At 66.0% G+C, this 53,113-nt stretch carries 54 protein-coding genes and 1 rRNA gene (1 of these 55 running past the window's edge); 31 read left to right on the top strand and 24 right to left on the bottom strand.

Annotated elements, in window-relative coordinates:
* Window positions 1-255: 255 nt before the first annotated feature.
* A complete protein-coding gene (locus BM113_RS04015) occupies window positions 256-909 on the top strand; it encodes an AIM24 family protein (protein ID WP_089785525.1) in 654 nt (217 codons plus the stop codon).
* Between the two features lie 56 nt (window positions 910-965).
* Here the strand turns inward: BM113_RS04015 and BM113_RS21780 are convergent, their stop codons facing one another.
* Window positions 966-1,247 carry a hypothetical protein gene (locus tag BM113_RS21780; protein ID WP_245757970.1) on the bottom strand — a complete coding sequence of 94 codons (282 nt, stop codon included), beginning with the start codon at window positions 1,245-1,247 and terminating at the stop codon, window positions 966-968.
* Window positions 1,248-1,465: 218 nt separating this feature from the next.
* Between BM113_RS21780 and BM113_RS04005 the strand changes: the two genes are divergently transcribed.
* Window positions 1,466-2,839, top strand: a complete 1,374-nt coding sequence (locus tag BM113_RS04005) for an ADP-dependent glucokinase/phosphofructokinase (RefSeq protein ID WP_089785521.1) — start codon at window positions 1,466-1,468, stop codon at window positions 2,837-2,839.
* 9 nt (window positions 2,840-2,848) lie between these two features.
* Here BM113_RS04005 and BM113_RS04000 read toward each other — a convergent pair whose 3' ends face one another.
* The gene (locus BM113_RS04000) at window positions 2,849-3,742 is read right to left on the bottom strand and encodes a universal stress protein (protein WP_089785519.1); all 894 of its coding nucleotides are present in this window, start codon (window positions 3,740-3,742) and stop codon (window positions 2,849-2,851) included.
* An 81-nt stretch (window positions 3,743-3,823) separates the two neighbouring features.
* A complete protein-coding gene (locus tag BM113_RS03995) occupies window positions 3,824-5,065 on the bottom strand; it encodes a glycosyltransferase (protein ID WP_089785517.1) in 1,242 nt (413 codons plus the stop codon).
* A 141-nt stretch (window positions 5,066-5,206) separates the two neighbouring features.
* On the opposite strand from BM113_RS03995, the gene gap reads away from it, so the two are divergent.
* From gap to BM113_RS03980, 3 genes are read left to right on the top strand one after another with little or no spacing between them, the layout of a single operon-like run.
* Entirely contained in the window at window positions 5,207-6,280 is a 1,074-nt protein-coding gene (gap, locus tag BM113_RS03990) for a type I glyceraldehyde-3-phosphate dehydrogenase (RefSeq protein WP_089785515.1), read from the top strand.
* Window positions 6,281-6,309: 29 nt separating this feature from the next.
* Complete coding sequence (locus BM113_RS03985; protein ID WP_089785513.1) at window positions 6,310-6,489, top strand: hypothetical protein; 180 nt, start codon at window positions 6,310-6,312, stop codon at window positions 6,487-6,489.
* A gap of 11 nt (window positions 6,490-6,500) precedes the next feature.
* Complete coding sequence (locus BM113_RS03980) at window positions 6,501-7,469, top strand: nucleotidyltransferase family protein (protein ID WP_089785580.1); 969 nt, start codon at window positions 6,501-6,503, stop codon at window positions 7,467-7,469.
* A 70-nt stretch (window positions 7,470-7,539) separates the two neighbouring features.
* Here the strand turns inward: BM113_RS03980 and BM113_RS03975 are convergent, their stop codons facing one another.
* On the bottom strand, window positions 7,540-7,803 hold the full coding sequence (locus BM113_RS03975) for a DUF8119 family protein (protein ID WP_089785512.1): 264 nt from the start codon (window positions 7,801-7,803) through the stop codon (window positions 7,540-7,542).
* Between the two features lie 6 nt (window positions 7,804-7,809).
* Complete coding sequence (locus BM113_RS03970; protein ID WP_089785510.1) at window positions 7,810-8,979, bottom strand: hypothetical protein; 1,170 nt, start codon at window positions 8,977-8,979, stop codon at window positions 7,810-7,812.
* A 618-nt stretch (window positions 8,980-9,597) separates the two neighbouring features.
* On the opposite strand from BM113_RS03970, the gene BM113_RS03965 reads away from it, so the two are divergent.
* Together BM113_RS03965 and BM113_RS03960 are read left to right on the top strand one after the other, a co-directional pair.
* Window positions 9,598-11,379, top strand: coding sequence for an acyl-CoA carboxylase subunit beta (locus tag BM113_RS03965; RefSeq protein WP_089785508.1), 1,782 nt, complete (start codon window positions 9,598-9,600; stop codon window positions 11,377-11,379).
* A gap of 250 nt (window positions 11,380-11,629) precedes the next feature.
* Window positions 11,630-11,992, top strand: coding sequence for a DUF5658 family protein (locus BM113_RS03960; RefSeq protein WP_089785579.1), 363 nt, complete (start codon window positions 11,630-11,632; stop codon window positions 11,990-11,992).
* Between the two features lie 63 nt (window positions 11,993-12,055).
* Here the strand turns inward: BM113_RS03960 and BM113_RS03955 are convergent, their stop codons facing one another.
* Window positions 12,056-12,373, bottom strand: a complete 318-nt coding sequence (locus BM113_RS03955) for a DdfA family disk-determining factor (RefSeq protein ID WP_245757965.1) — start codon at window positions 12,371-12,373, stop codon at window positions 12,056-12,058.
* Between the two features lie 223 nt (window positions 12,374-12,596).
* Complete coding sequence (locus BM113_RS03950) at window positions 12,597-13,055, bottom strand: MaoC family dehydratase (RefSeq protein WP_089785505.1); 459 nt, start codon at window positions 13,053-13,055, stop codon at window positions 12,597-12,599.
* A 255-nt stretch (window positions 13,056-13,310) separates the two neighbouring features.
* On the opposite strand from BM113_RS03950, the gene gdhB reads away from it, so the two are divergent.
* Window positions 13,311-14,588, top strand: a complete 1,278-nt coding sequence (gdhB, locus tag BM113_RS03945; protein ID WP_089785503.1) for a glutamate dehydrogenase GdhB — start codon at window positions 13,311-13,313, stop codon at window positions 14,586-14,588.
* Between the two features lie 253 nt (window positions 14,589-14,841).
* On the opposite strand, the gene BM113_RS03940 is transcribed toward gdhB, so the two are convergent.
* Window positions 14,842-16,125, bottom strand: coding sequence for a Cdc6/Cdc18 family protein (locus BM113_RS03940; protein ID WP_089785501.1), 1,284 nt, complete (start codon window positions 16,123-16,125; stop codon window positions 14,842-14,844).
* Between the two features lie 991 nt (window positions 16,126-17,116).
* Between BM113_RS03940 and BM113_RS03935 the strand changes: the two genes are divergently transcribed.
* The 4 genes from BM113_RS03935 to BM113_RS03920 all read left to right on the top strand — a co-directional run bounded on the left by BM113_RS03935 (window position 17,117) and on the right by BM113_RS03920 (window position 20,933).
* Window positions 17,117-17,971 (top strand): HpcH/HpaI aldolase/citrate lyase family protein, encoded by an 855-nt coding sequence (locus tag BM113_RS03935; protein WP_089785500.1) that lies wholly within the window; start codon window positions 17,117-17,119, stop codon window positions 17,969-17,971.
* Between the two features lie 161 nt (window positions 17,972-18,132).
* Window positions 18,133-19,389, top strand: a complete 1,257-nt coding sequence (locus BM113_RS03930; protein ID WP_089785498.1) for a Glu/Leu/Phe/Val family dehydrogenase — start codon at window positions 18,133-18,135, stop codon at window positions 19,387-19,389.
* 88 nt (window positions 19,390-19,477) lie between these two features.
* On the top strand, window positions 19,478-19,954 hold the full coding sequence (locus BM113_RS03925; RefSeq protein WP_089785497.1) for a DUF2062 domain-containing protein: 477 nt from the start codon (window positions 19,478-19,480) through the stop codon (window positions 19,952-19,954).
* A gap of 91 nt (window positions 19,955-20,045) precedes the next feature.
* Window positions 20,046-20,933: a DUF6517 family protein gene (locus BM113_RS03920; protein ID WP_089785495.1), complete on the top strand. Its 888-nt coding sequence runs from the start codon at window positions 20,046-20,048 to the stop codon at window positions 20,931-20,933.
* Between the two features lie 4 nt (window positions 20,934-20,937).
* On the opposite strand, the gene BM113_RS03915 is transcribed toward BM113_RS03920, so the two are convergent.
* The 3 genes from BM113_RS03915 to BM113_RS03905 all read right to left on the bottom strand — a co-directional run bounded on the left by BM113_RS03915 (window position 20,938) and on the right by BM113_RS03905 (window position 23,744).
* Window positions 20,938-21,156: a hypothetical protein gene (locus BM113_RS03915; RefSeq protein ID WP_089785493.1), complete on the bottom strand. Its 219-nt coding sequence runs from the start codon at window positions 21,154-21,156 to the stop codon at window positions 20,938-20,940.
* Window positions 21,157-21,231: 75 nt separating this feature from the next.
* Window positions 21,232-22,419, bottom strand: coding sequence for an acyl-CoA dehydrogenase family protein (locus tag BM113_RS03910; protein WP_089785492.1), 1,188 nt, complete (start codon window positions 22,417-22,419; stop codon window positions 21,232-21,234).
* A gap of 164 nt (window positions 22,420-22,583) precedes the next feature.
* On the bottom strand, window positions 22,584-23,744 hold the full coding sequence (locus tag BM113_RS03905) for a DUF7544 domain-containing protein (RefSeq protein ID WP_089785490.1): 1,161 nt from the start codon (window positions 23,742-23,744) through the stop codon (window positions 22,584-22,586).
* Between the two features lie 173 nt (window positions 23,745-23,917).
* On the opposite strand from BM113_RS03905, the gene BM113_RS03900 reads away from it, so the two are divergent.
* A complete protein-coding gene (locus BM113_RS03900; protein WP_089785488.1) occupies window positions 23,918-24,727 on the top strand; it encodes an RIO1 family regulatory kinase/ATPase domain-containing protein in 810 nt (269 codons plus the stop codon).
* 74 nt (window positions 24,728-24,801) lie between these two features.
* Here BM113_RS03900 and BM113_RS03895 read toward each other — a convergent pair whose 3' ends face one another.
* Entirely contained in the window at window positions 24,802-26,211 is a 1,410-nt protein-coding gene (locus BM113_RS03895; RefSeq protein ID WP_089785486.1) for a sodium:solute symporter family protein, read from the bottom strand.
* A 139-nt stretch (window positions 26,212-26,350) separates the two neighbouring features.
* Here BM113_RS03895 and BM113_RS03890 point away from each other — a divergent pair, with 139 nt between their 5' ends.
* Window positions 26,351-27,523 carry a M24 family metallopeptidase gene (locus BM113_RS03890; protein ID WP_089785485.1) on the top strand — a complete coding sequence of 391 codons (1,173 nt, stop codon included), beginning with the start codon at window positions 26,351-26,353 and terminating at the stop codon, window positions 27,521-27,523.
* A gap of 134 nt (window positions 27,524-27,657) precedes the next feature.
* Window positions 27,658-28,380 carry a helix-turn-helix domain-containing protein gene (locus tag BM113_RS03885; protein ID WP_089785483.1) on the top strand — a complete coding sequence of 241 codons (723 nt, stop codon included), beginning with the start codon at window positions 27,658-27,660 and terminating at the stop codon, window positions 28,378-28,380.
* Between the two features lie 45 nt (window positions 28,381-28,425).
* Here BM113_RS03885 and BM113_RS03880 read toward each other — a convergent pair whose 3' ends face one another.
* Complete coding sequence (locus tag BM113_RS03880; protein WP_089785481.1) at window positions 28,426-29,262, bottom strand: proline dehydrogenase family protein; 837 nt, start codon at window positions 29,260-29,262, stop codon at window positions 28,426-28,428.
* A 137-nt stretch (window positions 29,263-29,399) separates the two neighbouring features.
* Between BM113_RS03880 and BM113_RS03875 the strand changes: the two genes are divergently transcribed.
* Complete coding sequence (locus BM113_RS03875; RefSeq protein WP_089785480.1) at window positions 29,400-30,935, top strand: aldehyde dehydrogenase family protein; 1,536 nt, start codon at window positions 29,400-29,402, stop codon at window positions 30,933-30,935.
* A gap of 499 nt (window positions 30,936-31,434) precedes the next feature.
* On the opposite strand, the gene BM113_RS03870 is transcribed toward BM113_RS03875, so the two are convergent.
* The 6 genes from BM113_RS03870 to BM113_RS03845 form a co-directional block, all read right to left on the bottom strand.
* The gene (locus BM113_RS03870; RefSeq protein WP_089785478.1) at window positions 31,435-32,319 is read right to left on the bottom strand and encodes a nitrilase-related carbon-nitrogen hydrolase; all 885 of its coding nucleotides are present in this window, start codon (window positions 32,317-32,319) and stop codon (window positions 31,435-31,437) included.
* Window positions 32,320-32,328: 9 nt separating this feature from the next.
* A complete protein-coding gene (locus BM113_RS03865) occupies window positions 32,329-32,763 on the bottom strand; it encodes an SRPBCC family protein (RefSeq protein ID WP_089785477.1) in 435 nt (144 codons plus the stop codon).
* A gap of 72 nt (window positions 32,764-32,835) precedes the next feature.
* Entirely contained in the window at window positions 32,836-33,060 is a 225-nt protein-coding gene (locus BM113_RS03860; protein ID WP_089785475.1) for a DUF7123 family protein, read from the bottom strand.
* Between the two features lie 93 nt (window positions 33,061-33,153).
* The gene (locus BM113_RS03855) at window positions 33,154-33,339 is read right to left on the bottom strand and encodes a DUF7525 family protein (protein ID WP_007140577.1); all 186 of its coding nucleotides are present in this window, start codon (window positions 33,337-33,339) and stop codon (window positions 33,154-33,156) included.
* 128 nt (window positions 33,340-33,467) lie between these two features.
* Window positions 33,468-34,499: a phosphate uptake regulator PhoU gene (locus BM113_RS03850; RefSeq protein WP_089785473.1), complete on the bottom strand. Its 1,032-nt coding sequence runs from the start codon at window positions 34,497-34,499 to the stop codon at window positions 33,468-33,470.
* Between the two features lie 111 nt (window positions 34,500-34,610).
* Window positions 34,611-35,762 (bottom strand): ATP-NAD kinase family protein, encoded by a 1,152-nt coding sequence (locus tag BM113_RS03845; RefSeq protein WP_089785472.1) that lies wholly within the window; start codon window positions 35,760-35,762, stop codon window positions 34,611-34,613.
* A gap of 132 nt (window positions 35,763-35,894) precedes the next feature.
* Between BM113_RS03845 and BM113_RS22830 the strand changes: the two genes are divergently transcribed.
* Window positions 35,895-36,020 (top strand): hypothetical protein, encoded by a 126-nt coding sequence (locus BM113_RS22830; protein ID WP_007140574.1) that lies wholly within the window; start codon window positions 35,895-35,897, stop codon window positions 36,018-36,020.
* On the opposite strand, the gene BM113_RS03840 is transcribed toward BM113_RS22830, so the two are convergent.
* Window positions 36,017-36,742 carry a competence/damage-inducible protein A gene (locus tag BM113_RS03840; protein WP_089785470.1) on the bottom strand — a complete coding sequence of 242 codons (726 nt, stop codon included), beginning with the start codon at window positions 36,740-36,742 and terminating at the stop codon, window positions 36,017-36,019. The two genes, BM113_RS22830 and BM113_RS03840, sit on opposite strands and share 4 nt — an antisense overlap.
* A gap of 128 nt (window positions 36,743-36,870) precedes the next feature.
* Here BM113_RS03840 and BM113_RS03835 point away from each other — a divergent pair, with 128 nt between their 5' ends.
* From BM113_RS03835 to BM113_RS03810, 6 genes are all read left to right on the top strand, one after another.
* The gene (locus BM113_RS03835; RefSeq protein WP_089785468.1) at window positions 36,871-37,227 is read left to right on the top strand and encodes a winged helix-turn-helix domain-containing protein; all 357 of its coding nucleotides are present in this window, start codon (window positions 36,871-36,873) and stop codon (window positions 37,225-37,227) included.
* A 227-nt stretch (window positions 37,228-37,454) separates the two neighbouring features.
* Window positions 37,455-37,937, top strand: a complete 483-nt coding sequence (locus tag BM113_RS03830; protein WP_089785466.1) for a 6-pyruvoyl trahydropterin synthase family protein — start codon at window positions 37,455-37,457, stop codon at window positions 37,935-37,937.
* 1 nt (window position 37,938) lies between these two features.
* On the top strand, window positions 37,939-38,766 hold the full coding sequence (locus BM113_RS03825; protein WP_089785464.1) for a 7-carboxy-7-deazaguanine synthase QueE: 828 nt from the start codon (window positions 37,939-37,941) through the stop codon (window positions 38,764-38,766).
* Between the two features lie 31 nt (window positions 38,767-38,797).
* Window positions 38,798-39,562: a 7-cyano-7-deazaguanine synthase QueC gene (queC, locus tag BM113_RS03820; RefSeq protein ID WP_089785462.1), complete on the top strand. Its 765-nt coding sequence runs from the start codon at window positions 38,798-38,800 to the stop codon at window positions 39,560-39,562.
* Between the two features lie 66 nt (window positions 39,563-39,628).
* On the top strand, window positions 39,629-39,925 hold the full coding sequence (locus BM113_RS03815; protein WP_089785461.1) for a DUF7130 family rubredoxin-like protein: 297 nt from the start codon (window positions 39,629-39,631) through the stop codon (window positions 39,923-39,925).
* Window positions 39,926-40,097: 172 nt separating this feature from the next.
* Complete coding sequence (locus BM113_RS03810) at window positions 40,098-40,604, top strand: hypothetical protein (protein ID WP_245757964.1); 507 nt, start codon at window positions 40,098-40,100, stop codon at window positions 40,602-40,604.
* A gap of 35 nt (window positions 40,605-40,639) precedes the next feature.
* Here the strand turns inward: BM113_RS03810 and BM113_RS03805 are convergent, their stop codons facing one another.
* On the bottom strand, window positions 40,640-41,860 hold the full coding sequence (locus tag BM113_RS03805; RefSeq protein ID WP_089785459.1) for an iron-containing alcohol dehydrogenase family protein: 1,221 nt from the start codon (window positions 41,858-41,860) through the stop codon (window positions 40,640-40,642).
* Between the two features lie 134 nt (window positions 41,861-41,994).
* Between BM113_RS03805 and BM113_RS03800 the strand changes: the two genes are divergently transcribed.
* The 5 genes from BM113_RS03800 to BM113_RS03780 all read left to right on the top strand — a co-directional run bounded on the left by BM113_RS03800 (window position 41,995) and on the right by BM113_RS03780 (window position 47,064).
* Complete coding sequence (locus tag BM113_RS03800; RefSeq protein ID WP_089785457.1) at window positions 41,995-43,299, top strand: Single-stranded DNA binding protein; 1,305 nt, start codon at window positions 41,995-41,997, stop codon at window positions 43,297-43,299.
* Entirely contained in the window at window positions 43,296-45,098 is a 1,803-nt protein-coding gene (locus BM113_RS03795) for an RPA family protein (RefSeq protein ID WP_089785455.1), read from the top strand. Before BM113_RS03800 ends, BM113_RS03795 begins: the two co-directional genes overlap by 4 nt.
* Before the next feature lie 21 nt (window positions 45,099-45,119).
* Window positions 45,120-46,067, top strand: a complete 948-nt coding sequence (locus BM113_RS03790; protein ID WP_089785454.1) for a metallophosphoesterase — start codon at window positions 45,120-45,122, stop codon at window positions 46,065-46,067.
* Window positions 46,068-46,192: 125 nt separating this feature from the next.
* Complete coding sequence (locus BM113_RS03785; protein ID WP_089785452.1) at window positions 46,193-46,693, top strand: molybdopterin-dependent oxidoreductase; 501 nt, start codon at window positions 46,193-46,195, stop codon at window positions 46,691-46,693.
* A 68-nt stretch (window positions 46,694-46,761) separates the two neighbouring features.
* Complete coding sequence (locus BM113_RS03780) at window positions 46,762-47,064, top strand: hypothetical protein (RefSeq protein WP_089785450.1); 303 nt, start codon at window positions 46,762-46,764, stop codon at window positions 47,062-47,064.
* Window positions 47,065-47,176: 112 nt separating this feature from the next.
* On the opposite strand, the gene BM113_RS03775 is transcribed toward BM113_RS03780, so the two are convergent.
* Complete coding sequence (locus BM113_RS03775; protein ID WP_089785448.1) at window positions 47,177-48,544, bottom strand: sodium-dependent transporter; 1,368 nt, start codon at window positions 48,542-48,544, stop codon at window positions 47,177-47,179.
* 159 nt (window positions 48,545-48,703) lie between these two features.
* Here BM113_RS03775 and BM113_RS03770 point away from each other — a divergent pair, with 159 nt between their 5' ends.
* Both BM113_RS03770 and BM113_RS03765 read left to right on the top strand, forming a co-directional pair.
* Window positions 48,704-50,248 (top strand): acyl-CoA carboxylase subunit beta, encoded by a 1,545-nt coding sequence (locus BM113_RS03770; RefSeq protein ID WP_089785446.1) that lies wholly within the window; start codon window positions 48,704-48,706, stop codon window positions 50,246-50,248.
* A gap of 4 nt (window positions 50,249-50,252) precedes the next feature.
* On the top strand, window positions 50,253-50,612 hold the full coding sequence (locus BM113_RS03765; protein ID WP_089785444.1) for a DUF8022 family protein: 360 nt from the start codon (window positions 50,253-50,255) through the stop codon (window positions 50,610-50,612).
* A 19-nt stretch (window positions 50,613-50,631) separates the two neighbouring features.
* Here the strand turns inward: BM113_RS03765 and BM113_RS03760 are convergent, their stop codons facing one another.
* Entirely contained in the window at window positions 50,632-51,411 is a 780-nt protein-coding gene (locus BM113_RS03760) for a class I SAM-dependent methyltransferase (RefSeq protein ID WP_089785442.1), read from the bottom strand.
* A 189-nt stretch (window positions 51,412-51,600) separates the two neighbouring features.
* Window positions 51,601-51,722: ribosomal RNA gene (gene rrf / locus BM113_RS03755) — 5S ribosomal RNA — on the bottom strand.
* 389 nt (window positions 51,723-52,111) lie between these two features.
* On the opposite strand from rrf, the gene BM113_RS03750 reads away from it, so the two are divergent.
* Window positions 52,112-53,113, top strand: partial view of an acetyl-CoA carboxylase biotin carboxylase subunit gene (locus BM113_RS03750; RefSeq protein ID WP_089785441.1) — the 5' portion only. The gene runs 837 nt beyond the window's last position; 1,002 of the gene's 1,839 nt are visible here — the first part of the coding sequence; the start codon lies at window positions 52,112-52,114; its stop codon lies off the right edge, out of view.

The raw sequence follows: 53,113 nt of genomic DNA, 5'->3' as shown, positions 1-53,113 counted from the left end.
AGACGCTCAGAAGATCCACAAGCAACGACCGATCCTTCAAGAACAGCTCGCTACCACCATCCAACCGACCGCTGAGGCTTAGCTAAAGACCAATGGTACAGGTATATTATCTAGCTGGGAGTTCCACGCCGACATCGAGATAGGACAGCTCTTCGGCGATCTCATAACTTGAAAGAGATTTGTAGTCATCACACTCTTTATAATCTGTTCCGACAAATCCTCAGTAGAGCCGCCCTTGATTGGCTCGGTGAAACGATGAATATTGACCAATTCAAAACACAACACGCGCCGACAGAAACCGACGAAACGTTCCAACTGGAGAATAGCTATACGCTCGATATTGCAGTCGACGGGTCCGTACTGGCGAAAGCCGGGGCGATGGTTGCCTACACCGGCGATCTTTCGTTCACCGGACAGGCGACGCCAGAAGGCGGTATTACCGGCTTTCTCAAGGAAGCAGCGACCGGCGAGGGAACGCCCGTAATGAACGTTGAAGGCACCGGACACGTCTACCTCGCTGATCGCGAAAAGAAGGTCCAAATCCTCCATCTCGGCGCTGAAGACGCCCTCACGGTCAACGGCGAGGATATCCTCGCGTTCGAATCACGGATCTCCTACGAGATCGACAAGATCGACAGTCTCGCTGGCGCCTTCGCTGGTGGATTCACCAATGTGTATCTTCAAGGCCCCGGGTACGTCGCACTCACCACTCACGGCGATCCGCTCGTCTTCGAACCACCGGTCACGACCGATCCGAGCGCGACCGTCGCATGGAACAAGACGTCCCCGAACGTCGAAGTCAACAAGAACCTCTCGGACATGATTGGCCAGGAGTCGGGTGAACGCTTCCAGATGAACTTCGAGGGATCAGACGGATTCGTCGTCGTCCAACCCTACGAGGAACACTAATACGGCAACTAAAGGCTGTCCGTCAGCTCTCCACCGCTGAAGCGGCGGGTAGCTGATCACTCACAACACCCACGTCGTCGACGTCGCGACCGAGGGCGAGAGTCAGCTACGAACGATTCGGGGAGAGGACGATGGAGAGTGGCCGACTCGAGCGAGTCTGTCGGTGGCTCGCCCACAAGCTCATGCCCGGAACGTCGGCGTTCAACGTCGCCGTGGCCCGCCAGCGGGCGATGCAAGGTTCGTGCATGAAGACGGCGAGTCACACCTCGAGCCGCGTGGATCCCTGTCTCCGCGACGTAGTAGTCGTACGCCGACGCGGTCGTCGTAAACCCCTGCAGGACGGGAACGTCGAGGTCGGCGAGGACGCCGGGGTTCGCGCCCTTGCCGCCGACGGCCTCCGTCTCGTCGCCGCTCGACTCCTTTAGCCACCGGACGAACGTCTCCCGTGACGGCGGTCTGGCACTCGGACTACGCGGACGACATTAGGTTCGCTGGGGGCGACGACCGACGCGGGTACCCCAGGATTATTCCGCTGCGGCTGGGAGGGAGCCGTGCCATGCAGGACGCCCACGCCAGACTGGAGGCGGACGTCGCCGCGCTCGAGGACCTCCCGGTATTCGTCGCCTACAACGCCAACGTCGACGCGATCGTTCGGGTCGACGCGGAACTGGAATCGTTCCTCGAGCGACCCTCGGATCCCGGGTCCGAACTGCCGTCGAGTCCTCTCGAGTCGACACGCGAACTCGCGGCGGCGATCGCACACACGATGGCGGCCGGCCGGGGCGACGAGATCGCGATGACCGACGAGTTCGCGACCACGCTCGAGTCGGAGCTAGAACCCGACAGCCAGCAGATGGGTGGCCAGGCGGGGATCATGACCAACCTGCTCACCGCTCTGAACACCGCGCCGATCACGTACACGTACCTGCTCTCCGAGCGCCAGCTCTCGATGTTCGAACACCCCGAGGCAGTGCGGTACCCGGCCGTCGAAGACGGTCAGGTGCGGTACCTCCCCCTGCCCGAGGCCGTCGATACGGATCGGACGAAGATCAACTGGGTGTTCGAGTTCAGGAAGGGAGACGAGTTCTTCGGCGCGACTGCGACGGCGGACACCCGGTTCATCGCCGCCTCGAGGCCGCCGGAGTTCGACCTGACTGCCGGCGACCTCGACGAGGCGATCGGCCAGGTCGGCGAGGACGTCGACGGCGCCCTCCTCGCGGGGTATCACAACCTCACCCCCGACCACGTCGAGGACGGGTACGAGGAGACCCACCGCCACGCACGCGAGGTCCTCCGTCGACTCCGCTCGGGGAGCGACGTCGACGTCCACGTCGAGTACGCCGTCACCCACGACGACGATCTCAGGGACAGCATGTACGAGTTGATCCTGCCGGAGGCGAACGTCGTCGGCGCGGACACACACGAGTTGGCGATGCTCCACGAGGACGCAGGGCTGGACGTGGTGACGGATCCGCCGTCGGAGGCGACGCCGTTCGAACCGGACGAGATCCTCGAGCACTACCGGATGCTCGAGGCGGCACGCGAGGACCTCGACGTCGACTGTCTCCAGTTGCACGCGATGGAGTATCACCTCGCCGTGATGGGGTCGTACCACTCGCCGGAGGCGCTTCGGCGAGGACTCGAGTTCGCCGCCGTCAACGCCGCCACGAAGGCAGCCCGGGGCGAAATCACGTCGCCCGACGACCTCGAGACGGGGCTAGAGTACGAGCCCTCGGAAGTGGGACGGGAAGCGATCGAACTGCTGGCGGATCACCTGGGCGAGACGGCCGAGGACGGCGTCCTCGAGACTCCCACGGTTGCCGCCTGTCCGAATCGCGTCGTCGACGACCCGGCGGGGACGGTCGGCATCGGCGACATCGTCTCGTCCTCGAGTTTCGTTCTGGAACTCGCCGTGGCCAGCGACCGGTAGCCGACGGCGTCACGGCGAGTCGGCGCTCACCGGGACGCAGAATACCGGTACCTCGGCCTGCCGAACCACGTTTTCGGTGACGCTTCCGAGGAACCACTGGCCGATCCCCGTCCGGCCGTGGGTACCCATGACGATCAGGTCGACGGCGTTCTCGGTCGCGTATCCCGGAATCTCGGATACCGGGGAGCCTTTCGCGATCGCTCCCGAGACGCTCACGCCGGCGTCCGCGCCGTACTCCCGGACCGCGTCGATCGCCTCCTCGCCCCGTTCCTCGAGGACCTCGAGCAAGTCGTCGAACTCCTCGAGGTCGGCGAAGGAATCCGTATCGATCGAGTAGAGCGTGTGCACGGACGACTCGAGGCGACTCGCGAGTGCGATCCCCCACTCGGTCGCGATCGCCGCCCCGTCGCTGCCGTCCGTCGGCAGGAGGAATCGGTCGAACGCGACGTCGGCCGCATCGAGTTCGCCGGCCTTCGGCGGGACGGCGAGGACCGGCGTTCGTGCCGTTCGAAGGACGTTCTCGGCCACGCTCCCGAGGAGGACCCTGTCGAGCCCCGTTCGGCCTTTCGTTCCCATCGCGATGACGTCGATGTCGCGCCGGTTGGCGTACTCCCTGATCAACTGGAACGGCGTCCCCTCCCTGACCCGAGTCGTGACCTCGAGGTCCTCGTCGTACTCCCCGGCGAGCCGTGCGATCTCCTCGACCGCCTCCTCGGCTTCCTCCGTAAGCGGCGCGGACTCGAACTCCTCGAGGTCCACCGCGGGGAGTCGGGACTCGACGACCGACAGGACGTGAACGTCCGCTTCGGTCCGGGACGCGAGGGCGACCCCGCGTGTGGCCCCTGCGAGTGCCCCGTCGCTGCCGTCGGTCGGTATCAGTATCGAATCGATGAGCCGGCTCATGGGAGCGTCCTGGGTCCCTTCACCGCCGCGGCGGATAATGGTGTGGGGGTGCAGTTCCCCGGCGTCACCCGAGAGGGCCCGTCAGGAGTCCGGTTCCAGCGCCTCGACGAAAACCTCGAGGAGATCCTCGAGTTGCCGCGGGAGCAAGAATCGTTCGCGGACGTGTTCCCGGGCGTTCGCGCCGAATTCGGTCCGGCGCTCGTCGTCCTCGAGCAGCGTGACGATCCGGTCGCCGGCGGCGTCGGCGTCGTCCGGCTCGACGAGGTAGCCGTTCCGGCCGTCTTCGACCTGTAGCGGGATGCCGCCGACCGTCGATCCGACGACCGGCGTGCGCTTCCAGAGCGCTTCCGAGACGACGAGTCCGAACCCCTCGCGCAGGGATTTCTGGACGACGACGTCCGACAGCCGCTGGAGGGCGTTCACCGTCGTATCCGGGAGATCGGTCAGGACGTGGACGTCCGGATCGTCGACCGCCTCGCTGGCGACCTGCTCGTATAGCTCGAGCCCTTCCGGATCGTCACCTGCCATGCCGCCGGCAAGCACCAGCTGGATCCCCGGGACGGTCTCGCGAGCCCTGCGATACGCCTCGAGCGTCCCGAACTGATCCTTCCACGGGTCGAAGCGGGAAATCTGGGTCACGACCGGCGCGTCGAACGAGAGCGGGTCCAGGCGGTCCCGTTCGGTCGCGAGTTCGTCCGCGTCGAGCGCCCGGTTCTTCTCGGTTACCGGATCGATCGAGGGGTAGACGACGCTCGTCTCCGGGACGTCGATCGCCGCGTACGCGGCACGGCTGAAAACGGCGTGATCGATCGGGTCCGCGTACGCCGACACGAACGCGAGGTACTCGTCGACCGGGTCGGTGAGATCGACGTGACACCGCCAGACGATCGGCGCGTCCGGCAGCCGCTCCGCGAGTCCCTCGAGCATCCCGAGTGGCTGTGGATCGTGAGCGACGACGAGGTCGTACCGCTTTTCGACCTCGGCCGCGTTCCGATCGGTCACCGCCCGGTAGATCGCTTCCATCTCCGCCGTCAGCGGCTCGGCGCTCCCCTGGAGGCCGTTGTGGATCGCCTTCGTGACCTCGAAGAAGTCGTCGTCGGCGTCCATGACGAGCCAGTCGGTGTCGATGCCGAGGTCGTTACAGACCGGGACGATCGAACGGAGCAGTTCCGCCACCCCGCCGCCGGTCGCAGTCGAGTTGACGTGGAGAACGCGCCTGTCCGAGAGCGTCCCGGCGAGCGAACGGAGTCGCTCGAGGCGGTCGCGCTCCGTCACGGCGGCGTACGCGTCGAGCGATCGGTCCGGTAGCGAAGGGGCGTGCATCGTCCGTACTCGTCCGGACGACGACGACGGTCGTATCAGTTGGGGGTACCCGAAGAGAAGATAGCAGTTAGAAGGCTTTTATCTCCCGATTTCTAACGTTCGGGGGTAACTAATTTATCCGCCGGTAGCGGATTGCCGACCATGGGACCGAATCCCAATGGCGGCGGTCAAGGGGCCGACGAAACGCTTCGAGTCGGACTGAACGGCTTCGGTCGAGTCGGACGATGTCTCCTGCGTGCGTCGCTGACCCACGACGACGTCGATATCGTCGCGATCAACGACGTGATGGACGACGACGACATGGAGTATCTGTTCCAGTACGACTCGGTACACGGCCGACTCGAGGAGGTTTCCCGCCGCGGGGACACCCTCGTCGTGGACGACCAGGAGTTCCAGTTGCTCTCGAAGCGCGAGCCGTCGGCGCTCCCGTGGGACGACCTCGACGTCGACATCGCCTTCGAAGCGACCGGGCTGTTCCGGACCCGCGACGAGGCGGCCCAGCACCTCGAGGCCGGCGCGGACAAGGTGATCATCTCGGCACCGCCCAAGGGGGACAAAGAGCTGCCGATGTTCGTCTACGGCGTGAACCATCAGGAGTACGACGGCGGCGACGTCCTCTCGAATGCCTCCTGTACGACGAACTCGGTCGCGCCGGTCCTGCAGGCCCTCGACAACAGGTTCGACGTCGTCTCCGGGCTCCTGACGACCGTCCACGCCTACACCGGCAGTCAGGCGCTCGTGGACGGCCCAATGGAGAAGCGACGCCGCGGCCGCGCAGCCGCCGAGAACATCGTTCCGACGACGACTGGTGCGGCCAACTCGACCAGCGAAGTGCTCCCCGAGTTCGAGGGGAAACTCGAGGGGATGGCGATGCGCGTCCCGGTCCCGAACGGGTCGGTCACCGACATTACTGTCAACATCAAGGAAGACATCGAGCGCGAGGAAGTGAGTAACGCGATCCGGGCCGCGGCCGACGACAGGATGGCCGGCGTCCTCGGCTACACCGACGACGAGATCGTCTCCCGGGACATCGTCGGGCTCCCGTTCGCCTCGTACGTCGACCTCGAGTCCATGATGGTCGCGGCCAACGACACGGTGAAAGTGCTGGCCTGGTACGACAACGAGTACGGCTTCTCGAACCAGATGATCAAACTCGCGAAACACGTCGCGAGCCAGTCGGAGAGCATCGACGCCGGACGGACCGTCACCCACTGACAAACGCCGCCACGCACCGGCCGCCAGCTATGACCACGTCTCGAACCATCGCCGACCTCGAGCCCGAACGGCGATCGATGGACCGCATCGACGTCGGTGCCGACCACTTCGAGAACCCTTCCGGCCTGGTCGGCGGCAGCGACGACGCGCTCGCTGACGATCCGCTCGGCGGCGTCGTCGGACTCGGAAAACGGCACCGGTTCTCATGACTGAATCCACCATCACTGCCGTCGTCCTCGCCGGCGGGTACGCGACCCGGCTGTGGCCGATCACGAGGCACCGCCCCAAGATGTTCCTGCCGCTCGGGGAGACGACCGTCCTCGATAGGATCTATGCCGAACTCGAGGGTCTCGATCGAATCGACGAGGTCTACGTGAGTACGAACGAGCGGTTCGCCCCCGATTTCGCGGCCCACCTCGCTGACGGCCCGTACGACAAACCGCGGCTGTCGGTCGAAGAGACGGCGAGCGAGGACGAGAAACTCGGCGTCGTCGGCGCGCTCGCGCAGTTGATCGATCGCGAAGGGATCGACGAGGATCTGCTGGTGATCGCGGGCGACAACCTCTTCGATTTCGCCGTCGAGGACTTCCTCGAGTACTTCGACCGACGGAGCGGGCCGGTGATCGCCGCCCACGACGTCGGCTCCCGGGAGCGGGCGACGTCGTACGGCGTGGTCGACCTTGACGGCGAGCGCGTCGTCGACTTCCAGGAGAAACCGGACGAACCGGAGAGTACGCTCGTCTCGGTCGGGTGCTACGCGTTCCCCGGGGAGACGCTGTCGCTGTTCTCCCCGTACCTCGAGGCGGGAAACGACCCGGACGAGCCCGGCTGGTTCGTCCAGTGGCTTCGGGAACGGGAGCCGACCTACGCCTACGCCTTCGACGACGCGTGGTTCGACATCGGCACCCGGGAGAGTTACCTCGACGCCGTGTCCTGGTACCTCGACGGCGACTCACAGGTGGCCGGGTCGGCGACCGTTCGGGGGAGCACTGTCGGCGACGACGTCCACGTGATGGCGGACGCGACCCTCGTCGACGCCGACGTCGAGCGCTCGGTGATCTTCCCGGGCGCGGACCTCGAGTCGACGAGCGTGCGCGACTCCATCGTCGACGAAGGGGCCAGGATCAGCGGCTTCGACCTCGAGCGCGCCCTGATCGGTGCCCACACGCGGATTCCGGACGATCGATGAGTCGTGGCCATCAGTACGCTCCCCGGGTTCGGGGATTGGGGAACGCTCCGTTACGCTCCGTTATGCTCCGTTACGCTCCGCCGTCGGCAACCGTCGATCCCCACCACTCGCTCGTGATCGAGACGTACACGCCGACGCCGAGCAGGAGCGCCCCGTAAAACGCCCAGCGCGGCCATCCGAACGCGAGGAACGCGAGGGTAAGCGCAAGCACCCACAGCGAAAGGATCAGCAGGTCGGCGAGCACTCGAAGCCCGGCGCTCGTAACGGCCCGGAGCCGTCCACGGCTCGGTCGGTCGTCGTCCGGTCGCGGTCGGCGCTCGTCTTCCGTTGTCATCGTCGTTCAGAAATGGTAGCCGTGTTTCTCGGTCAGTCGATACGCGCTGATACCCCAGACGTAGCTCTGTCCCGGCCACCAGGTCCGTGCGTTGTTGAAACCGGCCACGAGGACGTCCTCGTCGTCCCCTTCTGGATCGGCGTAGTAGCTCACCGAGCCGCTGTCGCCGTCCGTGAGGTCCATCTCGCCGCCCCAGCGGATCTGGCCGCGGCGACAGAAGTCGTCCGTAAAGCAGGTCACCGCGTCGACCCCCTGTATCCGGCCGGTCGTGTGGCCGGTCAGCGCCCCGACCTTCTCGAGCCGTTCCTCTCGCGCGAGCAGGTCGGCGAGCCCGTACTTCGTGAGCTGGCCGCGAACGCGGACCGGCGTGGGCGCGTCGATCCAGCTCGCCGGCGCAACCGGACCGTTCGGCTCGACGACGGCCACGTCGGCGACGGGGTGCGCCCGAGCGACTCTCCCCAGTTCGATCCCTTTGGCTCCCCGAATCGGCAGCGAGAGTGGTTCGCCGACCGGCTCCGGCATCCCTTCGTAGGCGTGTTCGGCCGTCACGAAGAAGGAGCGCTCCTCCGGCGGGTAGTGCAGCGCCGGCCCGAGCGTCGCCATACTCGAGGGTGTCTCGCAGGCGACCCCGGCGGGTGCGCCCTCCGCCGCGGTATCGAGGATGCGCGGCCGGGCCGACTCCGGGCGGACCTCCACGTCGTCGACGTCGATGATCGTCTCCGTGTTGATCGAAACGTCGTCGGCGAACTCGCGGATCGCCTCCGGAATCGTCGCCCCCTCGCTCGAGACGCCGATCGAGACCGTGGCGGTGCCGCTCTCGTAGTCCCCGGGAACGACCGCGCTGCCGAGATACCCCGTGAACCCGATCCGGGCGAGCAACTCGTTGAGTTCGAAGGCCTTCTCGACGGCCGCGTGCCAGTCGGCCGGGACGTGACGGACCCGCTCCTCGATCGAGAACGGATCCTCGGGATCGGTACGGACCAGCGCGGTGACGATCGGCACTTCGTCGTCCCCGGCCGCGAGGAAGTCGTCCGCGCCGAGGACGTGGGCCACCCCCAGGGCGAACCCGCCGCTAACGGCCGTCCGGAGGAATGCGCGACGGTCTATCCCCGCGTCGGCCCGCTCTCGAGGCGACTCGAGGGACTGACTGGATCGGTCGCTACGTTGGCCTACCATATCGCCGGTACCGGTGTCGATTACCGCTGCACCCCGTTCGGGGAAAGCTAATGTTCACGTACACGGGGCGGTCCGTTGGCTATCGTAACTACCGGGCAATCGTGAAATAGCGATTGTGCCTGCATCTGCCGTGGCCCGGTTGGGGGCGACTCCCCTTCCCCCTCGCCGCCACCCGGTCTTAATGACTGAACGACTGAACGCGAGCGCTGGTGTGGTCCCCCCGGAAAGATTCGTCTGTCTCCGTGTTGGTGACCGCGGAGACGACCACACCACGACTCCGACCACGACACACCTGATCGCGCGATCCTCCCGACGCGCGACGCAGCCTCCGCGTTCGCCTCGCGGCGAACGTCTCGGAGGGTGGCACACGTTCGGCACGGCCACCGTTCTTTTCCATCTCTCTCGCACGTGATCGACGTGGCCGAGCGATTCCGGTGAAGAGAGTTCTGACAGCGGGGATCGCTACAGACTCAGCGTTCCGCGTCCCGCGCCCATCGCCGGCGGAATCACCCGCTCCCGTCGCTCGAGTCCATCGTACGTTCGGGAACGTCCCTGGACGCGGGACGATCACAGAAAAATCGCGCTGGATTTTTTAGATGTCCCCGCACACGGGAGGGTATGAAAGTCCGTATCGCGCCAGGGGCGACCGACGAGGAAGCCTCGGCGATCGCGGCCGCGATGGCCGAACACGTCGGAGACACGGTCGAAGTGTACGTCGGCGACGACGAGGAGCCGAAAGCCGTCCACGAACTCGCGAGCGCCGCCGGCTCCGGCAGGGGCGCACCCTCTCCCGTGGCGGCCGCCGACGGCGCCGCCCACGACGACCTCGGGCCGACCGAGCGCGAACGGAAACTCCGCGAGGAGATCGCCGACATCCTCGAGGGCGGTCCCGAGAAGTACCGCGAGGGCCTCGAGGACAAACTGTTCGTCCGGGATCGCCTCGAACTGTGGTTCGGCGGCGAAGGCAGCGAGTTCCTCTTCGAGGACGGCAAGTTCGCAGCCTTCGACGACTGGCACGAGAGCGGCGTCGGCGAGGACACCGACGACCGCCTGCCCGCGGACGGGCTCATCACGGGCGCGGCCGAGTTCGAGGGACGTGACGTCCACTTCATGGCCAACGACTACACGGTCAAGCGCGGGAGCATGGCCGCCAAAGGCGTCGAGAAGTTCCTCAGAATGCAACAGCGTGCGCTGAAGACCGGCCAGCCCGTGCTCTACCTGATGGACTCCTCCGGTGGCCGGATCGACCAGCAGACCGGCTTCTTCGCCAACCGCGAGGGGATCGGGAAGTACTACTACAACCACTCGATGCTCTCCGGCCGGGTCCCACAGATATGCGTGCTCTACGGCCCCTGTATCGCCGGTGCGGCCTACACGCCCGTCTTCGCCGACTTCACGATTATGGTCGAGGACGTTTCTGCGATGGCCATCGCTTCCCCGCGGATGGTCCAGATGGTCACAGGGGAAGACATCGACCTCGAGGAACTCGGCGGCCCGCAGGTGCACACGCGAGAGTCGGGGTCGGCCGATCTCGTCGCGAAAGACGAGGAACACGCACGCGAACTCGTCTCGCAGTTGATCACGTACCTACCCGACAACGCCGACGAGAAGCCGCCCAAGACTGAAACCCGACCGCCAGCACGCTCGCCGGCCGGGATCGACTCCGTCGTCCCCGACCACCCCAACGAGGGGTACGACATGAAAGACCTCATCGATCGGGTGATCGACGACGGCTCGTTCTTCGAACTCCGGCCCGACTACGGCAAGGAGATCATCACCGCCTACGCCCGGATCGACGGGCGTCCGGTCGGCATCGTCGCCAACCAGCCCGCCCACCGCGCCGGAGCGATCTTCCCCGACGCCGCCGAGAAGGCCGCGGAGTTCATCTGGAAGTCCGACGCGTTCAACATCCCGATCCTCTATCTCTGTGACACCCCCGGCTTCATGGCCGGCTCCCAGGTCGAGAAGGAGGGCATCTTGGAGCAGGGCAAGAAGTTCATCTACGCGACCTCGGCGGCGACGGTCCCCCAGCAGACCGTCGTCGTCCGCAAGGCCTACGGCGCGGGCATCTACGCGATGGGCGGCCCGGCCTACGAACCCGAGAGCGTTATCGGCCTCCCGAGCGGCGAGATCGCGATCATGGGCCCCGAGGCGGCGATCAACGCCGTCTACGCCCGCAAGCTCTCACAGATCGACGACCCCGAGGAACGCGAGCGCAAGGAACAGGAACTCCGCGAGGAGTACCGCGAGGACATCGACGTCCATCGGATGGCCAGCGAGGTCGTCATCGACGAGATCGTTCCGCCCAGCACGCTCCGCGAGGAACTGGCGGGCCGGTTCGCCTTCTACGAGGACGTCGAGAAGTCGCTGCCGGACAAGAAACACGGTACGATCCTCTGACCGGCGACTCGAGCCGAGACGCACCCGAGAGTACGGGTCGTAGCGATCGTTCTTCTCCCGTCGACTGTTCCTCCGGTCCCTGGAAACGGCCATCCACTGACGTACGCCGACGTTACTGCGAGTAGCGGCCGATTAGCCGTCGATACGGCTCACATAACAATGCCCGGTCTGCTGGAAGCGGCGCGTGCGGTCCTCCCGCACGCTCCCGATGGCGATCGTCTCGTTTCGGTTCGATTCCGGCGGGGAGCCTATGAGTTCCGACGGCGCGGACGCCCGTTTGCGCCTCGAGCGGCCCGTCGAGATCGCAGTGACGCCGGCCCGACTCGAGCGCGGACTCTGGGTACTGGTCGCGTTTTCGCTGATCGGCGACATCGCGACGACGTTCGTCGGCCTCCATCTCGGACTGACCGAATCGAATCCCGTCGCGAACAGCGCGATCGACGGCTACGGGCTGGCGGGGATGCTCGCGCTAAAGGCCGCCGCCGTCGGTGTCGGACTGGCGTGTCGGCCGCTGCTTCCGCGGCCGTATCGAGCGATCGTCCCCGCGGGGCTCGCGCTTCCGTGGACCGTCGCCACGATGCTCAACCTGGCACTGATCGCGACCGTCGTGTGAACGGTCCGCTCCCGAGAGACGACGCGAATCGAGTCCCCCCAAGGACGCTCGTCCGCGAAGGGGTTACTCCTCTTTCTCGGCTTCCGTCAGGACTTCGACGTCACCCGCTCCCGTAACGACGACCGTATGCCCGACGTACTGGAACCGAACGACGGTGTCCTCCGAAGCGGAGTCCGACGAAAAAAGGGCGTTTAGTGCGTCCGGATCGATTACGCGTGCAAGCGGCGGCAGATCACAGGGATCGTCCCCAGTTACGTCGGCCACGGCGGAAACGACGGCGTACACCGGCGTGTCCTCCTCGCGCTGTCCCCACATCCCGCGTCGTACTCGTGAATCAGCCGTGAATTCTGCTCCCCCGATTTGCGCGTCTTCCACTGTCATTATCCGTGGTCCAACGAACTCTCATAAATGGGTTTCCAAACGGCCGAGAAATTCACAGTGATTTATTCTGTACCTTTCCGAACGCACCCGTTATAGTCCAGAGATGGTCGGCTGGAGATCGTTAGGTGATTCATACGGGCGATAAGAGGAGGGTGATCGCCACGGTCGCCCAATTATGCACCCGAATTCACGAACCGTCGGTCGGTTGATTCCGGCTCCGTAACTATGACTCCGCGTGCGAGTGCTTGAGCGACAGCACCGTCCGGTCGAACTCACAGACGAGTTCGTCGTTCTGGTTGAACGCTTCGACGTGCATGGTGACGACGCCCCGCTCGCCGTCGCTGGTCTCCCGTTTGTCCGTGACCGTGGACTGGACCCGGATCGTATCCCCGTGGAACACGGGGTGTGGGTGTTCGACGTTGTCGTACGAGAGGTTCGCGACGATCGTTCCGTCGGTCGTCTCCGGAATCGAGATGCCGACCGCCAGCGACATCGTATAGAGGCCGTTGACCAGTCGCTCGCCGAACTGGGTGTCGTCGGCGAACTCGGCGTCCAGATGTAGCGGCTGCTGGTTCATCGTCATATCACAGAATCGCTGGTTGTCGCTCTCGCTGATCGTCCGCGTCCGCTCGTGTTCGATCGTCTCGCCGACTTCGAACTCCTCGTAGTAGAGTCCGGACATATACGTTCACGGTCGATCAAACGCTACAAAAACGTGGTGTTCCGCGGGCCGCGTGTCCGTTTCGTTCCCCTCTCTCCCGAACCCCGTAGTCAGCGTCTCAACCCGGCAAGCTGCAAGTATTGCATGAAACCGAGAGCATTGACAAGGGTTAAGAGCGGCCGTCGGAAAACTCAGGCAACAGGGAACCCCGACGCGTCGAAGCGGACCGGACGGGCGTCCGTCGCTCGCTTCGAACCGAGGGACCTGAAGCCGACTATGACAGGATCTGACGAACCAACGAAGGCGAACGCGGAGGAAAGCGCCGTCGAGACAGCCCGTCGTCAACTCGAGCGGGCCGCCGCCCACCTCGACGTCGACGAAGGGACCGTCGAGCGACTGCGGTACCCGAAGGACGTCTACCGGGTGACGATCCCGGTCGAGCGCGACGACGGGACCACGGAGATGTTCACGGGCTATCGGGCCCACCACGACAGCGTCCGCGGTCCGTTCAAAGGCGGCCTCCGCTATCACCCCGACGTCACCGAGGACGAGTGCGTCGGCCTCTCGATGTGGATGACCTGGAAGTGTGCCGTCATGGACCTCCCCTTCGGCGGGGCGAAAGGCGGGGTCGTCGTCAACCCGAAGGAGTTGAGCGCCGAGGAGAAAGAACGGCTCACCCGCCGGTTCGCCGAGGAGTTGCGTCCGGTCATTGGACCGATGAAGGACATTCCTGCGCCCGACATGGGTACCGACCCCCAGACGATGGCGTGGTTCATGGACGCCTACTCGATGCAGGAGGGGCAGACCGAACCCGGCGTCGTCACGGGGAAACCGCCGGTCGTCGGCGGTTCCTACGGCCGCGAGGAGGCCCCGGGCCGCAGCGTCGGCATCATCACCCGCGAGGCGATGAAGTTCTACGGCTGGGATCCCGAGGAGACCACCGTCGCCGTCCAAGGGTTCGGTAGCGTCGGCGCGAACGCCGCTCGCTATCTCGACGACCTCGGCGCATCGATCGTCGCCGTCTCCGACGTCGACGGCGCGATCTACGATCCCGACGGTCTCGACACCAACGACGTCGAGGACCACGACGAGACCCCCGGGATGGTCTCGGGTTACGACGCCCCACAGAGCCTGTCGAACGAGGAACTGCTCACGCTCGACGTCGATATCCTGATCCCCGCCGCGATCGGGAACGTCCTCACCGGCGAGAACGCACGCGACGTCAACGCAGACATGATCGTCGAGGGCGCGAACGGGCCGACCACCTCGACGGCCGATCAGATCTTCGAGGAACGCGAGATCCCGGTCATTCCCGATATCCTCGCGAACGCTGGCGGGGTCACCGTCTCCTACTTCGAGTGGCTCCAGGACATCAACCGCCGTTCCTGGCGACTCGAGCGAGTCAACGAGGAACTCGAGACGGAGATGCTCCGAGCCTGGAACGCGGTCTGCGAGGAGTACGAGAACCGCGACGTCACCTGGCGGGACGCGACGTACATCGTCGCCCTGTCGCGGATCGCAGAGGCCCACGAGTCACGCGGTCTCTGGCCGTAATCCGCCTTCGTCGGATCCCGATTGCCCGATTGCCCGATTGCCCGATTGCCCGATTGTCCGGTTGTCCGGTTGTCCGGTTTTTTCGGAACGGATCGGCACGTCGAGCGGGGGCAGACGCGTTCTCACCGCATGACGCGTCGGTCGGTTCACACTCGCATTCATACTCACACCCACGCTCACACCCACACCCCTCGTTCAGAGTGAAATCGGTTTCAGGAGTCAGGACAGTCCCGCAGGGACCATCGCTCGAAGCTCACGAAAACGTGGAGAGATCGACGTCCCGGTCGCGCGCTCCGGTGGCGCTGTCGGCCAGTTGATCGTAGGTCGGAAGCTCCTCGAGCGAGGCGTCCCGTCGAACGGCTTTCACGATGTGTTTGGGGTCCGTGACGAGCCTGTGGAGGAGATAACTGCCCTGGGAGCGGCCGCCGCCGGTCTTTTCGGATTCGATGACGCCGAGGAAGGCCTGTTCCTTGAGTTGGCGGTAGAGCCCGTTCTCGGTGATCGGATCCGTCGCAACGAGTTCGCAGATGCTAACGTAGCGTTCGTAGATCTCGCGGGTCTTGTACGTCTCCCGATCCCCGGTGATGATCCGGCTCGCCAGCGCGTACAGGGCGAGTTTCGCGTGGACGGTTGCGCCGCTCGTGAGTTCCTCGATCCGGTTGATCTCGGCGACCTCCTGGGCCTGCTGGATGTGGCTCTCCGAGACGTTCTCGGAGCCGGTCCGGCGGGCGAGTTCGCCGGCCTCCTTCAGGATCTCGATCGCCTTGCGAGCGTCGCCGTGTTTCTTCGCGGCCAGCGCGGCACAGAGTTCGATCGTGCCGTCTTTCAGTACGCCGGGCTGGAACGCGTCCTCGCGGTTTCGCATGATCTCCCGGAGCTGGGAGGCGTCGTAGGGGTGGAAGAAGAGTTCGCGGTGCCCGAAGCTGCTGTCGATGCGTTCGTCCAGCGTCTCCCGGTACTTGACCTTGTTACTGATGCCGATGACACCGATGTAGGCGTCGGTCTTCCGTGCCTCGCGGGCCCGGGAGAGTTGCATCAGGATGTTGCTGTTGTCGAGTTTGTCGATCTCGTCGAGGATGACGATGGTAGCGTCGAAAAAGCCCTCGAGGATGTCCCAGATGTGCTGGTAGTACTCCATCGTCCCCACGCCCCGAACCGGGATGTTGTCGTCGTAGCCGGTCTGGTCTTTCAGACTGAGCGCCATCTGTCGTGTCGCACGGGTCTCCGTGTTCGCCTCGGAGCAGTCGACGTAGAGCACGCCGCAGTCGATGTCGTTGCTGCGGGCGGCGTCCTGAGCCCGTGTCGCGACGTGACGGGAGATGAGGCTCTTTCCGGTCCCCGTTTTGCCGTAGATCATCACGTTGTTCGGCGGATCCCCCCGAGTGATGGCCCCGACCTCCGCGGCGACGGACTGGATCTCGTCGTCCCGACCGACGATCCGATCCTCGTCGGGGACGTGACCGACGTGGAGGAGTTCCTTCCGATTGAAGATCGGATCGTGTGATTGGAACAACGGGTCCCCTGCCTGGTCAGCCATATCTCCGTGCTCGAAGAGCGACCTAATAAAAGTATGGAAGGTAGTTCAGACTGATATCCCCGGGGTAGACGTTTTTACACGCATCGTCTCGGAACCTTCTCCGATCCGTGCCGTCCCCCCGAATGCAGACTGAATTGCGCCTCCACTAGCGGCGGCCCCCGCACCCCTCGTTCAGAGTGAAAACGGTTTCGAAAGCGGAGGTCCGAACGCGACGGTGGACCCCCACGAGACGATCACTGAAGTAGCACGCGACGTCGACACCAGTCCAGTACCGCCTTCGTACCGTCCGTGGGACCTTCCAATAACCCGGAAGAGGAGTCACTCCTCGAGAATACCGAGAGTGACCGTTCTCTTCGACCGAATTCCGCGGTCCAGGAGCGATCGTAAGTGCGGGTTCGACCCCCGTACAACGTCCGGTGGGCGTCTAGATAATTCTTATATTTTACTAATACAGCAACAATATCTTATTCTTATCTAGTTAGTTCTAGATCTAGATAGTGAGTGAGTCGATGACGACTCCTCTCCAACGGAACCACAGCATCTCTTCAGGTCTCTCGCGTCTCCCATCGAGTCCGTCCCGAGAGGCCGATCCCCTCTCGAGACCGTTTTCACTCTGAACGAGGGGTGGGAGACGGCAGCCGCGATCCGCCTTCTTTGCTAGACCACGCCACACACCCCCTATTCAGAGTGAAAACGAAACCGGTTCGTCGCCGGCGCTCTCCGGCGAATCGAACGCAGTCGTAATAGTCGGCCGAAGATCCTTCCCCGTCGGTCCGGTTTTCACTCTGAACGAGGGGTGCCCCTCACCCCGTGCGTTTCGTCCCTTGCATCTCGAGGCACGGTCGAGGGGATATCGGAGGAGACCACGTTCGAGGGAATACCGTGAGTTACCATCCACACGAAGTAACGACCGCCGAACATTCGGGTCTCGTATCCCCCGGTTCCGGTCGCTGACGGCCATTTCTATATTCGTGGCCCGTCGATACGACGTATGGTCCGCAGAAGCGTACTGTTCACGCCCGGTGATCGTCCAGAAATGCTCCGGAAGGCTCCCGGCGCGGGGGCCGACGTGATCGTCTTCGACCTCGAGGACGCCGTCGCCCCCGCCCGGAAGGACGAGGCCCGTGAGGCCGTCCGCGACGTCCTCGCCGATCCCGAGTTCGACCCCGACTGCGAGGTCTGCGTCCGGGTCAACGCAACACTCGACGCGATCGAGGACGACCTCGAGGCGCTGTTCGCGGACGGCACGGAGCTCACGATAGACAGTGTGATGCTCCCGAAGGCCGACTCGGCCGAGGACGTCGATCGGCTCGAGTCGGTCCTCGAGGGCCATGGTGTTTCGCTGCCCGTTCTCGCGCTGATAGAGAGCGCGGCCGGCGTCCTTACGGCGTCGGAAATCGCGGCTCACCCTGCCACCGACGCGGTGGCGTTCGGCGCGGAGGACCTCTCGGCGGACGTCGGGGCGACGGTCTCGGAGGATCGCTCGGAACTGAGTTGCGCGCGCCAGCGGGTCGTCCTCGCAGCCGCTGCCCACGACTGTACGGCGATCGACACGCTGGTCACCGACTTCCAGGACGAACAACGACTCCGGGAGGACGCTCGCCGGTCGGTTCGGCTCGGTTACGACGGCAAACTCGCGATCCACCCCGTGCAGGTCGACCCGATCAACGAGGCGTTCACGCCCGACGAATCCGACCTCGAGTGGGCCGAACGCGTCCTCGAGGCCAAACGCGAGGCCGATGCGGAGGGGCGAGGGGTCTTCGAAGTCGATGGGGAGATGATCGACGCGCCGTTGATCGCCCAGGCGGAACGGATCGTCGCCCGAGCCGAGGCAGCGGAGCGGTAGCGGTATCGCAGCCCGTCCTGCCCGATCCAGCAGACTCCTCCGTACACGAACGCTTGCCGTCCGTTCACTATATTAACCGATCAAAATACCTTATATTGTATATTATGCACTATAACCAGCATTCGTCATACTTATTTCGATAACCTTGGAAAGGGAGGGCAATGAGCGAACAAGCAAATCCGTTCGAGACGTTACAGTCCCAGATCGACGAGGCCGCGGATCACCTCGAGATCGGCGACGACGTGATCGAACGGCTCAAACACCCGGAACGGGTCCTCGAAACGAACTTGACGATCGAGCGCGACGACGGTGAACTCGAGCGGTTCAAGGCCTTCCGCTCGCAGTTCAACGGCGACCGCGGCCCCTACAAGGGCGGCATCCGGTACCACCCGGCAGTCAGCCGCGACGAAGTGAAGGCACTGTCCGGCTGGATGGTATACAAGTGTGCGGTGGTCGATATCCCCTACGGCGGCGGGAAAGGCGGTATCGTCGTCGATCCGAGCGAGTACTCCGAAAGCGAACTCGAGCGGCTCACCCGCGCGTTCGCGACGGAACTGCGACCGCTGATCGGGGAGGATCGAGACATCCCCGCGCCCGACGTGAACACGGGCCAGCGGGAGATGAACTGGATCAAAGACACCTACGAGACGCTGGAAAACACCACCGAGCCGGGCGTCATCACGGGCAAGAACATCGCCAGCGGCGGCAGCGAGGGCCGGGTCGAGGCGACCGGTCGCTCGACCGTGATCGCGGCCCGCGAGGCTTTCGACTACCTCGACAAGGACCTCGAGGGCGCGACCGTCGCCGTCCAGGGGTACGGGAACGCCGGCTGGATCGCGGCGAAACTGATCGACGAGATGGGTGCGACCGTCGTCGCGGCCAGCGACTCCAGCGGCGGGATCTACAACCCCGACGGCTTCGACCCGGCCGCGGCGAAACAGCACAAAAACGAAACCGGCAGCGTCGTCGGCTTCCTGGAGAGCGAGGAGGAGATCACCAACGAGGACCTGCTCACGCTGGACGTCGACCTCCTGATCCCCGCCGCGCTCGAGAACGCGATCGACGGCGACCTCGCTCGCGAGGTCGAGGCGGACGTCATCTCCGAGGCCGCGAACGGTCCGCTGACGCCCGAGGCCGACCGGGTGCTCGAGGACGAGGACGTCTTCGTCGTCCCCGACATCCTGGCGAACGCGGGCGGCGTCACGGTCTCGTACTTCGAGTGGGTCCAGAACCGCCAGCGGTTCTACTGGTCCGAGGAGAAGGTCAACACGGAACTCGAGGAACACATCGTCGCGGCGTTCGACTCGCTCGTCGAGACGATCGAGGCCCACGACCTCGATAACCCCCGGACCGCGGCGTACGTGGTGGCGATCCAGCGGGTCGCCGACGCCTACGAGGAAGCGGGCTCGTTCCCCTGACCGGAGACGATCTGACGCGTGAGTGATACCTGTGACACGGTCTCGGTAGCTTTTTGCCGCTCGCTACGGACCGACGGACAGAGTCCGAATGCTAGGGGACCGGCTCGAGACGTACCGCGATCGGGCACGCAGGATGCTGACGCAGGCGTTCCGGACCGAGCACACGCCGCGTCAGGTCGCGGCGAGTTTCTCGATCGGCGTCTTCGTTACGGCGTTGCCGACCGGCGGGATCGGCGTCGGGCTGTTCTTCGTGTTCGTCTCCCTCTGGCCGTGGATCAGCAAGCCCGCCATCTTCGCGTCAGTCGCCGTCCTCAACCCGTTCGTCAAACCCGTCGTCTACGTCGCGAGCTACCAGGTCGGGGGGACCGTACTCGGGACGGCACCCCTCCTCTCGAGTGACATCTCGTCCGAGACAGCCCGCACGGCCGTCCGGCAACTGATCGTCGGCAACCTGCTCGTCGCGGTCGCGCTCGCGGGGATCGGGTACCTCCTCCTCCTTCGGCTCACGCTCGCCCACCGGCGACGCAGGGGCGCTCGTTCCGACCCGTCGGACTCGAGCGCCTGATCCGCGGGCGGATCGCGAGCCCGTTCCGTCGGCGTGCCGGACCGTCCTGAGATGAATAAACACTTGGCAACCGAAATTAGATTCCCCCGTGATGCAACGACGAACCCTCATCAAAGGCGCTGGAATCGGCTGTCTCGCGGCGCTCTCCGGTTGTCTCGCGGCGATCGGGATGGACGAGCACGCGTCCTCGCCCGCTGGTGTCGCGGCCGATACCCGCGCGGAAACGGGATACGAACGGACGGGCGTCGAACGGCTCGTCGTCGAGGAAGAAGTCGGGCCCGACGCCGTCTCTGAGACGGTGACGGTCCACAACTACCTGACCGAACTCGAGAAAGCGGTCGAGGTCGGCCCGCTGGTCGACCAGCGGGCCGCCGTCTTCACCGTGCTGTCGACGCCACAGATCAGCCTGGCGGGTCGGCAGTTCAACCCCGTCGAGGAGATGTCCGCGGCCGAACTCGTGGACCTGCTCGAGAGCAACTACGACGACATCAGTGACATCACGTTCGAGAGCGAGGAGTCGGTGACGGTCCTGGGACAGTCGACGACTGCCTCTCGATTCACCGCGGACGCCGAGTTCGAGGGCACCGACCTCGAGGTCGACCTCCACATCACCGAGGCCGTCCGGACCGACGACGATCTGATCGTGACGATCGGGGTCTATCCCCGGGAACTCCGCTCTCGAGAGGAAGAACACGTCCGCACGCTCGCGGAGAACGTCGTCGAGGAGATCGACCCCGATGACGAAACCGGCGACGGAAGCGAGAGCGCGGAGGAAGCGGAAGGGGAAGGGGAGGGGGAAGAGGATAGCGACGGCGACGGGAGCGACGGAACGGAAGACACCGATAGCGGGGGCGGAGAAGACGATCAGACCGGCGGATCGGAAGCCGACGGAAGCGACGGCGAGGACAGCGATGGCGACGGAGATGCGGAGGATGACGAAGACGACGGCATCGACCTCACTTTCTCTCGTCCGTCGTAACGCCTCACACGATTCCCACGCCGTAGGCGACGAGAACGAACCCGACGACCGCCACCACGACGCCAGCCCCCTTCGTCACCGCGACGCGGTCGCTGGTTTCGATGCTCGAGTCCTCGATCGGAGTCATTCCCTGTCGGCGCTGGGTCTCGACGATGGCCGGGGCGTAGCGGACCCCGGCGAGGCCGAGCGCGACGAGCAGGGTGCCGACGGCGAGTGTGAACACGGGGAGTGCCTGGAGTCGATGGGGGTGGAACGGTTGCGTAGGCGATGTGGGAGCCGACTCGAGGATCGCGCGGGATTACAGTCCCAGTTCCCGCCCGATCACGAGGTGCTGGATCTCGCTCGTCCCTTCGCCGATCTCCATGAGTTTGGCGTCGCGGTAGAACCGCTGGGGCGCGAAGTCCGTCGTGTAGCCGTAGCCGCCGAGTACCTGGACCGCGTCCTCCGCGACCTCGCGGGCCGCTTCGCTCGCGTCGAGTTTCGCCAGCGCGGACTCCCGCGTGACGGGTTCGCCCTGGTCGTACGTCGTGGCGGCCTGGTGGGTCAGCAGTCGGGCGCGCTCGATCTTGCGATGCATGTCGACGAGTTTGTCCCGGATAGCGTCGAACTCCGAAATGGGCTGGCCGAACTGCTCGCGTTCCTGGCTGTACTCTTTGGCGTGATCGTATGCACCCTGGGCGAGTCCGGTCGAGAGGGCGGCGATCGAGATCCGGCCGCCGTCGAGGGTCTTTTTCGTCTGCTCCCAGCCGTCCCCTTCCTCCCCGAGGAGACGGTCTTCGGGCAAGCGGACGTTCTCGAGTTGGATTTCGCAGGTGGGGGAGGCGTTCAGCCCCATCTTGTCCCAGACCGTCGTCACCTCGAAGCCGTCGTCCTCGCGTGGATCGACGATGAACGTCGAGATGCCGCCGTAGCCGGCGTCGGGGTCGGTGACGGCCTTGACGAGCACCGAGCCCGCCTCGCTGGCGTTCGTGATGAACTGCTTGGTGCCGTTGAGGACCCACTCGTCGCCGTCTTTCTCCGCGGCTACGCCGCCCTGTTCCGAATCGCTTGCCTCCCGTTTCTCGGCGGTGGTATCCATGTCGGAGGCGTCGGAACCGCTGCCGGGTTCCGTCAGCGCCCAGCCGCCCATGTGTTCGCCCTCGGCCAGCGGCCGGAGCCATCGCTCCTTTTGCTCTTCGGTGCCGAAGAGTTCGATCGGCTTCGAGGCAAGCGAGATGTGTGCGACGTAGGAGAGCCCGACCGAACCCGAAACGCGCCCGATCTCCTCGGCGACCAGCGAGTACATGAGGGTGTCGCCGCCGAGGCCGCCGTACTCCTCGGAGATGGGGACGCCCATCATGTCCAGGTCGGCAAGTTGATCGAAGATTTCCGCCGGGAACCGGTGTTCTTCCTCGATCTCCTGGGCGATCGGCTCGATTTCGGTTTCGCAGAAGTCTCGGACGGTCTCCTGGATCATCCGATGCTCGTCGGACAGCTCGAAGTCCATACGCAATACTTGCCGGGCCGAGAAATAAACGCACCGACAACATTCGACGTGGGCTGTGTTCACAGGTCGAGGGGGTTCCCTCGAGCGATTTTCCCGTGGAGAACCGGTCGTCGAATCGCGTCCTGCGAAGAACCTCGAGTCGCTACCGCGGCGGGAAAGCGCGGCTACCAGCCGCGATCGTCGTCATCGCGGTCGCTTTCCTCACCGTCTTCCCGATCCCAGAGCGGCGTCTCCTCGACCGAACCATCGTCCCGGGAATCGCGACCCCAGCGACCGACCGGTGTGTCCGAGTCCGAGCCGTCGTCGGGACCGGAGTCCGAGGAACTGACGGCGCCGGGGCCGCCGGTTCCCCCACGGTCACCCTCGCGGGCCGCGGCACGACGTTCCGGGATCAGATCGAGATCCGCATCGGTGTCGCCGAGCAGCAACAGCGCATAGTACTGGAAGTACGTCCGAATCGGCATCTGGACGATCGCGACGACCAGCAGTACGGCGAGCACCGCGAGCACAACGACCGGTACCGCGAGCCACACGCCGACGTCGCCAAGCGAGACCAACAGGAACCCCACGATCCCGAACGGGATGAGGACGACGATCGCCGCAAACAGGATCAGAAAGCCCGCGGCGATGTTGACGACGATCCCGAGAATCCAGACGAGCACCAGATAGACCGCGTACTCGCCGAGATTCGACGTGAGAGGACCCCAGAACCGGCTCCACGCCGAGAGGACGCCCCGCTCCTCGAGCAGCATCACCGGCGCGACGAACTCGGAGGTAAAGCGCATCACGATGGTGTAGACGAGCCCCAGGACGATCCCGAGGAGGACGATTCCGAGGAGTTCGCCGATCACTGCCTCGGGGGACGGAGCGCCGAGCAAGACGTACGCCAGCGGCACGCCGATCACAACTAGCAGGACGAGGCCGGCGACGAGGCGGAAGCCGAACAGTCGCAGGCCCCGGCCGAGGTTCGCCCCGCCGAACCGCCGGATCCGGACCTCCCCGGAGCGTAGCGACTCGAGGAAGACGAACTCCATGATCGCACTGATCAGGGAAAACACCAGCCACAGGACGATCGCTGCGACGACCAGAATCGCGGCGATCGCGAGCACGTCGTCGGGCAGTTCTCCGACGGGAGCGTCGACGCCGGGTTCCTGAACGGTCGGTTCGAAGTCACCGGACGGCACGCCGCTACCGCCGCCGAGCCCCGTGTTTCCGCCGACGAAGAACGCGACGACCGCGAGTTTGAGCCACAGTCCGACGCGGACGGGCAACAGGAGGTCCCGCGTAACGTCGATCGCGTCTCCGAGATCGTCGATAGCATCCATATACCAGCAGTATCGTTGCACGGTTGAAAATAATACTGCTCTGACGTTCCTGCGGTCGGGACCGGTTCCGGTCGGCAGCCCTGGAGGCCCACGGCGCTCGTATCCGCCGCGAGATATCTCCCGCCGTCGACAGTTCGAGACGCATTTAACCTCCAGGGGCCTCTGTTTTCCGTATGGATCTCCGCCAGCTCGTCCGCGGCACTGTCGAGTGGGACCGCATCGAGCGGGTCATCCACACGCTGGCGGACCGACACGACCGCGAGACCGTTCGCGTCGAGTTCCTCGAGGCCGACAACTGGCTATCGACCCCCTGTGTCATCGACGACGAGTGGTTCGTCAAGATCGTCTCCCGGCAGAACGCGCTCGTCCACGCGCTCCTTACTACCGGCCGGAACTTCGGAGCCGTCTCTTCCGGAACCGGCGGCTTCTTCGATCGATTCGATACACCGCGGGAAATGGTCGAACACGAGTACGAGGCCACCCAGCGGATGCGCGAGATCGGCATCAACGCCCCGCAACCGATCGAGGCCTTCGAGATCAACGGGCTTGGCGTGCTCGTTCTGGAGTACTTACCGGAGTTCGAGTCGTTCGGAACGGTTTCCGACGAGGTCGTCGCCGAGCGGGCGGGGGAACTGTTCGACATGCTCACGACGCTGCACGACCACGGACTCGCCCACGGCGACTTGCGCGCGGAGAACATCCTCATTTCCGACGGCGAACTCTACTTCATCGACGCCACGAGCGTCCACGAGGATCGCGTCCCGGAGACGACGGCCTACGACCTCGCCTGTGCGCTCGCCGTCCTGGAGCCCCGTATCGGTGCACGACGGGCGGTCGAGGCGGCGGCCGGCGTCTACGGGCCGTCGGAACTGCTCGCGGCCCGCCGGTTCCTGGATTTCGTCCGACTGCGGCCGGATCACGAGTTCGATTCGACGCAACTGCGCAGCGAACTGGAGAAGGCTGCCGAACTGGGTGGCTACTGAGGGGGTGGCCGCTACCGCTCAGCCGCGCAGCCGCTCACCCGCTCGGCCGCTCAGCCGCTCGGCCGCTCAGATCCTCAAGCCTGACTCGGCCTCGGGGCCGATTCGCCGTCCGTGAGGGTGCTAACAAGGACGATGAGAAGTCCGGCGACCGGGGCCGCGACGATCACCGCATCCAGCCCGTACGGACTGGCGAGGACCGTGTCCCACGTGATCGCGAGTAACGCGCCGACGATCATCCCCGCCAGGCCGCCCAGTTTGGTCAGGCGCTCGCGCATCAGGAAGATCGCGAGCAGGGCGGGCGTGATCGCCGCACCGTAGGCCGTGTAGGAGTACATCTGGACCTCGAGGATCGTCGGGAACTCCTGCCCAAGGACGAACGCGAAGACCCCGAGGACCACCACGAACGCGCGGGTCAGCCAGAAGACCTGCTGGTCGGAGGCGTCCGGGTTGATGAGGCCCCTGTAGAGGTCCTGTGAGAGGTTCGTACAGGCCGACAGCAGGTAGGAACTCCCAGTAGTGATGATGAACGCGGCGGCGGCAGCGAGCAGGATCCCGCCGACCCAGGTTGGCAGCTCCGTCGTCGTCGCGATCAGGGCCATTCCGGGGTCGAGGTCGGGGAACATCGCCCGGGAGGCGAACGCGATGATGGGGACGAGCGTCATCGTCGCGACGACGCCGACGAACCAGGCGACCAGTCCCGCGTCGGTCCCTTCGTCGGTCTCCCCGGCGATGATACGCTGGTACATGTTCTGGTCGGCCAGGATCAACAGCAGCGGCGGGGCCCAGAGGGCGAAGAACTCGAGGGCGGAGAGGTCGCCGAGGACGTCGAGGTGGGTCTCGGGGACGCTCGCGGTGATCTCGGACCAGCCGCCGGCCTCGAGGACGACGAACGGAACCGCGATTACGAGGCCGACGAGCATCAGGAAGGCGCTGATCGCGTCCGTGTAGGCGACGGACATCAGGCCGCCCATCGCTGCCAGCGCGATGATGACGGCGGTCCCGATCAGGGTCCCCTGCGAGACCGGGATGCCGGTGGTGACGTTCAACACGTAGCCGAGGCCGATGAACTGGTAGGAGACGATCCCGACGTAGGCGAAGGCGATCACGAGCAGGCTGATGATCCGTCCCTCGTTCCCGAGTTCCGCCTCGATCATCTCGGGGATCGTCAGCTTGTCGAACCCGCGGATCCGTGGGGCGAGGGCCTTCAGAATGCCGATACCGATGAGCGCGGCGGTACCGAACAGGATGGCCGGAATCAGCCCGTTGTCGTACGCGACCGAGTTCGCGCCGCCGGTCACCGTCCCGGAGCCCATCCACGTCGCGAGCAAGGTGCCGGCGATGACCGCCGTCCCGAGGCTTCGACCGGCGACCATGAAGTCCTCGGCGGTGTTCGTCTGTCCGTACGCCCAGACGCCGACGCCGAGCATCACGGCCAGATACCCGGCGACGATATAGAGCAACGTCACGTCGGCTTCGACTGCCATGGTACCGGATTCTAAAACTCCGTTCTTAAATACCCGTCCAACCGATCGTTCCCGGTCGATAATTACGTGTAGTAAACACGTAGTGTGCCCGGCCGTGGTCGGGTTCCGTTTTAAACGGGCAGCCCGCCTGTGTCGATCCATGACGGAGCTTTCGATCCCCGAGACCGAACACCGGCGGCGAACGCGAGACTTGCTCGAGCGTGCCGACGGGGACGGCTACGACGGTCTCGTGCTCTTCGGCGCGTTGAACATCCACTACGCCAGCGGAATGTACCACCTCCCGACCGAACGGCCGGTCGCGCTGGGGATCGCCGACGGGCGAATCGAGGCGGTCGTCCCCAGACTCGAGCGGGAACACGCCGAACGCGAGGAGTTCCTGATCGACGAGGTGACGACCTACTTCGAGTACCCCCAGGGCGATCCGATGGAACGGGTCGCGGAGATGTGCGACCGACTGGGGCTGGCGGAGGGCTCGATCGCGGTCGACTCCGACGGCAGTCCGGCCCGAAACGGGTACACAGGCCCCGCACTCTCGGAACTGGTGGACGCGGAGGTCGGCGTCGAGGCGTACATCACGGAGATGCGTGAGACGAAAAGCGATTCCGAGATCGATCTGATCCGGGAGGCAAGCGTCTGGGCCAACCTCGGTCATCGGCTCCTCCAGGAACGGATCGAACCGGGCCGACGGCCGATCGAAGTTCGTGCGGAGGTCGAAGCCGAGGCCGTCAAGCCGATGCTCGACGCGCTCGGAGACCGCTACGAGATCCGGTCGTGGGCGAACCCGATGCAGTGTCTGTTCACGACCGGTGACGTGACTGAACTGCCCCACAGCATGGACCAGACGACGCGGATCGAACGCGGCGACAATATCGTCACCATCGTCAAGCCGTCCGTCGGCGGCTACACGACCGAACTCGAGCGGACGATGTTCGTCGCCGAGGTGTCCGACGAGAAGCGGGAGTACTTCGAGATCATGAAGGAGTCCCAGGAGATCGCGATCGATGCGATCGGTCCGGGCGTCGAGTACGCCGCCGTCGAGGAAGCTGTCGTCGACTACTACGAAGAGCAGGGGGTCACGGAGTACACTCAGCACCACGTCGGTCACAACATCGGTATGGAAGGCCACGAGCGGCCATACCTCGACGTCGACCAGGAAGGCGAGATCCGACCGGGCGAACTGTTCACCGTCGAGCCGGGGTTCTACGTTCCGGACGTCGGCGGCTTCCGCCACTCCGATACCGTGGTGGTTACCGAGGACGGAACCGAGACGCTGACCGACTACCCCAGGGACCTCGAGAGCCTGATCGTTTGATCCGCCCGCGGGTCGGTGGGTGAGATGCCACGTCCCCGGCCCTTTCCTGCACGAATATCAGTCGAAGGCGGCGTTCGGTGGACGACCGCTTCGAAAGCGCAACATAGAAGCCCGGCGTTGAGACATGGCTACACATGAGTCTTCAGGGCGAGCTCTCGAGCGTTCGGTTGACCCTCGATCTGTGGCACCCGAACTGCTGGGCGATCGAGGCGACCGATCGAACGGGGGGCGGCGTGCTCGCTCATGCAGTCTACAACTCGCCGACCACGGAGGGCGAGAGCCCAAACACCGTCAAGGGCCTGTTTACCGCCTTCGGCGACACCTCAGCGGAGGTCGAGCAGCTTCTGGACGCGATCCGCGAGTCGGACCACTCCGGGGAGGTGTTCGAACTCCAGGAACGGTTCGGTCGTGCCCGCAACGCGCCCGGTAACGTCGTCCGCGAGTTCTTCCTCGAGTACGATCCCACCGAGATGGTGTGTCCGACGCTGCTCGAGAACGGATTCGTCCACAGCGCGCCGGTCCACATCGAAGACGGGAGCGAGGAGTGGAACCTCTGTTTCGCCGGCGACCGGTCCGCGATCGAGGAGTCGCTGGACGACGTGCGCGAACAGTCCGGCGCGGAGGTGACGATCACCTCGATCACGACCTCGGAGGCCCCCGATCGGTCGACCCGTGAGCAACGGCTGGATACGCTGACGACGAGCCAGCGTGAAGTGTTCGAACACGCCCGCGACGCGGGCTATTACGAGTGGCCCCGCGAGATTACGACTCGAGAACTGGCCGACGAACTGGACGTCGCGAAGTCGACGTTGCTCGAGCACTTGCGGAGAGCGGAATCCAAGCTGCTCGATCCTTGATATTTGATATTTGAACCTTGAGCCCTGAACTCCGATCAGCCCAGCTCAGCTCAGGATCGCCCGCAGCGCGAACAGCAGGTTCTCCTTGCGCTCGCGAACTCGCCGGTAGAAGTACGAGAACCACTTGTTTCCGTAGGGAATGTACTGGTAGACGTCGACGCCGTCGGCGGCCAGTTCGTACTGGGCGTCGGTCCGGACGCTCATCAGCATCTGGATCTCGTAGGGCGTCCCGTGTTCCCGGTGGAGCTCCCGGGCGAGCGAGACGAACTCCGGATCGTGGCTGCCGACCGCGACCCCGTCGTCGAACGCCTCGAACATGTACTCGATGAGGTCCCGGTAGTTCTCGTCGACTCGGTCCTTGTCGGTGTAGGCGACGGAGGCGGGTTCGTCGTAGGCCCCCTTGACGATCCGGACCTTGCCCGGGGCGTCGGCCAGCCGCTCGAGGTCCTCGCGGGTCCGCTCGAGGTTGGCCTGGAGGCACAGCCCCATGCCGCCCCCATGTTCGTGGACGAGCTCCTCGTAAGCGTCGAGGGTAGCGTCGGTCGTCGTGTGATCCTCCATGTCGACCCAGACGAAGACGTCCCGTTCGGCACCGCGGTCGGCGATCTCGGTGAGGTTCTCAGCGAACGTGTCCGCGCCGACGTCGAGCCCGATCTGGGATGGTTTGACGGAGACGCAAGCGTCGACGTCCGAGCGGCCGATGTCGTCGATCAACTCGAGATAGGACCGCTTGTCCGCCGCCGCGTTGGCGGGGTCGTCGTAGTGCTCGCCGAGCAGATTGAGGATACCGGCGACGTCGCGCTCGTTGAGCGCCCGGACGTGTTCGATGGCCTCGGCGGACGTCTCACCCGCGACGAATTTGCTCGCGATAGGGGGAATCATTCGTTCGTATTCCTCGAGACGGAGACCATAAGCCACCACCCGACCAATGCGTTAGCGCTCCGCCGTCCCGAAAATAACTCGGTCGGGGCGACCATGATCGGTGGGGCTTACATGAGATCAGGGAGTAATGACGAACCATGTCGCAGCAAGCCGGAACGCAAACACATCAGCATTACATCGGCGGCGAGTGGACCGAAGGCAGCGGCTCCGAAACCTTCGAGAGCGAGAGCCCCGCGACGGGCGAAACGCTCGCGGAGTTCCACCGCGGCACCGAAGACGACGTCGACGCCGCCCTCGAGGCCGCGGAAGACGCCTTCGAGGAGTGGCGCGAACTGTCTTACATCGACCGCGCGGAGTACCTGTGGGACATCTACCACGAACTGCGCGAGCGCCACGAGGAACTCGGCGAGATCGTCTCCAGGGAGTGTGGCAAGGAGATCTCCGAAGGGAAAGCCGACGTCACCGAGGCCTGGCACATGGTCGAGTGGGCCGCGGGCAACGCCCGCCACCCCCACGGCGACGTCGTCCCGAGCGAAGTCGGCAGCAAGGACGCCTACATGCGCCGCAAGCCCCGCGGCGTCGTCGGCTGTATTACCCCCTGGAACTTCCCGGTCGCGATCCCGTTCTGGCACATGGCCATCGCGCTGGTCGAGGGGAACACGGTCGTCTGGAAGCCCGCCGAGCAGACGCCGTGGTGTGGCCAGATCATCGCCGAGATGATGGAGGACGCCGGCATCCCCGACGGCGTCTTCAACATGGTCCAGGGCTTCGGCGACGCCGGCGCCGCGATCAGCGACGACGGCCGCGTCGACACCGTCCTCTTTACCGGCTCCGCGGAAGTCGGCCACGAGATCGCAAGCAAGGTCGGCGGCGAACCCGGCAAGCTCGCGGCCTGTGAGATGGGCGGCAAGAACGGCATCGTCATCACCGAGGAGGCGGACCTCGACATCGCCGTCCACTCCGCCGTGATGTCGAGTTTCAAGACGACCGGCCAGCGCTGTGTCTCCTCCGAGCGGCTGATCGTCCACGAGGACGTCTACGACGAGTTCAAGGAACGGTTCGTCGACATCGCCGAGGACATCGCCGTCGGGGACCCCCTCGAGGAGGACACGTTCATGGGCCCGGCCATCGAGGCCGACCACGTCGAGAAGATCCGCAAGCACAACGAACTCGCCCGCGAGGAGGGTGCGAACGTGCTGGTCGACCGGTTCGAACTCGAGGACGACGAGATCCCCGAGGGCCACGCCGAGGGCCACTGGGTCGGCCCGTTCGTCTACGAGATCGACTACGACACCGACCTGCGCTGCCTGAAAGAGGAGTGTTTCGGCCCCCACGTCGCCCTGCTCGAGTACTCGGGTGACATCGAAGACGCCGTCGAGATCCACAACGACACGCCCTACGGGCTGGCCGGCGCGGTCATCTCCGAGGACTACCGCCAGATCAACTACTTCCGCGACCACGCCGACCTCGGGCTGGCGTACGCGAACCTGCCGTGTATCGGCGCGGAGGTCCAGTTGCCGTTCGGCGGCGTCAAGAAGTCCGGCAACGGCTACCCGAGCGCCCGCGAGGCGATCGAAGCCGTCACCGAGCGCACCGCCTGGACGATGAACAACTCGAAGGAGATCGAGATGGCCCAGGGCCTCTCGGCGGACATCATCACGAAAGACGACTGAGCGTCGGCGGTCGCCTCGAGTTCCGACTCTGCGATTTTTCGCGGTACTGGGAGACGCCGTCTCGTAGCTGCTGGCTCGAGCGTCGCCTGGGGCTGGCTCTACAGGCTGAGCAGGCCGAGTGCCTCGGGGCTTGACCCCGAGACGGTTCACGGTTCTCCTTCCGGACGGCCGAAATCGGTCGATCCGGGGCAAACGAGGGGGACGGACCGACCGAGCCGACGACTAGCCGGTTCGGAACGGCGACGAAACGGACGAACTGAGGACGGGACGAGGTCGGTCGGAGTCGAGGTCGAAACGAGGAGACGGGTGAGGACGCTCGTTCCCGGGAAACGAGCGTCGACGGGCCGGGCCGGATCGGATCGAAGCCGGAGCGACGCGCAATGCCGGTTGCGACGTGAAAAGCGTCCCTACCGGCACTCCGACCAAAGGTGTGGGCGAACAAAAAGTCAGCGGTAGCGGTAGCCGGCGGCACCGTGTCGCATCCGTCGGTGCCGACAGTCTACAGTCGCCTGTCGTGTAGCGCCGGGAACTCCTCGCGCACGTCGGCGACTCGGGCAGGATCGACCTCGGCCGTGACCAGCGCCGGTTCGTCGCCGCTCGAGGCCAGCGAGACGCCCCACGGGTCGTGGACGGTCGATCGGCCGAACAGCGTCGCGTCGGCGTCTGGGAACTCGCCGCTGCCGTTTATCGTGGCGACGTAACACTGGTTCTCGATCGCTCGCGCACGCGAGAGGGTTTCCCAGTGTTCGACGCGTGGATAGGGCCACGCGCTCGGGACGAGCAGCAGGTCGGCACCGGGCTCCGAGTCGACCAGCCGCCGGTACAGTTCCGGAAACCGGAGGTCGTAGCAGGTCGTCACGCCGATCCCGACCCCGCCGATCGAGGCCGTATCGATGCGCTCGCCGGGGACCAGCAGCTCCGATTCGGCGGATTCGTACCCGAACAGGTGGTGCTTGCGATAGACGAGTTGCCGGTCGCCGTCGGCGTCGAACAGCGCGGCGGTGTTGGCGAGACCCTCGTCGGCCGGCGTCGGGACCGTCTCCGTCGCCGCGAGGTCCTCGACGATGGTCCCCGCGAGGACGGCGATCCCGTGGTCGGCGGCCGCCTCCCGCAGCTGGGTGAAGGTGTGGCCGGCGAACGGCTCCGCGAACTCCTCGTAGCGGTCGAACGCGAAGTAGCCGACGTTGAACAGTTCGGGGAGCGCAACCAGATCCGCGCCTCGAGCGGCGGCCGCCTCGATCGCTTCGAGGGCGCGATCCAGGTTGCGGTCGATGGCTCCGGACTCGACGCGGATCTGGGCGAGAGCGACGGTTAGCGTGCTGTCGTCGGTGTTGGCGGCCGTGACTGGATCGATGTCGGTGTCGGTGTCGGTGTCCCTCGTCATAGCGTATGCTTATTGTATCGTCTCCAGATACCGCTCGAGTTCCCGGCGGAGGTTCTCGATCTCCTCGTCGAGGTTCCGCTTGAAGAACTTCTCGACGCCGGGGAGTTTGCCGTCGACCACGAAGTGGTTCTCGAGCCGGGTGCCGGTGTCGGTCTGTACGACCTCGTGTTCGCCGGTGACCCGCATCACTTTCGACTTCCCGACGAATTTGACGTACTCCGGCGGCCGACGCGTGAGATCCTCCGTCTCGACGGTCGTCGTTCGGCGTACGAGCGGGATCGGAAGCTCGACGTGCCAGGTGACCCGTCGCCCCTCCGGATCGTTGGCGGTGTACTCGCGCACGACGCTGATCGCTCGAGCGCGGTTTTCCGGGTCGGCGATGAACTCCCAGACTTCCTCGGGGGTCGCCGACAGCTCGAACGACCGATCGACCCGTACAGTCATGTCACTACGTCGGTTGCTCACCGGTAAAAAGACCGTGGAGTGGGCCGGGGTCGACCGGGTCGACTGCGCCGGTCAACTGAGGGTGACTTTCCAGGTCGTCGACCGAGCCCGTCCCCACTTCTCGATGTCGACCTCGTCGGATTTCTCCGCGATGTGGGGAAGGCGTGCGCCAACCTGTTTCGACGAGAGGCCGATCGCTTCCGCGATGTTTTTCGCCCGGAAGTACTGCTCGCCCCGGGCGGCGCTCTCGCGGAGATACGAGAGGATCCGCTGCTCTTCGTCGGAATAGTCGGTCATCGTCCGTACGTGACCTAGGGGATCGGCGGCCTTAACTCTTAACGGCCAGAATCGGCCGAGTCGGCAAAAAGCGCCGTTTCGATCGCCCGCTCGTCAGTCCCAGAGGTGGATCCCGACGACCGCCAACGAGCTAAAGAGGACCGCAGCCGCAAAGCCCCAGGCCGCGTCGAGTTCCGGCGCGCCAGTCAGCATTACGAGCGCCCCGAGCGTCGCGGCCGCGCCGAGTGCAAGCGCTATTCCAACGCCCTTGTCCGTCGTCGACTCCGTTTCCGTAGCCATGCTCGGGGGTTGTGAGCGCGGTGTCTTAATTGCATTCGTTTTGCCCTGGGTGAACGCTCGGTACGGGCCGGTCCTCGGACCGAAGACATCCCGCTCGACGGGATCCGTCGAGTCGACGCTCGTGCGGATCAGTTGATCGTCGTGTGGACCGACTCCTCGTTCAGCGCGAGGTTGGCCGCGATCTCGGCGTTTCGCATCGCGTACTCGGCGGTCTGCTGGAGGCTAACCAGCACTTCCCGCACGCGCAGCAGTTCCTCGTTGGACATCTCCGGCAGTTCCGCGAGGATCTCCTTCTCGCGGTCGGCGCTCTCCTGGAACAGTTCACGGACCTCGTTGGACTTGTCGTAGTCGCGTTCGACCGCCGCTTCGACCGCCAGCGAGGTGATTTCGTCGACGAGTTCGTTCAGTTCGCGGATGTCCCGCATCACGGAACTGTCGACGTCCAGCGAGTGGCCCTCGGTTTCGATGACGATGTCGGCGATGTCCTCGGCGTTGTCCGCCGTCAGTTCGAGGTTCTTGGCGATCGAGCGGTAGCCGATCAGCGGGAACCCGGTGTTGAGCCCGACCGCGCGGGCCAGGTTGGGGTTCTGGTAGGCCGTAAAGATCAGCCGCAGGAGCAACACGAAGATCTTGTTGGCCTGTCGTTCCCGGTTCAGCGCCCGCTGGGCGAGGTCGGGGTTGCCGTGTGCCAGTGCCTTGATCGCCTCGCTGCGCATCGTCTGGCCGGTTCGCTCCAGTCGCTCGAGCAGATTGTGGAGCGTGAAATCCTCGGGGTCGACCGAACAGCGGATCGAGATGCTTTCCGGGGTCTCCTCGATGACCCCGAGCCCCATCAGTTGCGTTTCGGCCTGGTAGACGGCGTTGATGTGATCGGACTCGAGGGCCCCTTCCGCTCGCTCGACGCGAATGACCCGGCGACCGAGGACGTACTGGGCGACGATCGCCCGCTCGACGGCGGTGGCACTCAGGTCGTCCGCGTGGACGATCGCTTCCGTCTCCTCGGAGTTCGCCGACTCGGGCATCACCGTCAAGGTCCCCTTCCCGCTGGTCCGCAGGGAGACCTCGTCGCCCTTTTCGACGGCGTGTTCGCTCGCCCACTCGGCGGGGAGGGTCATCGCCAGCGTCGACGGCCCGAGTCGCTGCACTTTCCGCGTTTCCATACGCATGGGTATAGCGTGGCGCGACCTTAATCTTGACTATACCACCCTTATATTTCCACTCGTGATTATACAGGCCCTGCTCGCCGCTGTGTATTTCCCGTCCTTATATTTTCAGGCGACGTTGACCAGTCGGGTCGTGAATCGTCCCGTTCGGACCCGGGTCCATCCCCGGAGTTCCTCGTCGAGGTCGTCGTCGTCGGTATCGACGTGCAGCGCGTCGATACCGTCCAACTTCTCGGCAGAGGCGACGATCTCGATCTCGTCGGCCCGCCGGATCACCGGCGGCGAGATCTGGTGGTTCCCGCGGCCGAAAACGAACCCCTGGCCTCCGATCGGCGAGACGACGATCGTCACCGGGTCCTCGAGGACTTCGAGGATCTCCGCTTCGGCGGCGTCGCGGGCGAGGAGGGTGCCACGGTCGTCGTCGTCTCCCGCCCGCCACACGTCCACGCCAAGCGGCGACGGCTCGAGGCCCAGTTCCTCCTCGATCGCGCCGACAGTACTGCCGGGGCCGAAGACGTACGTCCGGCCCGGTTCGACCTCGCGGGCGAACCCCGCAGCCAGCGAGTCGACGCTCCCGCTCGCGAGTTGCTTGCTCGACTGCACGTCGTCGGCGACGGGGACGGGGACGACCGCCCGGAGTTCCGCGCGGACCTCGCCCTCGCGGTAGGCATCCTCGTCGATGTCGTTGACCTCGCGAGCGGCGACGCGGTCGAACTCGGCGGCGATCCGACCGGCGTCCTCGGGCGTGACGGCGAAGACGGAGGAGTAGATCTTGACGCCCGCGGGGACCCCCAAAACTGGAGTCCGGTCGTCCGCGTCGCCCTCGACGCGCTCGAGGGTCTCCGCGACGTCGACGGCCGTTCCGTCCCCGCCGACGAACAGCACGAGGTCGACGTCGTGCTCGAGGACGGCCCGGACGGCCCGGCGGGTGTCGGTCGCGGCCGTCTCCGCCTCGGCTGGATCGGACGGACGCGCGGGATCCGCCCCCGTGTGGTCGTCGCTGTCGGCCGGGTCGTAGACCACGACCGGATCGAACCCCGCGTCTCGAGCGGCGCGCTCGCCCATGACTCCCGCGGCCGTGTAGACGGCGGTGTCGGGGTCGCGGTTCCGAAGCGAGCGCAACGCCGCACGGGCGCGTTCCGGAGCGCGCGGCTGTGCGCCGCGTCGGCGTGCCTCCTCGACTTTTCCGTCGGTTCCTTTCAGCCCGACCCGACCGCCCATGCCGGCGATCGGGTTGACGACGACGCCGAGAGCCTCCATGCCGCTACGTTGCCGTCGGCCGTACGTGAGTGTGCGGGTTCGCCGCGCCGACGGTCCGGCAGCCTCGAGTCGGCGACCTCACCACCGCGGCTTTTCTGAAAAACTAAGGGGAATGGGTACGGATCGCCGATCATGAACGAACTCACGCAGGCCGTGCTGGAGTCGGAACCGGTGCTCCCGATGGACGTCGTCGGCTGGGGGGCGCTCATCCTCGGATTGCTGGTAACGATCGTCTGGCTGGTCTACCTCTACCGCTAGTCCGACGCGTCGGTCGTCGAGGGGGACTCCGGATTCGGCTCCGGAGTCTCGACCCGTTCGCGCAGCCAGTCTGCGGCTTCGCACACCGTCGACTCCTCGCTGCCCTTGATCTCGATGCGGACCGACTCTCCGGGATAGCTGCCGACCGAAACGTCGAACCGCTCGCGAAGCGTCTCGAGGCGGTCCAGCAGCGCGCTCTCGGGTTCGTCCGCAACGACGCCCTCGCGGTGGGTCTCCGTCCCGGAAAACTCCTCCTCGATCGACTCGAACATCGCGCGCATTTCCGCGGGGACCCCGGGCAGGACGTAGATGCCTTCGACGGCCGCGCCGGGCGCGACGCCGACCTCGTTGTGCAGTGCCCGCGCGCCCGCCGGGAGGTCGGCCGTCCCCGCCGTCAGATCCGACCGGGAGTACCCTTCTTCCTCGAGCCAGGCGAGTGCGGTTTCGTGTTCCTCGAGCGGACGGCCGAGCGCGGCGGCGACCCCGTCCATCGTGACGTCGTCGTGGGTCGGGCCGACGCCGCCGGTGACGACGACGGCGTCGTACTCGGCGCGGTACTCGTTGACGACGCGGGCGATGTCGGTGACCCGGTCCGGAACCGTCGTGACCCGCTCGACGTCGACCCCGCGGCGGTCGAACCGCTCGCAGAGCCAGGTGGCGTTCGTGTTCGTCGTTTGCCCCGCGAGCAGTTCGTCTCCGACAGTGACGACCGCGACGTTCATACCGACCCGTTCGGGCCGGACCCCCAAATGCGTCTCGTCCCGATTATGTCACTCGCCGTCAGTATCGTACCGAAGCGACAGTTCACTAACCACAAGATTCAATCTTGATAACTAGAAACGGAGTGACGATGTCACGTAGTCGGACGGAATCGGACGAGGTGGACTCGGCCACGGTGTTGTCCGCCCTCGGAAACAAGTACAGCGCGGAAATCCTCTGTGCGGCGGGGACGCCGAAGTCCGCACAGGCGCTCAGCGAGGACGTCGAGATCCCGATCGCGACCTGTTATCGGCGGATCGAGGAACTCGTAGACGCGGGACTGTTGACCTGTGAAGGCCGACGGCTCTCCGAGAAGGGACGGCGCACGAACATCTACCGGCGGACGTTAGACGAGATCGAGATCGACTTCTCGGACGACGCCCCCGAGTGTTCGAAGAAACGGCGTACAGAGGCGAAAAACCGGCTGCAGGATCAACTCGACGACTGATCGCCGGTCACGACTTTTCGGCGGGGGTGGACGGAGGGACGGTCGCGTTCCCGGCTTCGAGAGCGGCACGTCTTCCGGTTCGAGTTCCCGGTTTTCCTCCCGCGGCGATCTCGACCCCTCGAGTGTCGGGTGAGTGTCTGGTGAGTGTCGGGTAGGGACCCCCCGGTCGGTCCCGGCTCCTCGACTCGTTCGATCATCCTTAAGTATTCTCGGAAGAATATCCGAGTATGACCGAGACAGCGGGTCGCCTCGAGCGCGAGAAGTCGTCCGACACGGGAACCGGGGACCTCGTCGGGGATCGGCGGGTCCTCAGGGTCGGCCACGAGCGGCCGATCCGGATCAGCACGGGCCATCGCCTGCTCCACCACGACGGGAAGTGTTCTCGGCCCCACGGCCACAACTACCAAATCGCCGTCACCGTCGAGGGCGAACTGACCGAGGAGGGATGGATCGCCGACAAGGGCGAGATCACCGGCGTCATCGAGGAGTGGGACCACGTGTTCCTGCTCGAGGCCGGTGACCCGCTGGTCGAGGCCTTCGAGGCCGCGGGCGACGGCGACGGCGTCGTCGTCCTCGAGCATCCGCCGACGGCCGAGGTGATGAGCGCCCTCCTCGAGGAGAAACTCGAGGCGGCCCTTCCCGACACCGTCACCGACGTGGCGGTGCGGGTGAGCGAAACGAGCGAACTCTGTGGGGGCAGCGGGTTCTGAGATGCCGGTATCGGATTCGGTCGACGCGGAGTCGACGGGGACCGGCGAGCGCGGAGACACGACCGAGGGCCCCGACGGAGACGGCCCCACGCTCCCGATCAACGAACTGTTCTACTCCCTGCAGGGGGAGGGGACCCTCGCCGGCGTCCCCTCCACGTTCGTCCGAACGAGCGGCTGTAACCTCCGGTGCTGGTTCTGTGACTCCTATCATACCTCCTGGGAGCCGACCCACGCCCGGATGACCCTCGAGGAGATCGTCGCCGAGATCGAGGCCCGCGACGCCGACCACGTCGTGCTCACCGGGGGCGAGCCCCTGCTCCACGGGGAGAGCGTCGCCCTGCTCGAGCGCCTCGACGACCGGGGGTACCACACCACCGTCGAGACCAACGGGACGATCCATCGGGACGCGCCGATCGACCTCGTCTCCATCAGCCCGAAACTCGAGAGCAGCACGCCCACGCCCGAGCGGGACCCGAGAGACGAGATCCCGAACGAATCCCAGGACGAGGGCGAGTGGGAGAAGCGCCACGAGGACGCGCGGATCGACCTCGAATCGCTTTCCGCGCTCGTCGAGGCGTACCCCTTCCAGCTGAAGTTCGTCGTCACCGACGACGACGATATGCCGGAAATTCTCGAGTTGCTCGAGGACCTGCGCGGGGTCGCCGACGTCCCCGTTCGCGACGAGGACGTCCTCCTGATGCCCGAGGGAGCGACCCGCGAACGCCTCGCGGAGACCCGCAACCGGACCGCGGAGCTGGCGATGGAGTACGGCTTCCGGTACACGCCGCGGCTGCACGTGGACCTGTGGAACGACGCGCCGGAGACCTGAACCCGACCGATCACGATCACGATCACGATCAATGACCGAGACCGAACCTACCGCGACCGACGAAGACGCATCGAACGGAACCGACGCAAAGCGTGCCGTCGTCCTCCTCTCCGGCGGCATGGACAGCGCCACCGCCGCCTACGAGGCTCGTGACCGGGGCTACGAGATCTACGCCCTGCACACCTCCTACGGCCAGCGCACCGAGGACCGCGAACTCGAGTGTGCCCGCCGACTCGCGGACGAGGTCGACGTCGCGGACTTCCTGCGGATCGAGACCGGTCACCTCGCGGCGATCGGCGCCTCGAGCCTCACCGACGAGGACATGGACGTCGCGGACGCGGACATGGACAGCGACGAGATCCCCTCGTCGTACGTCCCCTTCCGGAACGCGAACCTGCTCGCGATGGCCGTTTCCTACGCGGAGGCAAACGACTGCGACGCGGTTTTCATCGGCGCACACAGCGAGGACTTCTCGGGGTATCCGGACTGCCGCCCCGAGTTCTTCGAGGCCTTCGAGAACGTGGTCGACGTCGGGACGAAACCCGAGACCGAAATCTCGATCGAGGCGCCGTTCGTCGAGCACTCGAAGACCGACATCGCTCGCCGCGGCGAGCAACTCGAGGTGCCCTACGAACACACCTGGAGCTGTTACCGCGAGAACGAACCGGCCTGTGGGACCTGCGACGCGTGCGCGTATCGGTTGCAGGCGTTCCAGCGGATCGGCGTCCGGGATCCGATCGAGTACGCCGAGCGGCCGTCCTACGTCGAAGAGGACGAACGCGCCGAGGCGGAGTGAGCCACGACGGTCCGGCGTGTTAGCTTTTACTCTCTTTGTGTCGTAGTACCACAGTGGTGGTCCACCGTGAGCAACGACCAGCGGCTGTACGCGGGCGTCGACGTCGGACAGCCGATCTACGACGCGGACGGCAACGAACTCGGGACCGTCAGGGGCGTCGACGACGACGGGTTCTACGTCCTCGCGCCGGAGGCGTCCCCCGAGAAGACCCTCGGCGAGGCGCGCGACATCACCGGGAAGGACTACGTCATGTGGCGCTGCTGGGAGTGTGGCGAACTGGGCCGGATAGAAGACGAACTCCCAGCGGAGTGTCCGGACTGTGGTGCGCCTCGGGAGGACCTGTACTACTGGGCGGAGGACTGAGACGGATCGCTGTCCCGATGTCACGGCGCACCCGCCGCCCGGGTCGGGGTTGCGCCGGAACTGGCGGACGGTGACCCGTACGACGCTCTCCTTCGCCCGGCCGCAGTCACCGTCCGAGACGTTCCGGAATGCATCAGTAATTTTCAACCCCTGGTGGGTGCTACTCGACCGTATGATCGGCTCCGTGCTCGAGGGGATTCGTGACGGTGACGATGGCGGTAACGGCTGGACGATCTTCGACGGCCGTTCGGCCGAGCTACTGGTACTTGCCGTCGCCGTCCCTGTGTTCGCCTGGCTCGCCCACGTTCGGCCGGGCATGGCGTTGCCAGGGTCGACCACCGGGGTCAACCCCGGCACGGAGGGACCACCCCTCCGACCCTGGATCGCCGCGGGACTCGGTCTCTTCGCCGGGTTCCTCTATGCGACCTACTACCGGGACGCGATCGTCTCCCGGGTTCCGGACTTGCATTTCTGGATGGCGCTGTCACTGGCCGGTGGTGGGTTCGGACTGTCCGTCCTCGAGGGCCTGCCGGCGACCCCGTCGATCGTTGCCTTCCTCCTGGCGGCGGGCGGAACGGTGATCGCGATTTACCTCCTCCGACTGGTGTCGCCGCTCCACGAGGGGTTGGCCCCGCCCGAACGGGGTGTCGAGCCCCCGTCCGCGGTCGACCTCGAGTAACCGCTGTCGCCTCGAACGCGTCGCCCCGAGCAGCGTCACCAGGCCGCCTCGAGCACCCCTTCGATCTCCGCGACCGACGGCTCCAGGCCCGGCGGCGCGTTCGCCATGAACCCGTCGGCGAGGATGGCTTCCGCGACGTCCTCGAACGCGTCGGGTTCCGGGCCGTCGACGTCCCGAAGCCGCGAGGGCAGTCCGAGCGCGTCCCGGACCTCGGTTACGGTCTCGACGACGGCGTCGCCCGTCCGACTCGCGTCCTCGACGCCGAGCGCGTCCGCGAGGACGTCGACCCGGGCGTCGACGCCGTCCCGCTCGAAGAGGTACTCGAGGACGTGCGGGACGACGACCGCGTGGGCGACCCCCTGTTGCACCTCGTACCCGCGGGTCAGCCCGTGGCCGAACGCGTGGACGATCGACAGCGTCGTCCCGCCGGGGCGGGAGATGCCGTACTGGACGAGGACGATCCCCTCGAGCAGCCCCTCGTACGTCTCGAGGTCCCGTTCTCCCCGCCCGTATGCACGCAGGTTCGACTCGAGAGCGGCGAGGCCGCGGGCGGCCGTCGCGTCGGTGATCGGCGTCGCGTTCGCGGCGTAGATCGTCTCGAGGCCCTTGTCGAAGCCGTTCATCGCCGAACCCGTCAGGACGGACTCGGGCGTCGTCGCGAGGAGTTCCGGGTCGTAGTAGGCCGCGGCGGGCATCAGTTCGGGATCCGAGAGGCCGCCGCCGACCCCCTCGTCGACGAGGCCGGACGCCGGCGACGCGGCGAGGCCGGCGCCCTGCGAGAGGTCCGCGCCCGCGAGGGTCGTCGGGACGGCGACGATCGGCACCGGATCGTCGGGAACCGCGAGCGTTCCCGTTTCGGCGAACTCCGCGGCAGCCTCCTCGCGGGTGCGGTCGCTCGCCGCGAGCGTGCTGATCGCCTTCGCGACGTCGATGCTGCTGCCGCCGCCGAGGCTCACGAGCGCATCGGCGTTCCCGTCCTCGAGCCGGTCCCGGCCGTCCAGTGCCGTCTCGAGCCGTTTCTCCGGGGTCGTCTCGTCGAAGACGCCGGCCAGCCGGTCGCCGAGGCCGGCGGTCACGGGGTCGATCACGGCAGGCGTGGAACCGACCGTCGACCCGCAGACGACGAGCGCCCGTTCGCGACCCAGGCGCTCGAGTTCGGCCGCGAGGTCGTCGACGCAACCCGGGCCGAAGCCGATCGTCGCGGGGTCGTACTCGAAGCGAAACGGGGACTCGCGGCTCCGCGAGTGAGGGATCATGGCGCGGCCTACGAGCGCGGCCGTGTTAAAGCCGGGAACGTCGCGACCGGTTCGGGGCCTCGAGGCCGCCCGTGGCGATCACTTTCACCGGGCTCCGGGAACGCTTTTAAATCCGCCACACGAAATGAAACCGAATGGAACTCGAAGATCATGCCGAGGAACTCGCCTCCGACCTCGGCGTCGACAAAGAGGAGGTCAAGTCCGACCTGCAAAACTTAGTGGAGTACAGCGTTCCGATCGACGAGGCCAAAGGGAGCCTCCGGCGGAAGTACGGCGACGGCTCCGGTGGCGGCGGCGCGCCCGAATCGAAAGACATCGCCGATATCTCGCCCGAGGACGGCAGCGTCACGGTGACGGGCGTCGTCCTCACGGCCGGCAAGCGGTCGATCCGTTACCAGGGCGACGACCACGTCATCGTCGAGGGTCGACTCGCCGACGACACCGGCGTCGTCGACTACACTGCCTGGGAGGACTTCGGTCTCTCGCCGGGCGACACCGTCACCGCGGGCAACGCCTCCGTCCGCGAGTGGGACGGCGAACCCGAACTCAACCTCGGCGAGAGTACCTCGCTGTCGTTCGAGGAGGGGTCGCTCGAGGTCCCGTACGAGGTCGGCGGCGACGCCGACCTCGCCGACCTGCGGACCGGCGACCGCGCCGTCAACGTCGAGGTCGCCGTCGTCGAGTGCGAGCGCCGAACGATCGACGGCCGCGACGGGGAGACGGAGATCCTGAGCGGCGTCTTCGGCGACGAGAGCGGCCGCCTGCCGTTCACGAACTGGGAGCCCGCACCCGAGATCGAGGCGGGGAACGCGGTCCGCATCGAGAACGCCTACGTCCAGGAGTTCCGCGGCGTCCCCGAGGTCAACGTCTCGGAGTTCTCGACGGTGACCGAACTCGACCGCGAGGTCGACGTCGGCGCCGACACGACGACGATGGACGTCGGCGAGGCCGTCCGCACCGGCGGCATCTACGACGTCGAGGTCGTCGGCAACGTCATCGCGGTCCGGGACGGCTCCGGACTCATCCAGCGCTGTCCGGAGTGTTACCGCGTCATCCAGAAGGGCCAGTGCCGCACGCACGGCGACGTCGACGGGATCGACGACCTCCGGGTGAAAGCGATCGTCGACGACGGCACGGGCGCTCTCACTGCCGTCCTCGACGACGAACTCACCGAGGACGTCTACGGCGGCACCCTCGAGGACGCCCTGGAGCAGGCCCGCGAGGCGATGGACCAGGAGGTCGTCGCCGACCGGATCCGCGAACGGATCGTCGGCCGCGAGTACCGCGTCCGCGGCCACCTCTCGGTCGACGAGTACGGCGCGAACTTAGACGCAGAGACCTTCGAGGAGAGCGACGACGATCCCGAGCGACGGGCCCGGGCCTTTCTCGAGTCGATCGACGCCGGTGACGACGGCGAGGGCGAGGAGGTGAAAGCATGAGCGCGAACGACGAGGACGTCGAGATTCCGAACCGAGAGATCGCCTACCGGCTCTTCGCGGCCGAGTACGACGACGCGTCGGTCTCCTACACCGAGAGCGACGAGGAGCGCGCACCCAACTACGTCGTCTCGCCGACGGGCGCGCGGATCAACCGCCTGTTCGTCGTCGGGACGCTCACCGAGGTCACGGCCGTCAACGACGAGATGGTCCGGGCCCGCGTCGTCGACCCGACGGGCGCGTTCGTCGTCTACGCCGGCCAGTACCAGCCCGACGAACTCGCCGCCCTCGAGAGCATCGACCCGCCGGCGTTCGTCGCGGTCACCGGGAAGGCCCGGACGTTCGAACCGGACGACGGCGACGAGGTCTACACCTCGATCCGCCCGGAAAGCGTCGCAGTGGTCGACGCCGCCACCCGCGACCGCTGGGTCGTCAGCGCGGCCGAGCAGACCCTCGAGCGGATCGGTACCTACGCGGTCGCTTCCGAGACGGACGCGAGCGGCGACGCGTTGGCGGAGGCGCTCCGCGAGGCCGGCGTCGAGCCGGGAGTCGCCGCCGGCGTCCCGCTGGCACGCGACCGCTACGGCACCACGCCGTCGTACCTCGCTGCCCTTCGCGACCGGGCCATCGAGGCCGTCGAGGTCGTCGCGGGCGACCGTGATCAGGTCGGTCCACTCGAGGCGAGTCCGGACGACCGGGGTCGCGAGGACGCGACCCTCGCGTCGTTTTCCGACCTGACGGGGCTGGACGCGAGCGACCTCGAGTCCGCTGCCGAGGAGGAAGCGGTCGAGGCGAACGCGGATGCTGACGAGCCCGCCGACGCCGAAGCAGTGGCCGAGTCGACGCCCGAACCCGAGTCCGTCGCGACGGCCTCGGCGGCCGGCACCGCGACGGCGACGGGGTCGAACGATTCGGAGGCGACCGCCGTGGACGCCGAGCCGGACGAAGCCGCCGCGACGACCGCGGACTCCCCCGATACCGCCGACGCGAGCGCGAGCGAGGGGGAGCGCGACGACGCCGCCGCGAGCGAGAGCGAACCGGCTGCCGACGACTCCCTCGAGGCCACGGCCGACGCGAGCGCGAGCGGGACTGATCCGGCAGACGCCGGCACGGAACCCGAAGGAGTCGACGACTCGAGCCTCGAGACGGACGCCGACTCCGAGGCGGATGCCGCGTCCATCGACGACGCCGGCATGTACGAGATGGACGAGGAGGAGCGCGAACAACTCGAGGAGGAGTTCGGAGCCGAGTTCACGACGGGCGCCGAAGTCGAGGAACCGGGCGAAGCGGGGATCGACGTGCCGGAGCCCGACTCGGACGCCGAAGCCGAGAGCGAGGGCGAAGCGGCCGAGGCTTCCGAAAGCGCCCCCTCAGACGACCTCGGGGCTGCACCGACCTCGGGACTCGCGGACGAGGACGACGAGGACGACGAGGACGACGAGGACGAAGGCGAAACCGACGCCGACGAGGAGGCCACGTCCGCGCCCGACGAGGAAGCCCCGGACACGACGGAAACGGAACCCGCCGCATCCGACGGATCCGAGGCTGCCGAAGACGAGGCTGCCGAAGGGACCGTCGACGAGGGCGAAGAGATCGATCCCGACGAGATCGACCTCGAGGAGTACGTCGTCGAGACGATGGGCGAACTCGACGACGGCGACGGGGCCGACCGGGACGAACTCGTCGAGACCGTCGCCGGCGACGTCGGCGTCGACGAGGACGCCGTCGAGGACGCGATCCAGGACGCCCTCATGGGCGGCCAGTGTTACGAACCCGACGACGAGACGCTGAAGCCGATCTAACCGCTCGAGTTTCGAACCCGAATGGTCCGTGACCGACCCCAACCCCCCGGACGCGCCCCGGACGCCGGCGTTCGCGTCGAACCCGTCCCAGGAGAGCCCGCGGCGACTGCCACCGTCACTGTCGACGATAGCGACGGTGACGCCGCGGAGCCGCGACGGGAACGCCTCCTGCTGGTCGCCGACTACCACGCCGGCTACGAGGCCGCCCTCCGGTACGAGCGCGGGGTCGACGTCCCCAGCCGCGCCGCCGAGCGCCGCGAGCGGCTTCAGGCCCTGATCGCTCGAACCGATCCGGACCGCCTCGTCGTCCTCGGGGACCTGATGCACTCGATCGGCGACCCCGGCGGCGCGGAGCGGGGCGAACTCGAGGTGCTTTTCGAGTCGCTCCCGTCGACGCTCGAGGTGACGGTGGTCAAGGGGAACCACGACGGAGCGATCGAGACGTGGCTGGTCGACGACGGTCCGGAGGGGGGCCGATCCCTCTCCCGGCCCGACGATCCCGACGACGACCTCCCGCCGGTCTCCGTCGTTCCGGGCGAGGGGGTCGCGATCGGCGGACTCGGCGTCTGTCACGGCCACACCTGGCCCGCCCGGGAGCTCCTGGACAGCGGCGTCGACGCGATCTGTCTCGGCCACGAACACCCCTGTGTGCGCCTCGAGGACGAGGTCGGCGGGAGCCGGGTCGAGCGGACGTGGCTGCGCGGGCGTGCCGATCCGACGCCGTTTCGCGAACACGAGAAGTACGGCGACGGCGAAGGCGAGAGGGAACCGGCCCCGTGGCTCTCGAGCGATGCCGACGCCGATCCGCCGCAGGTGATCGTGCTCCCCGCGTTCAACGATCTGGTCGGCGGGACGTGGGTGAACTTGCCGGACCAGTCGTTTCTCTCCCCGTTCCTTCCGGCGGGCCTCGCCGACGGGGAAGCGTACCTGCTCGATGGGACGCGGCTGGGACCGTACGACGCGGTCTGAAAAGCGTTCGGTCTGAGTGCCGCCGGTTCCCAGCACTCGAGAGCCGGGGGGAATGGTTACGGGCATTGGCACGCAAGACTCGCCCGACCGCTGTTCGACCATACGACCGGTTACCGTCACTACCGATGCCCGACACAGACCTGCGCCCGTCGCTCTCCGAACCGATCCGCATACTCGGGGACGGAGCCGCTACGGTGGCCCCCGAAGCGCTCGCGGACCTCCCCGTCCAGGAACGGGAGATAGAGATCGTCTGCTCGACGGGCGACCGCTACACGGAGCGCTGGCAGGGGGTCGCGATCATGGACGTCCTCGAGACGGAGGCGGCCGCCGCGGCCTCGATTCCCGCCGAGACGACGCACCTCCTCGTGGAATCGGCGGACGGCCACCGGGCCTGCGTCGCCCTCGAGGACGCCCTGGACGGACTGCTCGCGTTCGGTCGGGACGGCGACGCGCTCGGAGCGGTGGCGGACTACGACTCGCGGTTCGTCGCGCCGGGGCTGACCGGCCCGCGGACCGTCAAGGACGTCGTCCGGATCGAGGCGACGCGACTCGAGCCCGGCGAGGATCCCGAGTCCTACGAGCGGTTGCTCGAGGTGGAGTCCGAAGACGGAGACGACGCCGAGTAGCCGCCAGTCCGACGCCGCCGGCGCATGTAAGCCGAACCGCCATTCCGTCACCCCGTGTCCCCTCGCACGTGTCTCTGGAAACGTACCGACTCGAGGTGCGCGAGATCGAGGCCGGCGGGATCGACGCGGACGTGTACGGGGACGACGATCTGATCGTCGAGTCGACCCACGTCGGCTACGACGAGCACGACGTCGAACAGCCCGACTCCCGCGAGGAGTATCCCGCCGAGAGCACGGAAATCACCGCCGACGTCACGACGCTCGACCTGCAGGTAACTCGCCTCGACGGCGGGTTCTCCTTCCGGCTACTCGGCGATCGGGACGAACTGACGTCGCTACGCGTCGACGACGAGGAGTGGGGGCTCGAGTAGCTGCGGCCCCGGAAACCGCGAGTCGCCGCGACGACGGACTCGAGCGTGCGGAAGGCGACGCTCGGGGCGACGACCGCACGAAAAATCGACCGCGAACCGATTGGCTACCGAACTACAGGTTCGCGTTCATCCACTCGGAGAACGACGCGAGGATATCCATGTAATCCACGATGCCGAGGTACAGCGAGATGACCAGCACGATGATGATCGGCACGCGGATCGCCCAGATCCAGGCCTGGGCGAGTCCGTCGAGGTCGCCGATCCCTTTCTCGAGTTCCGCGACCGCGACCTTCGGTGCGACCCAGCCGACGAGGATCATCACCATGAGCGCGCCGAAGACCAGCAGGACGGCGTCGATGAAGCCGTCGTACAGTTCGATGAAGATGATGTCGTACGTGGTGGGGAGCCCGATCACGTAGATCAGGAGCCCGATGCCGCCAGCGGCTTTCCATCGGTCGACCCCCTTCTCGTCGATCAGATACGCGGTAACGACCTCGAGCAGCGAGATGGCGCTCGAGAGTGCGCCGATGACGACGGTCCCGAAGAAGACGAGACCGAGCACGCGGCCGCCGGGGATGTTCGCGAACGCTTCGGTCATCGAGACGAAGATGGTGATCGGACCGCCTTCGCCGGGTTCGATGCCGCCCGAGAAGAAGACGGGGAAGACCACCAGACCGGCGAGGAACGCGATCCCGGTGTCGAAGCCGATGATGGTCGCGGCGTCTTTGGTCAGGTTACGGTCTTCGCCGAGGTAGGAGGCGTAGGTGATCATCACGCCCATCCCCAGCGACAGCGTGAAGAAGGCCTGGCCGGCGGCGGCCGGCAGGAGCGTCGCCCAGTTTTCGGCGATCGTCCCCGCGTCCGGCGAGAGGTAGTACGCGTAGCCGGCGCCCGCACCGTCGAGGGTAAACGCCCAGACGGCGAGCCCGACCAGCAGCACGATCAGTGCCGGCACCATGAGCTTGACCGCCAGCTCGATACCCTGCCGGATGCCGAGCGCGACGATGCCGATCGTCGCCGCCATGAACACGGTGTGAAGCACCACCGAGCTCATGCCGAACGTCATGTCGAAGAACATCTCGATGGCCTCGCCGTTGTAGCTGGCGAGGTGGTCGGCGTAGCTTCCCTGGAAGCCCGCCAGGAAGTATCGGATGAACCAGCCGGCGATGACGCTGTAGTACGAGAGGAGGACGATGCCGATGAAGACGAAGACCCCGCCGACGTACTTCCAGGCTTCGCCACCGTACTCCATCAACGCCCCGACCGGGTTCCGTCCCGTTTTCCGACCGACGACGAACTCGGCCAGGATCGCCGGGAACCCGATCAGCGCGATGAAAGCGAGATAGACGATCAGGAAGGCCGCCCCGCCACCGTCACCGACGGCGAACGGGAAGCGCCAGATGTTCCCCAACCCCACTGCGCTGCCGACGGCAGCGAGGATGAACCCTGTCCTTGTGGACCATGTCTCACGTTGTGCCATGGATCACTTGTTTAAAAGAAGTCCCATATATAACTTTTCGTAGCCGAGTAACATCTGTCAGCGCAACAGTTATTAATCGTGATGGTATTACGGAATCCTTTTCATATTGGTCGTCACACAACGGCGTATGAAACCGACTGGGGTGGTTCCAACGTGACGATGGAAGACCGCATCGACGAACTCGAGGAGTTACGCGAGGAAGCACGCCAGGGCGGTGGGCAAGAGCGGATCGAGAAGCAACACGACAAGGGGAAGATGACCGCCCGCGAGCGGATCGATTACTTCCTCGACGACGGCACGTTCACGGAGTTCGACCAGCTCCGTACCCACCAGACGAGCCAGTTCGGGATGGAGGAACGGAAGATTCCCGGCGACGGCGTCGTGACGGGGTACGGCGAGGTCAACGGTCGAACCGTCTTCGTCTTCGCTCACGACTTCACCGTCTTCGGCGGCTCTCTCGGCGAAGTGTTCGCGGAGAAGGTGTGTAAGGTAATGGACATGGCGATGGAGGTCGGCGCTCCCATCGTCGGTCTCAACGACTCCGCAGGTGCACGGATTCAGGAAGGCGTCAAGAGCCTCGCCGGCTTCACCGAGATCTTCCGCCGGAACCAGGAGGCGAGCGGCGTCGTCCCCCAGATCTCGTCGATCATGGGGCCGTGTGCCGGCGGGGCCGTCTACTCCCCGTCGATCACCGACTTCATCTTCATGGTGAAGGACACGAGTCACATGTACATCACGGGGCCGGGCGTCACCGAGACCGTCACCGGCGAGGAGGTCACCCACGAAGAACTCGGCGGCGCGATGACCCACGCGAACAAGACCGGCGTCGCCCAGTTCGCCTGCGAGAGCGAGGAGCAGGCCCTGGACGACATCAAACGACTGCTCTCCTATCTCCCGCAGAACAACGTGGAGGACCCGCCCCGGGTCGATCCGTGGGACGACCCCGACCGCCGCGACGAGCGGCTGAACGACATCGTCCCGCCGAGCCCGCAGAAGCCCTACGACATGACCGACGTCATCGACTCGGTCGTCGACGAGGGGTCGTTCTTCGAGGTCGCCGAGAACTTCGCTCAGAACATCGTCGTCGGCTTCGGGCGACTCGACGGTCGGTCGGTCGGCATCGTCGCCAACCAGCCACGGGTCAACGCCGGCACGCTCACCGTCGACGCCTCGATGAAAGGCTCGCGGTTCGTCCGCTTCTGTGACTCCTTTAACATCCCGATCGTCACCTTCGTCGACGTCCCCGGCTACATGCCCGGGACCGACCAGGAACACCGCGGGATCATCCGCCACGGTGCGAAATTGCTGTACGCCTACTCGGAGGCGACCGTCCCTCTGCTGACCGTCATCACGCGGAAGGCCTACGGCGGTGCCTACTGCGTCATGGCCTCGAAGAACCTCGGCGCGGACGTCAACTACGCCTGGCCGACCGCCGAGATCGCCGTCATGGGGCCCCAGGGCGCGGTCAACATCCTCTACCGCGACGAACTCCAGGAGGCCGAGAACCCCGACGAACTGCGGGACGAACTCATCGAGGAGTACCGCGAGGAGTTCGCCAACCCCTACACCGCGACGGACAAGGGCTTCCTCGACGACGTCATCGTGCCGACCGAGACGCGCCCGCGGCTGATCGACGACCTCGAGATGTTAGAGACCAAGCGCGAATCGAACCCGGACAAGAAACACGGCAACATCCCGCTGTAACCCAATGGCATCCCAGGAACGGACGGACGCGACGGACACGGAACGGGAATCGGCCCGCGGGGGCGAGGGCGAGAACGAAAGCGAGAACGACCTCGCGGGGCTGTTGCCGGCGACCGTCGACGTCGACATCCCGGACGACGCGAACGACGAAGAGACGGCCGCGATCGCGGCAGCGATCGGCGCACACCTCCACGACCACGCGCTGGCAGCCGCCGCGGCGGCCGCGAGCGAGGAGGAGACGTGGGACGGCAAACGGTGGGCGTTCAGCGGTCGCATGCGCGCACAACAGAGCCGCTACGCTCGCGTCCCCCGGGAAGCGCCGACAGACGCGTGGGCCGCGGCCGGCCGGACCGACCGGTTCTGACGGCGACCCACAGGACCGGTCAGCGGTTTTCGGCGACCAGCGCGATCGCACGTACTTCTTCGTCGTATCGCTCGAACACTCCACGCAGCGATCGCACTCGCCGTCTCGCCGTCGGCTGTCTGAGCAGGTTGTAGCCGATCTTCGCCGTCCCGGCCAGCCCCTCGTCGGCGAGCACCCGTCCGGGCTCGAGGAGGCGCATCGGATTGGTCGATCGCCAGGTCACTGACAACCCGGCCGACTCGAGCCGATCCACCCACTCGGACTCGGTGAGGGGACGCGGGAGCACGTTCGCCGCATCCGCCGCCTCCCGCCGGATCGCCTCGACCGTCGCCTCGTCGACGTCGTCGGCGAGGCCGAGTTCGTGGATCCCGTACCGGCCGCCGTCCCGGAGCAGCCGGCTCGCTTCGCCGACGATCGCGTTCTTCCCGTCGTCCGGGTGCATCGTCAGCATCGCCTCCCCGTATACGACGTCCGCAGTTCCCGCGGGCAGGTCGGTATCCGCTGCGTTCCCGACGACGAACTCGGGTTCGACATCGTCGGGTCCCTCGAGTTCGGTCCGGAGCGTCGCCGCGGCCTCGCGGTCAAGTTCGACGCCCGTGTAAGACGCCGGCCCGGCGGCCAGCGTCAACCGCGCAGTCTGCCCACGGCCGGGTGCGAACTCGACGACGTCGGCGGACTGGACCGACAGCGCCTCGAGCAACTCACGGGTCAGTTCTTCGCCGCCCGGCCGGAGCGTGCGCTTGCCGAGGTCGGCGAGCAGCCGGTACGCGGGTTCTTCGGCCGTCGACTGGTCGGTCATGGTGGTTCCATCGTCGGTGTCCTACCGACAGTTCGAATATCCGAACGATCGCGTCGGCACCGTATTACCGTTGTCCCGAATATGCTCGCTGGCCGTCGGTCCCACCGCAACGCCGAGTGCTGTCGGTCACAGTCGCATGTGGGAGAGGCCGTCGGCTGCACTCGGGAACTGAGGAACGAAGTATGAATAGCGAGGCGGCGAACCGACGTTCCCAGAGGGTCTCCCACTCCAGTAGTTGCCGGGACGCGGGCGGGCTTAACTTCCGTGTTCGGGATGGGTACGGGTGTTTCCCCGCCGCTGTGGCCGCCTCAACGCCGACCCGCGGAATCGAACCGCGGCGAAGACCACCGTCGGTCTCGCTTACTCGAGTATCGATCCGTCGCTCGGATATACTTTCCGTTTCGGCCCGGCGTTCGGTCGCCCCGGCCGACTCGAGGTGGCACCCCACTGTCCGCAGTAGGCCGAGTGTCGACGTGCAAACGAGAGTACCGCTTTCGTTGCCGCTACTCGGTCTATGGCCGCCGTCGCACCTCGAGGACGAGGGGTTTCCAATAATCAGGATACCGACTGCGTTTCGGAATTTCCGGACGCCTTGGCGAGTGATCGGTACCGATCACCGCCGTCGAATCCGCGAGCGGACGTCGACGGCCGACCGGTTGCGAAAAAGTAAGGTAGTGGCCCGACGACGGTTCCCACAGGAATGTTCAGGAAGGTCTTGGTGGCAAACCGTGGTGAAATCGCCGTCCGAGTGATGCGCGCGTGTAAAGAACTAAACATCGGAACCGTCGCCATCTACTCCGACGCCGACAAGAACGCCGGCCACGTACGCTACGCCGACGAGGCGTACAACGTCGGCCCCGCTCGAGCGGCCGACTCCTATCTGGATCACGAGGCGGTCATCGAGGCCGCGCGCAAGGCCGACGCCGACGCGATCCACCCGGGCTACGGCTTCCTCGCGGAGAACGCCGAGTTCGCGAGCAAGGTCGAGGACGCCGAGGGGATCACGTGGATCGGCCCGTCCAGCAACGCCATGGAGGCGCTCGGCGAGAAGACCAAGGCCCGCTCGATCATGTCCGAGGCCGACGTGCCGATCGTCCCCGGGACCACGGACCCGGTCACCGACCCCGAGGAGGTCAAGGCCTTCGGGGAGGAGTACGGCTATCCCATCGCGATCAAGGCCGAAGGCGGCGGTGGCGGCCGCGGGATGAAGGTCGTCCGTTCCGAGGAGGAGGTCGAGGATCAACTCGAGAGCGCCAAACGCGAAGGCGAGGCGTACTTCGACAACGACTCGGTCTACCTCGAGCGCTACCTCGAGCAGCCCCGTCACATCGAGGTCCAGATCGTCGCGGACGAACACGGGAACGTCCGCCACCTCGGCGAACGCGACTGCTCGCTCCAGCGTCGCCACCAGAAGGTCATCGAGGAGGGCCCGTCCGCGGCGCTGACGGACGAACTCCGCGAGAAGATCGGCGAGGCCGCCCGCCGTGGCGTCGCCGCGGCCGACTACACCAACGCCGGCACCGTCGAGTTCCTCGTCGAGGAGGAACCCGGTCGGGACGGCCCGCTCGGCCCGGACGCGAACTTCTACTTCCTCGAGGTCAACACCCGGATCCAGGTCGAACACACCGTCACCGAGGAGATCACGGGGTACGACATCGTCAAACGCCAGATTCGGATCGCGGCGGGCGAGGAGATCGACTTC

Origin of the sequence: Natronobacterium haloterrestre (assembly GCF_900112205.1) — an archaeon.
Classification (GTDB): domain Archaea; phylum Halobacteriota; class Halobacteria; order Halobacteriales; family Natrialbaceae; genus Natronobacterium; species Natronobacterium haloterrestre.
The sequence above is the reverse complement of the archived record's forward strand: the minus strand, read 5'-3'. Positions and strand labels throughout refer to the sequence as shown.

What these genes read in the sequence shown, in the direction of transcription:
- BM113_RS04015 (WP_089785525.1), top strand. Translation starts at nt 256, where the DNA reads ATGAATATTGACCAATTCAAAACACAACACGCGCCGACAGAAACCGAC.
- BM113_RS04005 (WP_089785521.1), top strand. Translation starts at nt 1,466, where the DNA reads ATGCAGGACGCCCACGCCAGACTGGAGGCGGACGTCGCCGCGCTCGAG.
- BM113_RS04000 (WP_089785519.1), bottom strand. Translation starts at nt 3,742, where the DNA reads ATGAGCCGGCTCATCGATTCGATACTGATACCGACCGACGGCAGCGAC.
- BM113_RS03995 (WP_089785517.1), bottom strand. Translation starts at nt 5,065, where the DNA reads ATGCACGCCCCTTCGCTACCGGACCGATCGCTCGACGCGTACGCCGCC.
- gap (WP_089785515.1), top strand. Translation starts at nt 5,207, where the DNA reads ATGGGACCGAATCCCAATGGCGGCGGTCAAGGGGCCGACGAAACGCTT.
- BM113_RS03985 (WP_089785513.1), top strand. Translation starts at nt 6,310, where the DNA reads ATGACCACGTCTCGAACCATCGCCGACCTCGAGCCCGAACGGCGATCG.
- BM113_RS03975 (WP_089785512.1), bottom strand. Translation starts at nt 7,803, where the DNA reads ATGACAACGGAAGACGAGCGCCGACCGCGACCGGACGACGACCGACCG.
- BM113_RS03970 (WP_089785510.1), bottom strand. Translation starts at nt 8,979, where the DNA reads ATGGTAGGCCAACGTAGCGACCGATCCAGTCAGTCCCTCGAGTCGCCT.
- BM113_RS03965 (WP_089785508.1), top strand. Translation starts at nt 9,598, where the DNA reads ATGAAAGTCCGTATCGCGCCAGGGGCGACCGACGAGGAAGCCTCGGCG.
- BM113_RS03960 (WP_089785579.1), top strand. Translation starts at nt 11,630, where the DNA reads ATGAGTTCCGACGGCGCGGACGCCCGTTTGCGCCTCGAGCGGCCCGTC.
- BM113_RS03955 (WP_245757965.1), bottom strand. Translation starts at nt 12,373, where the DNA reads ATGACAGTGGAAGACGCGCAAATCGGGGGAGCAGAATTCACGGCTGAT.
- BM113_RS03950 (WP_089785505.1), bottom strand. Translation starts at nt 13,055, where the DNA reads ATGTCCGGACTCTACTACGAGGAGTTCGAAGTCGGCGAGACGATCGAA.
- gdhB (WP_089785503.1), top strand. Translation starts at nt 13,311, where the DNA reads ATGACAGGATCTGACGAACCAACGAAGGCGAACGCGGAGGAAAGCGCC.
- BM113_RS03940 (WP_089785501.1), bottom strand. Translation starts at nt 16,125, where the DNA reads ATGGCTGACCAGGCAGGGGACCCGTTGTTCCAATCACACGATCCGATC.
- BM113_RS03935 (WP_089785500.1), top strand. Translation starts at nt 17,117, where the DNA reads ATGGTCCGCAGAAGCGTACTGTTCACGCCCGGTGATCGTCCAGAAATG.
- BM113_RS03930 (WP_089785498.1), top strand. Translation starts at nt 18,133, where the DNA reads ATGAGCGAACAAGCAAATCCGTTCGAGACGTTACAGTCCCAGATCGAC.
- BM113_RS03925 (WP_089785497.1), top strand. Translation starts at nt 19,478, where the DNA reads ATGCTAGGGGACCGGCTCGAGACGTACCGCGATCGGGCACGCAGGATG.
- BM113_RS03920 (WP_089785495.1), top strand. Translation starts at nt 20,046, where the DNA reads ATGCAACGACGAACCCTCATCAAAGGCGCTGGAATCGGCTGTCTCGCG.
- BM113_RS03910 (WP_089785492.1), bottom strand. Translation starts at nt 22,419, where the DNA reads ATGGACTTCGAGCTGTCCGACGAGCATCGGATGATCCAGGAGACCGTC.
- BM113_RS03905 (WP_089785490.1), bottom strand. Translation starts at nt 23,744, where the DNA reads ATGGATGCTATCGACGATCTCGGAGACGCGATCGACGTTACGCGGGAC.
- BM113_RS03900 (WP_089785488.1), top strand. Translation starts at nt 23,918, where the DNA reads ATGGATCTCCGCCAGCTCGTCCGCGGCACTGTCGAGTGGGACCGCATC.
- BM113_RS03895 (WP_089785486.1), bottom strand. Translation starts at nt 26,211, where the DNA reads ATGGCAGTCGAAGCCGACGTGACGTTGCTCTATATCGTCGCCGGGTAT.
- BM113_RS03890 (WP_089785485.1), top strand. Translation starts at nt 26,351, where the DNA reads ATGACGGAGCTTTCGATCCCCGAGACCGAACACCGGCGGCGAACGCGA.
- BM113_RS03885 (WP_089785483.1), top strand. Translation starts at nt 27,658, where the DNA reads ATGAGTCTTCAGGGCGAGCTCTCGAGCGTTCGGTTGACCCTCGATCTG.
- BM113_RS03880 (WP_089785481.1), bottom strand. Translation starts at nt 29,262, where the DNA reads ATGATTCCCCCTATCGCGAGCAAATTCGTCGCGGGTGAGACGTCCGCC.
- BM113_RS03875 (WP_089785480.1), top strand. Translation starts at nt 29,400, where the DNA reads ATGTCGCAGCAAGCCGGAACGCAAACACATCAGCATTACATCGGCGGC.
- BM113_RS03870 (WP_089785478.1), bottom strand. Translation starts at nt 32,319, where the DNA reads ATGACGAGGGACACCGACACCGACACCGACATCGATCCAGTCACGGCC.
- BM113_RS03865 (WP_089785477.1), bottom strand. Translation starts at nt 32,763, where the DNA reads ATGACTGTACGGGTCGATCGGTCGTTCGAGCTGTCGGCGACCCCCGAG.
- BM113_RS03860 (WP_089785475.1), bottom strand. Translation starts at nt 33,060, where the DNA reads ATGACCGACTATTCCGACGAAGAGCAGCGGATCCTCTCGTATCTCCGC.
- BM113_RS03855 (WP_007140577.1), bottom strand. Translation starts at nt 33,339, where the DNA reads ATGGCTACGGAAACGGAGTCGACGACGGACAAGGGCGTTGGAATAGCG.
- BM113_RS03850 (WP_089785473.1), bottom strand. Translation starts at nt 34,499, where the DNA reads ATGGAAACGCGGAAAGTGCAGCGACTCGGGCCGTCGACGCTGGCGATG.
- BM113_RS03845 (WP_089785472.1), bottom strand. Translation starts at nt 35,762, where the DNA reads ATGGAGGCTCTCGGCGTCGTCGTCAACCCGATCGCCGGCATGGGCGGT.
- BM113_RS22830 (WP_007140574.1), top strand. Translation starts at nt 35,895, where the DNA reads ATGAACGAACTCACGCAGGCCGTGCTGGAGTCGGAACCGGTGCTCCCG.
- BM113_RS03840 (WP_089785470.1), bottom strand. Translation starts at nt 36,742, where the DNA reads ATGAACGTCGCGGTCGTCACTGTCGGAGACGAACTGCTCGCGGGGCAA.
- BM113_RS03835 (WP_089785468.1), top strand. Translation starts at nt 36,871, where the DNA reads ATGTCACGTAGTCGGACGGAATCGGACGAGGTGGACTCGGCCACGGTG.
- BM113_RS03830 (WP_089785466.1), top strand. Translation starts at nt 37,455, where the DNA reads ATGACCGAGACAGCGGGTCGCCTCGAGCGCGAGAAGTCGTCCGACACG.
- BM113_RS03825 (WP_089785464.1), top strand. Translation starts at nt 37,939, where the DNA reads ATGCCGGTATCGGATTCGGTCGACGCGGAGTCGACGGGGACCGGCGAG.
- queC (WP_089785462.1), top strand. Translation starts at nt 38,798, where the DNA reads ATGACCGAGACCGAACCTACCGCGACCGACGAAGACGCATCGAACGGA.
- BM113_RS03810 (WP_245757964.1), top strand. Translation starts at nt 40,098, where the DNA reads ATGATCGGCTCCGTGCTCGAGGGGATTCGTGACGGTGACGATGGCGGT.
- BM113_RS03805 (WP_089785459.1), bottom strand. Translation starts at nt 41,860, where the DNA reads ATGATCCCTCACTCGCGGAGCCGCGAGTCCCCGTTTCGCTTCGAGTAC.
- BM113_RS03800 (WP_089785457.1), top strand. Translation starts at nt 41,995, where the DNA reads ATGGAACTCGAAGATCATGCCGAGGAACTCGCCTCCGACCTCGGCGTC.
- BM113_RS03795 (WP_089785455.1), top strand. Translation starts at nt 43,296, where the DNA reads ATGAGCGCGAACGACGAGGACGTCGAGATTCCGAACCGAGAGATCGCC.
- BM113_RS03790 (WP_089785454.1), top strand. Translation starts at nt 45,120, where the DNA reads ATGGTCCGTGACCGACCCCAACCCCCCGGACGCGCCCCGGACGCCGGC.
- BM113_RS03785 (WP_089785452.1), top strand. Translation starts at nt 46,193, where the DNA reads ATGCCCGACACAGACCTGCGCCCGTCGCTCTCCGAACCGATCCGCATA.
- BM113_RS03775 (WP_089785448.1), bottom strand. Translation starts at nt 48,544, where the DNA reads ATGGCACAACGTGAGACATGGTCCACAAGGACAGGGTTCATCCTCGCT.
- BM113_RS03770 (WP_089785446.1), top strand. Translation starts at nt 48,704, where the DNA reads ATGGAAGACCGCATCGACGAACTCGAGGAGTTACGCGAGGAAGCACGC.
- BM113_RS03765 (WP_089785444.1), top strand. Translation starts at nt 50,253, where the DNA reads ATGGCATCCCAGGAACGGACGGACGCGACGGACACGGAACGGGAATCG.
- BM113_RS03760 (WP_089785442.1), bottom strand. Translation starts at nt 51,411, where the DNA reads ATGACCGACCAGTCGACGGCCGAAGAACCCGCGTACCGGCTGCTCGCC.